The sequence below is a fragment of the Brevibacterium permense genome (assembly GCF_025506275.1).
Taxonomy (GTDB): Bacteria; Actinomycetota; Actinomycetes; order Actinomycetales; family Brevibacteriaceae; genus Brevibacterium; species Brevibacterium permense_A.
This window is the reverse complement of record NZ_QYCP01000071.1, coordinates 1-47,974: the sequence shown is the minus strand read 5'-3', so window position 1 is coordinate 47,974 and position 47,974 is coordinate 1. Positions and strand designations below refer to the sequence as shown.

General features: G+C 63.2%; 37 protein-coding genes and 1 other annotated feature. Of the genes, 22 read left to right on the top strand and 15 right to left on the bottom strand.

The genetic code is table 11. From position 1 onward, the window contains the following. Nucleotides 1–78 precede the first annotated feature (78 nt). Nucleotides 79–207: a sequence feature (AL1L pseudoknot), on the bottom strand. Between the two features lie 128 nt (nucleotides 208–335). Further along, nucleotides 336–485: a hypothetical protein gene (locus D3I60_RS03205; RefSeq protein ID WP_262774706.1), complete on the bottom strand. Its 150-nt coding sequence runs from the start codon at nucleotides 483–485 to the stop codon at nucleotides 336–338. Between the two features lie 751 nt (nucleotides 486–1,236). Here D3I60_RS03205 and D3I60_RS03200 point away from each other — a divergent pair. Next, on the top strand, nucleotides 1,237–2,439 hold the full coding sequence (locus tag D3I60_RS03200; RefSeq protein WP_262774705.1) for an IS110 family transposase: 1,203 nt from the start codon (nucleotides 1,237–1,239) through the stop codon (nucleotides 2,437–2,439). Nucleotides 2,440–2,819: 380 nt separating this feature from the next. Here the strand turns inward: D3I60_RS03200 and D3I60_RS03195 are convergent, their stop codons facing one another. Further along, on the bottom strand, nucleotides 2,820–4,223 hold the full coding sequence (locus tag D3I60_RS03195; RefSeq protein ID WP_262774704.1) for an alpha,alpha-trehalose-phosphate synthase (UDP-forming): 1,404 nt from the start codon (nucleotides 4,221–4,223) through the stop codon (nucleotides 2,820–2,822). Nucleotides 4,224–4,415: 192 nt separating this feature from the next. On the opposite strand from D3I60_RS03195, the gene D3I60_RS03190 reads away from it, so the two are divergent. The 5 genes from D3I60_RS03190 (at nucleotide 4,416) to D3I60_RS03170 (ending at nucleotide 8,872) form a co-directional block, all read left to right on the top strand. Continuing rightward, nucleotides 4,416–4,688, top strand: coding sequence for a GlsB/YeaQ/YmgE family stress response membrane protein (locus D3I60_RS03190; protein ID WP_262774703.1), 273 nt, complete (start codon nucleotides 4,416–4,418; stop codon nucleotides 4,686–4,688). Nucleotides 4,689–4,860: 172 nt separating this feature from the next. Beyond that, nucleotides 4,861–5,526, top strand: coding sequence for a TetR/AcrR family transcriptional regulator (locus D3I60_RS03185; RefSeq protein ID WP_262774702.1), 666 nt, complete (start codon nucleotides 4,861–4,863; stop codon nucleotides 5,524–5,526). A 144-nt stretch (nucleotides 5,527–5,670) separates the two neighbouring features. Continuing rightward, the gene (locus tag D3I60_RS03180) at nucleotides 5,671–6,702 is read left to right on the top strand and encodes an acyl-CoA dehydrogenase family protein (RefSeq protein WP_262774701.1); all 1,032 of its coding nucleotides are present in this window, start codon (nucleotides 5,671–5,673) and stop codon (nucleotides 6,700–6,702) included. Continuing rightward, a complete protein-coding gene (locus tag D3I60_RS03175; protein ID WP_262774700.1) occupies nucleotides 6,699–8,075 on the top strand; it encodes a bifunctional PIG-L family deacetylase/class I SAM-dependent methyltransferase in 1,377 nt (458 codons plus the stop codon). Before D3I60_RS03180 ends, D3I60_RS03175 begins: the two co-directional genes overlap by 4 nt. After that, complete coding sequence (locus tag D3I60_RS03170) at nucleotides 8,072–8,872, top strand: glycosyltransferase (protein ID WP_262774699.1); 801 nt, start codon at nucleotides 8,072–8,074, stop codon at nucleotides 8,870–8,872. Before D3I60_RS03175 ends, D3I60_RS03170 begins: the two co-directional genes overlap by 4 nt. Nucleotides 8,873–10,537: 1,665 nt before the next feature. On the opposite strand, the gene D3I60_RS03165 is transcribed toward D3I60_RS03170, so the two are convergent. Continuing rightward, the gene (locus D3I60_RS03165; RefSeq protein ID WP_262774698.1) at nucleotides 10,538–13,558 is read right to left on the bottom strand and encodes a UPF0182 family membrane protein; all 3,021 of its coding nucleotides are present in this window, start codon (nucleotides 13,556–13,558) and stop codon (nucleotides 10,538–10,540) included. Next, nucleotides 13,558–14,697 carry a YlbL family protein gene (locus D3I60_RS03160; RefSeq protein WP_262774697.1) on the bottom strand — a complete coding sequence of 380 codons (1,140 nt, stop codon included), beginning with the start codon at nucleotides 14,695–14,697 and terminating at the stop codon, nucleotides 13,558–13,560. The genes D3I60_RS03165 and D3I60_RS03160 overlap by 1 nt, the downstream gene beginning before the upstream one ends. Nucleotides 14,698–14,868: 171 nt before the next feature. Here D3I60_RS03160 and D3I60_RS03155 point away from each other — a divergent pair, with 171 nt between their 5' ends. Next, nucleotides 14,869–16,305, top strand: a complete 1,437-nt coding sequence (locus tag D3I60_RS03155; RefSeq protein WP_262774696.1) for a zinc-dependent metalloprotease — start codon at nucleotides 14,869–14,871, stop codon at nucleotides 16,303–16,305. Then, nucleotides 16,306–16,860: an NUDIX hydrolase gene (locus D3I60_RS03150; RefSeq protein ID WP_262774695.1), complete on the top strand. Its 555-nt coding sequence runs from the start codon at nucleotides 16,306–16,308 to the stop codon at nucleotides 16,858–16,860. On the opposite strand, the gene D3I60_RS03145 is transcribed toward D3I60_RS03150, so the two are convergent. Next, entirely contained in the window at nucleotides 16,844–17,395 is a 552-nt protein-coding gene (locus D3I60_RS03145; RefSeq protein WP_262774694.1) for a M48 metallopeptidase family protein, read from the bottom strand. The genes D3I60_RS03150 and D3I60_RS03145 overlap by 17 nt on opposite strands. 570 nt (nucleotides 17,396–17,965) lie before the next feature. Between D3I60_RS03145 and D3I60_RS03140 the strand changes: the two genes are divergently transcribed. Then, nucleotides 17,966–18,868, top strand: coding sequence for a hypothetical protein (locus D3I60_RS03140; protein WP_262774693.1), 903 nt, complete (start codon nucleotides 17,966–17,968; stop codon nucleotides 18,866–18,868). Here the strand turns inward: D3I60_RS03140 and D3I60_RS03135 are convergent. Together D3I60_RS03135 and nudC are read right to left on the bottom strand one after the other, a co-directional pair. Then, nucleotides 18,845–20,884, bottom strand: a complete 2,040-nt coding sequence (locus D3I60_RS03135) for an ATP-dependent DNA helicase UvrD2 (protein WP_262774692.1) — start codon at nucleotides 20,882–20,884, stop codon at nucleotides 18,845–18,847. The two genes, D3I60_RS03140 and D3I60_RS03135, sit on opposite strands and share 24 nt — an antisense overlap. Continuing rightward, the gene (nudC, locus tag D3I60_RS03130; RefSeq protein WP_262774691.1) at nucleotides 20,881–21,858 is read right to left on the bottom strand and encodes an NAD(+) diphosphatase; all 978 of its coding nucleotides are present in this window, start codon (nucleotides 21,856–21,858) and stop codon (nucleotides 20,881–20,883) included. The genes D3I60_RS03135 and nudC overlap by 4 nt, the downstream gene beginning before the upstream one ends. 137 nt (nucleotides 21,859–21,995) lie before the next feature. Here nudC and D3I60_RS03125 point away from each other — a divergent pair, with 137 nt between their 5' ends. After that, nucleotides 21,996–23,222, top strand: a complete 1,227-nt coding sequence (locus tag D3I60_RS03125) for an aminoglycoside phosphotransferase (protein ID WP_262774690.1) — start codon at nucleotides 21,996–21,998, stop codon at nucleotides 23,220–23,222. A 2-nt stretch (nucleotides 23,223–23,224) separates the two neighbouring features. On the opposite strand, the gene D3I60_RS03120 is transcribed toward D3I60_RS03125, so the two are convergent. Both D3I60_RS03120 and D3I60_RS03115 read right to left on the bottom strand, forming a co-directional pair. Further along, nucleotides 23,225–26,404, bottom strand: a complete 3,180-nt coding sequence (locus tag D3I60_RS03120; RefSeq protein ID WP_262774689.1) for an ATP-dependent helicase — start codon at nucleotides 26,402–26,404, stop codon at nucleotides 23,225–23,227. Next, nucleotides 26,404–29,724, bottom strand: coding sequence for a PD-(D/E)XK nuclease family protein (locus D3I60_RS03115; RefSeq protein ID WP_262774688.1), 3,321 nt, complete (start codon nucleotides 29,722–29,724; stop codon nucleotides 26,404–26,406). Before D3I60_RS03115 ends, D3I60_RS03120 begins: the two co-directional genes overlap by 1 nt. A gap of 115 nt (nucleotides 29,725–29,839) precedes the next feature. Here D3I60_RS03115 and D3I60_RS03110 point away from each other — a divergent pair, with 115 nt between their 5' ends. Continuing rightward, a complete protein-coding gene (locus tag D3I60_RS03110) occupies nucleotides 29,840–30,433 on the top strand; it encodes a TetR/AcrR family transcriptional regulator (RefSeq protein WP_253903686.1) in 594 nt (197 codons plus the stop codon). A 120-nt stretch (nucleotides 30,434–30,553) separates the two neighbouring features. Further along, entirely contained in the window at nucleotides 30,554–30,775 is a 222-nt protein-coding gene (locus D3I60_RS03105; protein WP_173153838.1) for a DUF3107 domain-containing protein, read from the top strand. Between the two features lie 157 nt (nucleotides 30,776–30,932). On the opposite strand, the gene D3I60_RS03100 is transcribed toward D3I60_RS03105, so the two are convergent. Next, entirely contained in the window at nucleotides 30,933–31,565 is a 633-nt protein-coding gene (locus D3I60_RS03100; protein WP_039210607.1) for a ferritin-like fold-containing protein, read from the bottom strand. 60 nt (nucleotides 31,566–31,625) lie between these two features. Between D3I60_RS03100 and D3I60_RS03095 the strand changes: the two genes are divergently transcribed. Beyond that, the gene (locus D3I60_RS03095) at nucleotides 31,626–33,158 is read left to right on the top strand and encodes a DEAD/DEAH box helicase (RefSeq protein ID WP_262774687.1); all 1,533 of its coding nucleotides are present in this window, start codon (nucleotides 31,626–31,628) and stop codon (nucleotides 33,156–33,158) included. Nucleotides 33,159–33,326: 168 nt separating this feature from the next. Next, nucleotides 33,327–34,472: an acyltransferase gene (locus D3I60_RS03090; RefSeq protein WP_262774686.1), complete on the top strand. Its 1,146-nt coding sequence runs from the start codon at nucleotides 33,327–33,329 to the stop codon at nucleotides 34,470–34,472. A 42-nt stretch (nucleotides 34,473–34,514) separates the two neighbouring features. Here the strand turns inward: D3I60_RS03090 and D3I60_RS03085 are convergent, their stop codons facing one another. Further along, a complete protein-coding gene (locus D3I60_RS03085) occupies nucleotides 34,515–35,372 on the bottom strand; it encodes a PHP domain-containing protein (protein WP_262774685.1) in 858 nt (285 codons plus the stop codon). A 78-nt stretch (nucleotides 35,373–35,450) separates the two neighbouring features. On the opposite strand from D3I60_RS03085, the gene D3I60_RS03080 reads away from it, so the two are divergent. Continuing rightward, nucleotides 35,451–36,977, top strand: coding sequence for an aminopeptidase P family protein (locus D3I60_RS03080; RefSeq protein ID WP_262774684.1), 1,527 nt, complete (start codon nucleotides 35,451–35,453; stop codon nucleotides 36,975–36,977). After that, nucleotides 36,977–38,068, top strand: coding sequence for a P1 family peptidase (locus tag D3I60_RS03075; RefSeq protein ID WP_262774683.1), 1,092 nt, complete (start codon nucleotides 36,977–36,979; stop codon nucleotides 38,066–38,068). Before D3I60_RS03080 ends, D3I60_RS03075 begins: the two co-directional genes overlap by 1 nt. Nucleotides 38,069–38,178: 110 nt before the next feature. On the opposite strand, the gene D3I60_RS03070 is transcribed toward D3I60_RS03075, so the two are convergent. After that, nucleotides 38,179–40,104 (bottom strand): calcineurin-like phosphoesterase family protein, encoded by a 1,926-nt coding sequence (locus D3I60_RS03070; protein ID WP_262774682.1) that lies wholly within the window; start codon nucleotides 40,102–40,104, stop codon nucleotides 38,179–38,181. A gap of 216 nt (nucleotides 40,105–40,320) precedes the next feature. Between D3I60_RS03070 and D3I60_RS03065 the strand changes: the two genes are divergently transcribed. From D3I60_RS03065 to D3I60_RS03050, 4 genes are all read left to right on the top strand, one after another. Then, nucleotides 40,321–41,595 carry a magnesium transporter MgtE N-terminal domain-containing protein gene (locus D3I60_RS03065; RefSeq protein ID WP_262774681.1) on the top strand — a complete coding sequence of 425 codons (1,275 nt, stop codon included), beginning with the start codon at nucleotides 40,321–40,323 and terminating at the stop codon, nucleotides 41,593–41,595. Nucleotides 41,596–41,597: 2 nt separating this feature from the next. Continuing rightward, nucleotides 41,598–42,146 carry a DUF1003 domain-containing protein gene (locus D3I60_RS03060; RefSeq protein ID WP_262774680.1) on the top strand — a complete coding sequence of 183 codons (549 nt, stop codon included), beginning with the start codon at nucleotides 41,598–41,600 and terminating at the stop codon, nucleotides 42,144–42,146. A 69-nt stretch (nucleotides 42,147–42,215) separates the two neighbouring features. Further along, nucleotides 42,216–43,337 (top strand): Mrp/NBP35 family ATP-binding protein, encoded by a 1,122-nt coding sequence (locus D3I60_RS03055; protein WP_262774679.1) that lies wholly within the window; start codon nucleotides 42,216–42,218, stop codon nucleotides 43,335–43,337. Between the two features lie 4 nt (nucleotides 43,338–43,341). After that, a complete protein-coding gene (locus tag D3I60_RS03050; protein WP_262774678.1) occupies nucleotides 43,342–44,763 on the top strand; it encodes a polysaccharide deacetylase family protein in 1,422 nt (473 codons plus the stop codon). Between the two features lie 85 nt (nucleotides 44,764–44,848). Here the strand turns inward: D3I60_RS03050 and D3I60_RS03045 are convergent, their stop codons facing one another. After that, the gene (locus D3I60_RS03045; RefSeq protein WP_262774677.1) at nucleotides 44,849–45,304 is read right to left on the bottom strand and encodes a twin-arginine translocase TatA/TatE family subunit; all 456 of its coding nucleotides are present in this window, start codon (nucleotides 45,302–45,304) and stop codon (nucleotides 44,849–44,851) included. 79 nt (nucleotides 45,305–45,383) lie between these two features. On the opposite strand from D3I60_RS03045, the gene D3I60_RS03040 reads away from it, so the two are divergent. Next, a complete protein-coding gene (locus tag D3I60_RS03040; RefSeq protein WP_139907659.1) occupies nucleotides 45,384–45,716 on the top strand; it encodes an MGMT family protein in 333 nt (110 codons plus the stop codon). A gap of 36 nt (nucleotides 45,717–45,752) precedes the next feature. After that, nucleotides 45,753–46,388 (top strand): O-methyltransferase, encoded by a 636-nt coding sequence (locus tag D3I60_RS03035; protein ID WP_173153808.1) that lies wholly within the window; start codon nucleotides 45,753–45,755, stop codon nucleotides 46,386–46,388. Nucleotides 46,389–46,467: 79 nt separating this feature from the next. Here D3I60_RS03035 and D3I60_RS03030 read toward each other — a convergent pair whose 3' ends face one another. Together D3I60_RS03030 and D3I60_RS03025 are read right to left on the bottom strand one after the other, a co-directional pair. After that, nucleotides 46,468–46,638, bottom strand: a complete 171-nt coding sequence (locus D3I60_RS03030; protein ID WP_064485784.1) for a DUF3117 domain-containing protein — start codon at nucleotides 46,636–46,638, stop codon at nucleotides 46,468–46,470. Between the two features lie 117 nt (nucleotides 46,639–46,755). Further along, nucleotides 46,756–47,974, bottom strand: a 1,219-nt coding sequence (locus D3I60_RS03025) for a hypothetical protein (protein WP_262774676.1), incomplete at its 5' end; no start/stop codon positions are given.

Here is a 47,974-nt window from a genome sequence, read left to right as displayed (position 1 = left end):
GCTGATCTCTTCCTTCAACACCTCGTCACGCTTGTCACGGGCCGAGGCTGGGCGATGTTTGCGCGCATAGTAAGTACTCGGAGCGATCTTCACGCCGGCAGCACGCAGCGTGGCACAGATCGGCTCGACTCCGAGTTCGTCCTTGTGCTCGTCGATGTACGAGCAGATCACTTCGAGGGGCGGTCGAGCTCCGCCGCGAAGAAAGCCGAGGCTGACTTCAGGATTTGGTTGGCTCGGCGCAGTTCCCGATTCTCCTTCTCAAGGTCCTTGATTCGCTGAGCATCAGCGGTGGTGGTGCCGGGACGGTCCCCGGCATCGACCTGGTCCTGATTGACTCACGACCGCAGTGTTTCTGGGTTCACGCCGAGCTGGTCACCGACTCGGCGGAAGATGCCGCGGCGGGCACCAGGGTCGGCTTCGAGAGCGTCGAGGACCATGCGGACTGCTCTCTCGCGTAGCTCGAGGGGGTATTTAGGTTGGGGCATGACAGGGAAGTCCTTTCCGTGGCTTCACTGTCTCCATTATTCCCGGGGCGAATCAGACAGCACAAAGTCCCACGAGGCGAATTCCTGTTTGGGTGAGGACGAGACGCGAACCTGTATGGTCGCCGCAAGCCCATCCGGGTGCGTGAAGTGTGGAGTAGTGGTAACAGCGGAGGGTGACGCGAAACAACCAGGCGTTGAATCTGGAGCGCAACCGGGCATCGGCGATCATTGACGGTGATAAGCTAGCGAAGAAGGCCAGGCCGGTGGAGGTCACCGTAGAGGAGGATGCCTTCGCCGATGGGGCCCTTGAAGAGGCGATGAAGCTGCCAGGGTTCAGGTACCACGTGACGAACATTCCCGACGGGTCCGCTACCATGCCGTTGAGGTGGTTGTCAACTATTGCAAACTGCGGCATGTCGAGCCGCCATTGGGGATGACGGCGACAGGCATGCAAACCCGACCTGCCCCGTTACCTTTTAAGTAGCCCCACAATCCGTCAGGATAGAAAGGGGTCGCTGGCCCGAGGACCCCGGCATGATTGATGCCCCCAGTCACCATGATCCCGGGGGGTGTAGTCACCGGGGTTCGAAGGCACCAGGGAAATCGCTGAAAGGGGCCAGAACCACTGGCAGAACCCATGCCTTGAGCCCGACCGTAACGTGAATGCCGAACCCAGGAGCCACCACTGCAGCACCGGCCAGCAAAACCACAACCAAACATTCGGTCACATGAGTCGAAGAAGATGAGTGACATGATCACCAACCACGCTGACATCGACGTATTCATCGGCATCGATGTCGGCAAACACAACCACCACGCCGTCGCACTCGACCGCGACGGCAAACAGGTACTGTCAAAAGCCCTGCCGCAGAACGAAACGAAACTCCGAGCTTTGCTTGGCCGGTTACGCAAGCACGGAACTCTGCTGGTGGTCGTCGACCAGCCCGCTACTATCGGCGCCTTGCCGGTCGCGATCGCCCACGCCGAGTCCATTACGGTCGCCTATCTGCCCGGGTTGGCGATGCGCCGCATCGCCGACCTGCACCCAGGTGAGGCGAAAACGGATGCACGCGATGCCGCGATCATCGCTGAAGCAGCCAGGACCATGCCACACACTTTGCGGGGTATTCGGGTGGCGGATGAGAACGTCGCGGAGTTGTCGATGCTGTGCGGCTACGACGATGACCTCGCGAAACAGGCAACGGCCACATCGAACCGGATCCGCGGACTGCTCACCCAGATCCACCCCGGGGTGGAGACCGTGATCGGTCCGCACTTGGATCATCCGGCCATGTTGGCTCTGTTGGCGAAGTACCCGACACCGAAAGCACTCAAGCATGCCGGCAAACACCGGCTCGAAACCCTGTTACGCAAGCAGGCACCTAGGGCGTGGAAGAGATGGGCGACCGCGATCTTCACCGCGTTGGACGAACAGACTGTGGTGGTGTCGGGCACCGACGCCGCCGGGCTCGTCTTACCCCAGTTGGCGACGTCGCTGGCGCAGACACGGCAGTCACGGGATGAAGTGCTGGTGCGCATCGAGGAACTGGTTCAGGCGCATCCGCTTTTCGGACTCCTGACGTCGATGCCGGCAGTCGGCGTCAGGACCACCGCGAGGATACTGACCGAGGTCGTGGGTAAAGACTTCGAATCAGCCGGACACCTCGCATCGTATGCCGGACTGGCACCGGTGACGTGGCGGTCAGGAACGTCGATCCGCGGCGATCACTCGTCCCGTCGGGGCAACAAGATCCTCAAACGAGCCTTGTTCCTGTCGGCGTTCGCGGCGTTGAAAGACCCGTTGTCGAGGACGTATTACGACAAGAAACGTGCCGAGCATAAGAAGCACAACCAGGCGCTGATCGCGCTTGCGAGAAGACGTTGCAACGTGCTGTATGCGATGCTTCGCGACGGTGCTTACTTCCATGCACCCGAGACGGTGGCCGCGGCCTGAACCGTTCCACAGAGAAGTGCCTGATCAGTCCGGGGAAGAGTCCCGGACCGATCATTCCTGCCTTTCGACCATCGCTAGACAAGCTTGAAGAATCTTGTCGATGCCCCTTGACTTAAAACATAGGGGCACCCCCCCCCCCCCGCGAACAAACGGGGCACAAACAACGGTCGAGGTCACCGGGAGAGGCGTGTCGAGGTTCATGCAGGACTATATCGGGGGGTTATTGATGAGGATCGGGACTGCAAATGAGCTCAGCTTTCGCCGTGGATTGTCAGTTCGGTCAGAAAGTCAGAGTGCCTTCGTCATTTCGTTTCCAGCGCTGGCTTCCATCCCTCTTCGGGGTCGCGCAATCCATAGTTGCCACCGGACCAGTCCGCGGCTCAGGAGACGACCGACCTCGCGACCTGTGGCACCGTGGGGAAAGATTCCAAGACGTTGAGGAACCTACGTGTCCAGAAGCGGGAGTCATAGGTGCGGACGGTTTCGGCCATGGTGTCCATTCTGGTGCTCGCCTCCTCCTCATCGATGGTTGCAGCCGCAGTGATCGCCTGAGCGAGGTCATCCAGATTGTGCGGATTGACGATGAACGCATCGACGAGCTCGTCCGCGGCGCCGGAGAATTCAGAGAGCACAAGAGCTCCACCATGTCGCCGGCGTGCGCAAACATATTCTTTGGCGACGAGGTTCATCCCGTCTTTGAGTGAAGTTGCGAGCAGCACATCAGCCGCGAGATAGAGCGCTACGGTTTCGGCAGCAGAATAGTCAAGGTGTTGGTAGCGCACGACGGCGTCGGAGAGACCGCTGAACTTGCCATTGATGCGTCCGACAAGCCGTTCGACCTGTTCCCGCAGATCCCGATACGAAGGGAGGCCTTTGTTCGACGGGACAGCAACTTGGAGGAGGCACGTACACCGCGGGTCGAGGCGCCCATCGTCGAGTAGCCTTTCATATGCGAGGAGACGCTCCACAATGCCATTTGCGTGATCAAGTTTATCGAACCCAAGAAGGAGAATCGCGGGATTCCCGAGTTCGGCCCGAATCTCCTGCGCAATCTGTTGAGTGCTCGCCGACTCAGCTATCTGTGACACAGTCTTGGCATCAATCGAAACCGGGTAGCAATCGACGATGCAGGGATCGCTCATGCTGCCAGTGGGGCCAAGTTGATCGACTACCTCCGTGAAGTTCTTGACATCGGTTTGTCGTTGGAAACCTATAACGTCTGCGCCGAGTAGCCCATCGAGTAACGCTTCACGCCAGGGCAGCTGCTCGAAGAGCCCAGCGGAAGGGAATGGAATATGGCTGAAGTAGCCGATTGAAATATCCGGCCGTTGTCGTCTCACAAAGCTGGGCACTAGTTGCAAGTGGTAGTCATGTATCCAAACCACTGCCCGTGGAGCGGCCGATTCGATGATGGTCTCGGCGAAACGGGCGTTGACAGCACGATATGAGTCCCACCAGGACTGCCGGAACTGCGGGGCGAAAACCCGGTCATGGTAGAGCGGCCAGATCGTCGCGCTGGAGAAGCCTTCGTAGTATGAGCGGAATTCTGAATCGCTCAGTCCGATTGGCACGAGAGACATCCCAGCGAGCTCGAAGGAATCGAACTCTTCGGGGCATATTCCGGCAGATCCGATCCAGGCTCCGTGGCGTTCTCGGATTAACGGGGACATGGCGGATACGAGTCCACGGGGACCGGGGGCCCAATCATCGTCGCGACGAACGGGAGGTAATCTATCGGCGACAACGAGGAACGGATAAGAGTGCAGGTAAGTCTTGACGGACATCTTCGACCTTCTAGATTCTCTGGCCTACGCGCGAAACGTGCTACCTGAGCCTCGTTGTGGTGCTCGAGACTTGACGTGACATGCGTGATGCGACCAGCCTTGTGCGGGAACTCAATGATGATTACAGTGTAAACTAAGTGTTTGTTGCACTCAGCAACTGTCACTAATCAGCAATAGAAAGAAGGTTCCTCCATGGGCTTTATCGCATACCTCATCCTCGGGCTCATCGCCGGCGCTATCGCCAAGGTCATCTTGCCGGGCAAACAGGGCGGCGGCTGGATCGCCACACTCATCCTCGGTGTCATCGGCGCGCTGCTGGGCGGCTGGCTTGGCGGCATCATCTTCGGTGCGGAGATGAATAAGTTCTTCTCAATCTCCACCTGGCTGTGTGCCATTGGAGGATCGCTCATTGTGCTCGTCGTCTGGGGACTCATCACCGGCCGCACCCGTCGGTCCCGAGCCTGACTGTCGACCAGCCGGTGGCATTGACCGTCGATGCCACCGGCATGCGGTTCTACCAGGCTGTAATACGCAGCCCGGGAGTATTGATTGCACCCGCTGAAACTGCGAGCGCGGACCGATAGGATGAGACCATCCATAATCGAATTCGACTTTCGGGTGAGCAGTAGGAGTGTCTATGGCCCAGCGAAGATTGCGACGTCGCGAAGTCATCGACGCGGCGATCGCTTTCATCAATGAGCACGGAATCCAATCTCTTACTATGCGACGCCTCGGCGCCTCGCTAGGAGTGGAGGCGATGGCGTTGTATCGGCATGTGCCAAGCCGAGATGAGTTGATCGCTGCGGCCGTCGGTGAAGTCGTCGATGGTTTGTTCGACGACGAGCTCATGCAACACGAACCAAAATCGTGGGAAGAGTACCTGCAGTGCGTGGCCCATGCGTTGCGCAATCTGGCGCTGTCCCAACCGAAGATGTTTCCTTTGCTGGTCACTCAGCCACCCGATGCGCCCTGGCTACGTCCCCCATTGCGGAGTATCCGGTGGGTTGAGCATTTTCTCTCCTCCCTCAAGCGCTATGACTTCTCTGACGACCGTGCTGTGGCATGCTATAAGGCATTCACCAGCTTCATCCTCGGTGATCTGCTGTTGCAGGTGTCTGCGCTCGACACCGACGCCACTCCAGCTCCAGAGCGCGTAGATGCAGGCCAAGCAGAGGAAGATCTCGAGGACTTCCCGACAGTGAGTCGGCTGCGTGACAAGCTGGCCGAGAATCATGCTGACCGCGAATTCTCCGATGGCCTCGACGAACTCATTGAGCGTATACGTACGACTTTGGACGGCTGAATATAGGGCGTTGAACTCCACAGCTGGAGTTCCTCACAGTTCCTGGAGCCCATCTCGCCGATGCATTAGGGCCAGTCCAGCCATCTGTCCTGTTCCATCGACGATCAAATTTCCAGTCCCGTCTTACACACAAGGACCTCACCCATGCAAACCGGTGTGCAGAGCATTCTCGCCTCCCCACTCGACGATTGGTACGGCTTGCCAAGCAGCGACCTCGCCGAGACGGTTCGTGGCACAGCCGATCCGCCGACGACGATTCTGCGGCTTCAGTCCTTCTTCGGCCTCAGCGGAACCTCGTCGCAGATCGATCAGTGGGAAGCCCTTGCCACAGTCGCCTCGCTCGACGTGGCAGCCGCGCGCATGCTCGAGCCTCATCTCGACGCTTTAGGAATCCTCGAAGAAGCCGGACACCTGTGCCCAGAGCCTCGATCCACATGGGGTGTCTTCGCCGCCGAGGCCCCGGACTCCGTCGTCACAATCAGCGACGAAGGTGGGCATCCGATGCTCGACGGAAAGAAGGCGTGGTGTTCCCTGGCAGGTGAACTCAGCCACGCCGTCGTCATTGCTCACCGAGGCGAGGCGCGTCAGACCTGTGCCGTCTCCCTCGACCATCCCGGTGTGACTCACGATGGCGATCACTGGCCAAGCGTGGGCCTCAAAGAGATTCCGAGCGGGCCGATCACCTTGAGACGGGTGCCCGCCGAGGAGATCGGGACACCCGGATGGTATCTCGAACGTCCGAGCTTCGCCTGGGGCGGAATCCGAGTGGCCGCCTGCTGGTTCGGCGGAGCCTTGGGGATGGCACGAATCGCTGCCCGCCAACACTTCTCTCGTGGCCGACCGGCACCGATGGGTAACCTCGCTCTCGGCCAACTCGACGCCGAAATATTCGCGTGCCGATCCGCATTCGCTCAGGCTGCTGAGGCAGCCGATGGTGATCTGGGATACTCACGTGCACAGTCGTGGAAACTGGCCCTGCAGGTCCGCAACATCGTATACCGGGCCTGTCAGCGGATCCAGCTTCTCAGCCGTGAGCTCGCGGGGCCGGCTTCTCTCACCGGAGATCACGTCTTCGCCAAGGCCGATGCCGACCTCACTGTCTACCTCAGCCAGCACCACGGCCCCAGGGACGAAGAATCACTCGGGATCGAAATCCTCAAGGCCGGTCGTCAGTGACCGATTTCAGCCACCTCGATGCCACCACGCCTGAAGCGGACTGGATCAACGCCGGTATTCTCACACTTCCGCCCTTGTCCTCCGAACTCTTGAGCACCAGTGGAACCGTCGTGGTGCTGGCCGCACATCCCGACGACGAAGCTCTCGGTGCCTCTGCGCTGCTCTCCTCGGCGGCCGAGGCTGGGTGTGATGTGGCTATACTCCTCTTCACTGCGGGAGAGAATTCGCACCCGCGATCGTCCACGCAGTCCGCCGAGCAGATCGGGACAATTCGGATTGGGGAATTTCATACCGCTCTTAGGAGACTCGGCTCCAGGGCGAGGACACGCGTCCTCGACTTCCCCGACGGCGGGCTGGCGGACCACCGTGACCAGGTCTTCACAAAGATCATGAGCGAGACCGCCCACGTTCGGCGACCGATCACCATCGTCGCTCCGTTCAGTCGAGACGGCCACAGTGATCACGAGAGCCTGGGCGCGGCCGCGCTCGACGTCGGGCGCCGACGCGAAGCCCTAGTTCTCGAGTATCCGATCTGGTATTGGCATTGGGCTGCGCCCGATGATGAGCTGTGGCGATCATGGCGATTCTTGCCGGATCCTGCAGCCCTCGATCGCCGAGCGGTGCTGGACTCCTACCCTTCTCAGACGACTCCGCTGAGTGACCTTATCGGGGACGAAGCGATCCTCTCCCCAGACCAGATCGACCACTACCTGCGTGGCGGAGATACCTTTTCGGTCACCGATTTCAGCGTCGCCGCGCCACCTTTCAACGATGCGAATACAGCCGCGCAGGTATTCGACGAGGTCCACACGGAAAGCAGCGACCCTTGGTCGGTCCGAGACTCGGAATATGAGATCGCAAAGCGCCGCACGCTTCTCGATCATCTGCCGCGCGAGAACTACTCCCACATTCTCGAGATCGGCTGCTCGATCGGAGTCCTCAGCCGCGAACTGGCTTCGCGCAGTCGCCGTGTGACCGCTCTCGATGCCAGTCCACAAGCGCTGCGCATCGCGCGAAAGACCAGCGACGCACCGAATCTGGATTTCGTCGAAGCCACGGTGCCGTTCGACTGGCCCGAGGGAGTCTTCGACTGCGTGGTCCTGTCGGAGACCGGTTTCTATCTGAGCCGGTGCCAACTGAATCAGACTCTCCGCTTGATCGCGGAATCGACGACCCCTCGGTTCGTCTTGGTCCTCTGCCATTGGACAGGTGAGATCCGCGACTGGCCCCTCGACGCCGACATCGTCCACGACAGCATCCTGGAGTTCTTGCCGCATCATCGTCGGCAAGTCCACATCAATGGCGAGTACCGACTCGACATAGTCATCGTTGATGACGACAATTCCGTCAACCCCCTGCAGGAACGCAGTTGATCAGTGATTTGGGGATCATCGTCCCTGCCCATGACGAAGAGGCGGAGATCATCGGCTGCCTGCAATCGATCATCAAAGCGATCAGTCATGCCCGGCGTGGTCTGCACTCCAAGGCTAACGGTTTGCGCGTGACGAGCAGTCATCTAGAGGAGACTTCGTCACGGGAATCAGGAACCGACTACCAGGCTGGAACAACCGAATTCCGAGTCATCGTCGTAGCTGATGCGTGTGCTGACGGCACAGTAAGCTTGGTCGAGAACTTCATCAGTGCTCATCCGGTCGTGGAACTGCTCATCACCGACGTGAACAATGTCGGCAGAGCCCGCAATGCAGGTGTCGAACTCTTCCTGAAAACCTCAGGTGACGCTTCCCAGCTCAGGTCTCCTGCTGCCGAGCAGGCCTGGTTAGCCCTGACGGATGCCGACAGTCACGTGCCGGTTCACTGGGTCTCAGCTCATCTTCAGGCAGCGGAAGACAGCGACTGTCTGGTCGGCACAGTAGCACCGCGAGTCGAGACGGGATCACCAGAACTCATCGGACGCTGGCATGCCGCTCACGAACTGGACGAGCAGCATGCCTACGTCTTCGGGGCCAATCTGGGGATCCGGGCGAGTCTGTTCGACGCGATCGGGGGCATTCCGCCTTTGGCAACTGGCGAGGACGCGGCGGTCGTAGATGCCATTCTTGCGAAGGGCGGAAGGGTCTGGAGATCCGACTCGTGCAGAGTGCTCACCTCGGCGCGACTCGACGGGCGCGCTCCAGGCGGGTTCAGCACCTACCTGCGCGGACTCGTCTGATCAGCGCAGTCAGTCCCTCCCGGTGCTTGTTCTGACCATGTCGCAGGGAGCTGCCCTGAGAATAGCCTGTCCGGGCGCCACGTGCCGGCCTGGCGGGGTTACCGCACGCGCAGTGTTGCGGGTGAGATGACCACCTCGATACTGAGTGTTTCACCGACTTCGTGACCATCGACCTCGACGACGCGCGTTATTCGAGTTCGATCGTCAGCGACGAGACTCGCTGGTCGAAGATGTTCTCTCTTTGCTCTGTGCCGACTCGTCGTGCGACATCCTCAGGCGCAGCCCGCTGTCCCACACCATGTTCTTCATCGTGTCGCCCCAGTCGGAGACTCCTTCGGCATTCAGAACGAGGATATCGAGCTCCCCTCCCCCAACCAGAGAGATCAGCATCGGGCAACAGGGTGATCCCGCCCTGCAGGATCCCGCAGTTGCCAACGATGAGAGTGTACGCCGACTCATGGCTGATCTCCTCGATTCAGCACAGCAGATCTATCTCAATGACGTCGCTGGCCGAGAACGCACGGCCAAAAGACTCGACGTAGGCCAGCCACCCTGTCTCGTCCCTGAGGTCATCGTTCGTTTCGGAGATCATGTGCGCATCGATCCCGAACCCGGCAATGACGACGAAGGCCTCGCGTCTAGCGCCCTGCGCCGGGGCATTTCGGCCCGCCCCAGGTCAATGTAGCGTGCCGTTCCGGCAAGGGCACGATTAATTGCCTCGAAGACGTTGTTGAGCGGGATGTCGAGATTAGCCGGTAACGTGGCCTCGAGGTCTGCCCTCCCGAGCTTGGAGGGTTCCCACTCAAGACTAGTGTGGCTCTTGGCAGAAGAGAGTGTCGGCAGATGATTCCCGGACACGGCAAGCCGTTTCCCGGATAGAAGTCGAGATCTTCCGACGATGGAAGCTTCGGGGAGTCGCCCCGCAAGAAGAAGTCTCGGTCCGATTATGGAGCGCACTGGAGGGCACTGTCGAATAGTGCTGTCCTAGCAGACCCACGTGCAGATTTCGGTCCAGAGACTTCGATGTCTACCTTCACGAGGTACCTACCCTCGTAGATTCCTACGACATGCCGGCCAGATCGGTCATGTCTCGTGAAGGAGAATCCGTCAGTGTCGACACCTGCCCGAGTGAGAATCATTCTGACGCTCGGAATAATGAGATGCTCGGTTAACGGCCGACGCCCCCGTAAGTCGTTTCCGCGGGGCCGAGGCTCGTGACCAGAGTAAGAAGCCGCCCACCGCTGATGTTCAGTTGATCAAGCACGGGTGAATCGCTTAACCCTCAGGTCGGGGTTCAAGTCCCTCCCTCGCCACGATAGCGGAAGAACACTCAGTCAATTCTCTGACTGGGGGTTCTGCTCATTCATCGCTTCCCGCTTTCGCACACGCACACGCGCCCACACGCCCCGTGTCACGCCGTGCCGCGGCCCCTCAGACAGGCCGCGCCTTCATAGAACACTTTTCGTTCCATTCATCAGTCCGCGAACCGACGTGCTGTCCCCCACATGGTCGGACAGGTTCCAAACGTGATGGGGACTGAACCAAATGTAGTACGGAGGTAGTCGAATGCTGCTCCGCCACGCAATTGCAGAGCGCCCTCGGGAATCGTCCCGAGGGCGCTCTCTTCTGGCAAAGTGATCAGCGCGAACGCTGATCAGTGCAATCTCAGTTGCCCGAGTCGCCGGCTCCATCAGTCGGCTCCGAAGCGGGCCCGGAGGATTCCTTGCCCGCCGCGTCCTCTGCCAACGAAGGATCTGCGGCCACGGCATCCTCAAGCGCCTTCTTCAGACGATCCTGGGCCTTTCCGTACTCCGCGAAGTCACCGTCCTTCAGCGCGGCATCGGAGTCCTCCATGGCCTTCTTCGCCTCCTGCAGCGCGTCGTTGAGGGCCTTGTCCGGCGAGCCGGACTTCGAATCTGCGGATTCGCCGCCGGAGGTGGATCCCGATTCGCCATCGCCGCTGTCCTCGGTTCCGGCGTCTCCAGCCGTGGCGCCGGAGTCTCCGCCGAAGACCTGGTCGAGCGCTTCGTCGAGGGTCGGAGCGAATCCGATGTCCTCGCCGAAGGCCACGAGCACGTGCTGCAGCAGCGGATAGGAGGTCTCACCGGCGGATCGGACGTAGACCGGTTGGACGTAGAGCAGACCGCCGCCGATCGGCAGAGTCAGCAGGTTGCCGTTCTCGACTTCGGACTCACCCTGACGCAGCAGGTTCAGACTGCGCTGCACATCGGGTGCGGTGTTGAAGTTGTTCTGAGCCTGACCAGGTCCGGGCACAGTGGTGTTGCGCGGAAGCTGCAACAGGCGCAGCTTGCCGTAGCCCTCGGCCGTCTCGCCCTTCTTGTTGCCGGCATCGGCATCGGCAGAGAGGAACCCGGTGAGGTTGTTTCTCGACTGCCCCTCGGACGATCGAGCCGGGATATACGAGCTCGTCAGCGAGAACGACGGCGACCGCTGGCCCGGCATCTGCAGGGTCATGTAGAACGGCGGCTGCGTCAGTCCGCTGCTCGCCTTCGTCGTCGGATCTGTCGGCAGGGTCCAGAAGTCCTGACCGGAGTAGAACTCACTGGCGGAGGTGACATGGTACTTCGTGAGCAGGTCGCGCTGGACCTTGAACATGTCTTCCGGGTACCGGACGTGGCTCATCAGATCACCGGACATCTCCGACGACGACTTGATGAGTCCGGGGAACACCTTCATCCAGGTCTTCAGGACCGGATCGTCCTTGTCCCACTGGTACATGTCGACGGAACCGTCGTAGGCATCGACGGTGATCTTCACCGAGTTCCTGATGTAGTTGACCTCATCGTCCGGCAGAGTCGCCACCGAATTCGGAGCCGACGCCGTGGTCGAGTCCTCGGTGGCCTGCTGGAGCGGCTGCGGTGTCGAATACGGGTAGTCCTCGGCAGTGGTGTAGCCGTCGAGGATCCACTTGATCTTCCCGTCCACGACGGCCGGGTACGGATCGCCGTCGACCTTGAGGAAGGGCGCGAGCTTCTCCACACGCTCGCGCGGGTGACGATCGTAGAGGATCTGGGACTCGTCGTTCAGCGCGTCCGAGAGAAGGATCTGCTCGTCCTGGAACTTCAGGGCGTAGGCGAGGCGGTTGAACACATTGCCCACCGACGGTCCGCCGTCACCGGAGAAGGTGCTGTTGACCTGGCCGGAGCCGCTCTTCTCATCGGAGGGGTAGTCGAGCTCACGCGGAGTCGCGCCCTTCGGTGCGCCGACGATCGAGTAGTCCGGAGATGACTCTCCGAAGTACACACGCGGCTCGTAGTCGGGGAACTCGCCCTTCGGCGGAATATCCGACTCCATGAACAGCGGCTCGCCGTCCGGGTTGCGCTGGTTGCCGTTGGCTGCGACCACACCGAATCCGTGAGTATAGACGATCGCCCGGTTGAACCAGCTCTGGTTGTTGACCGAACTCGGGGCGAGTTCGCGCACCGAGATGACAGTGTCGCGCATGTCCCCGTCGATGTTGTAGCGATCGACGTCGAGCTTCTGCGGGAACGAGTAGTACGGTCGCACCTGCTGCAGCTGCCGGAAGGTATCCGAAACGAGGTTCGGATCTAGCAGACGGATCGACGCCGCGGTCTCTGCATCTTTGCGCAGGTCGCCTTTCTTGCCAGTGGTGCTCGGCGTATACGGAGTCACCTCGATGTCATCGAAGTCGAATGCATCGCGCGTGGCATCGATGTTGTGCTGGATGTAATCGGATTCCTTGCTCTGCTGCGACGGATTGACCTGGAACTGCTGGAGCAGGGCCGGGTACGCGATGATCGAAACGCCGCCGAGCACGATGAGGGTGAGCGTGGCGATGATCGAGATCCGCCAGTTGCCCTTCCACGCGGTATAGACGAACAGCAGTGCGACCAGGACGGCGGCGATGGCAACGATCGCCATGGCTGGCAGGGCGGCATGATCATCGACGTAGGTGACGCCGGGGACGATCCCGCCGGCAGCGGTCATCCGGTCGTAGCGGGAGAGCCACAGCCGACCGGCCTGAACAATGACGAGAACCGCCACGGTGATGCCCAGCTGCCACTGGGCGGCCTTCGTCAGGATGATACCCTTCTGCTCCCCCGGACGGATTCCGCCGAAGAGGTAATGGGCGACGAGAGCGGCGATGAGCGCCAAGAGCAGCGCCATGCCAAGCTGGTTGCCGATGAGGCGCAGGCCAGGAAGGACGAAGACGAAGAACGACTTGTCGAGACCGAACTGAGGATCCTTCGAGCCGAAGGACGTCGAGTTGATCCATTCGAGGATCGTGTTCCAATGCGCCGAGGCGGTGATGCCGGCGAGGACACCCATGACCGCAGGAATCGCGATCGTCGCGACCCGACGCAGAGGCTCGATGGCCTCACGATAACGGTCGAGGTTCTCCTGTCGCGGGGTCGTCGGCGCGTAGACCGGACGATGGCGGTAGGCCAGATGAAGACTCAGCCAGACCGGAACGGCCATGAGGATGAATCCGCCGAGGAATGTCAGTCCGCGGGTGAGCCACATGGTCCGGAAGACGTTCGCTGCGTCGATCTGGCGGAACCACAGCACCTCGGTGTAGACCTGGGTGAAGGCGATGAAGGCGATCAGCAGGATCGCCACAGACACGAGGGTGAGCAGCAGCGGCGAACGTCTTGGCCGATTCGCCGGCATGCGTGCGGAGGTGGGTGAGGACGAGGTGCTCACTACTGCCCTTTCTCATTGTTGTCGGCACCATCGGCGAAACATTTCGGTAGGTCCGAAGTGTTGCCGGCGGCGTACTGCTCCACGGTGGTCTGCGCGTCATCGAGCGTGTCGATGCGCGCCACCGTGATCTTGGATTGGTCTGCGGCGGCCATGACCTCCGCACAGTTGTCGGCGGGCGACAGGAACAGCGTCGCTCCCTTCTCGGTGGCGGCGGCCACTTTCTGGCGAGCACCGCCGATCGGGCCGACCGTTCCGTCAGGGGTGATCTCTCCCGTGCCCGCCACATGCTTGCCGCCTGTCATCGCACCGGGGGTGAGTTCATCGATGATGGCCAGAGCGAACATCGTCCCGGCTGAGGGACCGCCGACGCCGTCGACGTTGAACTTCACGTCGACGGGGAACTCGAAGTCCTGCTTCATCGTGATGCCGATCGCCTTGCGGTCGTCGACCTTCGCGGGGGTCAGGGAGATCGTCTTCGATTTCCCGTCGCGCTCGATGCCGAGCTCGACGGAGTCCGTCCCCTGCACTGTCCTGCTCATGATCTGCGCGGCCTGGGGATCGGAATCGAGCTTCTTGCCGTTGACCGACATGAGTCGGTCTCCCTTGCGCAGCTTGCCCTGAGCCGGAGCATCGGCGACGACGTCATCGACCGACAGATGCACGGAGTACGACTTGTCCATCTGGCCCATGGCGGCGGCGATGGCGACATCCTGGCTCGAGGACATCTCGACCGCATTCGATTCGGTCACGTCCTCGCGAGTGGTGTCCAGCGGGTAGTACGCCTCCGTGGGGACGACGGTCTGTTCGCCGTTGATGAGCGCGCCGAGTGCCTGAGAGGCAAAGATGTCGCGACCGGGTCCGCCGCTGACGGCGACGGTGAGCATGTCGATGCGGCCTGCAGTCGGATAGGTCTTGGCTCCGGAGACGCTGATCATGGGGTCGCCCTGGTAGTCGCCGAGGGTGTTGAAAACCGGTCCCGGCAGCTGAAGCATGTACGGAACCGGCAGAAGCACGGCCAGCGCGATGAAGACGTAGGTGAGGACGCCCGAGGTCGTGGCCAGACGTGAAGTCCGTCGTCGTCTGGTGCCGCGTGTCGGTGCCGGTGACGCCGGCACGGCCCGAGGGGCATTCTCTGTCATGTAATCCTTTCGCTGGACCGCCCCACCAGTCTAGTTGAAACCTCAGCGTCCGTTTCACAGACTCCTTTCGCCCGGTGCGAACATCCTGCGAAACCTCCAGGAATTGGGAAGCTTCGCACATTCGGAACCGTTAACGTTGATGTCAAACCGATTCTTGGGGGCTGTAGAACAATGACCGATGACAACAACAACGAGCAGAATCCGTTCGAGCAGATCTTCGGAATGCTCTTCGGTGCCAATGGTCCCGGATCCGGTCAGGGAGACGACAAGAACAGTTCGGGCATACCGCAGGGCTTCTCGATCGATCCGGCGATGATGTCCACGATCATGAATCAGATGCAGGGGCTCTTCGGACAGGGTGCCGATTCGCAGGCCCAGGCAGTGTCGATCGCTCAGAAGGCCGTTCCGACTCCCGACCCCTCTGTGTCCGAGGACGCCGAGCGGGCGACGACCGATGCGTTCCGTCTGGCCGAGCTCTGGCTCGCCGAGGCCACCGACTTCTCCGTCGCCAACCGCTCCGCCCGTCCGCTGCGCCGAGCCGACTGGGTCAAGGAGACGATGCCCGGCTGGCAGAAGTTCGTGCTCCCCATCAAGGAGAACATGTCCACGGCCCTGACGGACACGCTCGAGTCCCAGGTCCCGGCCGAGATGAAGGGCATCCTCGCAGGCGCATCGTCGATGTTCGGATCGATGAGCGATTCGATGTTCGCCATGCAGATCGGACAGGCCGTCGGCGCGCTGTCCGAAAGCGTCCTCACCGGCACCGAGGTGGGACTCCCGCTGCTCCCCCACGACACTGCCGTGGTCATCGAGAAGAACGTCGAGACATTCGCTTCCGAAATCGACGTCGACGTCTCCGAGGTCCGCATCTACCTCGCGGCTCAGGAGCTCGCCCACCTGGCTCTGTTCGAGCGCGCCCCGTGGCTGAGCGCCCAGGTCGAGACTGCCCTGACTCGTTATGCGCAGGGACTCAAGGTCGACACCTCGCAGATCGAGGACATGGCGTCGAACATCGATCCGTCGAACATCTCCGACCTCAGCGACAATATCCGCCAGGGACTGTTCAATCCGCCGACGACAGACGATCAGAAGAAGGCGCTGGCGTCATTGGAGAACCTCCTCGCCGTCATCGCCGGGTGGGTCGACGTTGTCGTCTATGAGGCGTGCAAGCATCTGCCAGGTCGCGATCAGATCCGCGAAGCACTGCGCCGTCGGCGGGCAACTGCCGGACCAGCGGAGAAGACTTTCTCAACCCTTGTGGGCCTCGAATTCAACCCCCGTCGCCTCCGCGATGCTGCCGCGCTCTTCGCGTACCTCGAGACGCAGGGCGGCGCCGAAGCCCGCGATCGCGTGTTCTCCCATCCGGATCTGCTGCCGACCACGCAGGATCTGGACGACCCGCTGGGTTATTCCGAGCGACGTCAAGCCGAATGGACCAATGAATCGAGCATCGATGAGGCCCTGTCACGCATCCTCGCCGAGGGCCTCGAGGGCGCCGGAGGCAGCGATGCGAAAACTGAATCCGAGGAAACGGATCGCAACGACACTGCGCCGACCGACGACAGCAGCCCCGACGATGACAGCTCGGACGATCGCGACGATCGCTGAATGATCGATCTCGAAACCGCCCGGCAGGAAGTCGAGCGCGGACCGCGGAACTCATTCTCCGAATCCTTCGCGGAGCTCTTCCACCGGCAGGGCGTCGATTCCCTGCACCGCTCCGGGGGTGAGCACCACCTCACAGCCAGCTGTCTGGTCATCGATCCGGTCACCGAGGCGGTTCTGCTCAACCACCACCGGAAGGCCGGCCTGTGGGGTCAGTTCGGCGGACACCTCGAATCTGCCGACGCTTCGCTCCATGATGCCGCTCGCAGAGAGGCCGAAGAGGAAAGCGGTCTGCGCCCTCTCACGCGAGTAACTGCAGATCCCATCGACTTGCATGTGCATGACCTCTCGGCCGCATTCGGGACCTGCACCCGACACTTCGACGTCGTCTTCGCAGCCCAGGCTTCGACTGACGATTCGCCGAATGTGTCGAACGAGTCCTTCGATGTCGCATGGTTTCCTCTGGACCGATTGCCCGATGACCTCATGCCCGACCTGCCGGACCGGCTGCCGGGCCTCTTCCGCTCTGCAGTGTCAGCGCTCAGCTCCCGCGCCTGAATCGCTCCCCGTCGCTGAATCCTTCGAGGTAGAGTTTTGCGTCGGACTGCCGCGGATGGCGATCGGCCAATGCATGGAATTCCTTCGAGTGCGGACCGATCTGGAGATGGACGAGTTCATGGACGACGACCGTCTCCAGCACCCAGCGCGGCACGGCCTGCAGGCGATGAGAGACGCGGATGTCACCCGTCGACGTCGTGGTTGACGCCCACCTGCTGACATTCTGATTCGTCACCCAGCGGATCGACGTCGGTCGCAGCCTGCTGCCGAAGAAGCGACGGCTCATCTCCTCAGCCAACTCGGCGAGATCGGCATCCGACGAATGATCACGGGCGGAGAGGCGATTGAACAGATCCGTCAGCGAACGGATGTTGCGCTCCACGCTGTAGCGAACGGGAGTGCGCAACACGTAGGTCTCGACCTCCTTCGACACGGCGACGGTCTTCTTCCGCCGCGCCGATCGACGCACTTCTATCTCTCCCCGGGCGATCGCCCGCAGCACCTCTTCTTCACTCCACCGCTGCGCTCTGCTCACCGGTCCATCATAGGAAACCGCACTGACGCGGTGACAGCGTCACTGGAACCGTGGCGGCGTCCCTGAAGCGGTTCTGAAGACGAACAGCCTTCGGAGTTTGTGAGTTTGCTGAGTCTGCTGAAATTTCGGCGGCAGATCCCCCGTCCACAGCCGCCTAGGTGATCGCAGTCCCCGCAGAACGGGAGCTGATCCGACCCGGGAGCGTGTTTATCAACAGCCATACCGTCACTCAAGGCACCTTTCCTCCACAGACTCCACGGCGATTCCCACAGGTTATCCACAGGCTGTTGACGTGTCTGTGCATGACGGTGCATTGACGCGGAGGCTTTTGCGGAATAAGTTCTATGCTTGACCCCGGAAAACCCGAGGATGCGTGCGGAAGGGGAAGCCGCACGAGTCCTCGCGAGCGCCTGGGGCACTATGCGGCTGAGGGCATGCCGGGACGCGCTTCCAGGCCTGTCCTCAGCCGTTTTTCCACAGGGTTATCCACAACTCCTATCCTGCCGTGGCCATTCTGTCTCTCGTTCACTACTGTGGAAGTCTCCACGATGGCGAGGCGAAGGGGCCGAGATGTTCAGAATCTTTCCGAGTGTTCCCATCACATGGCGATCGTCCTCGTGCATCCAGTTCGGCGCCGATGATCCTGTGCTCATCGATGGGCTGCTGTTCGGTGACGCCAGTCTCATCGAAGATCTCCGTCTCGGCATCGGCTCGGCTCAGTTCTATTCACGTGCTCAGGAACTCGGGGTCGACCTCAGCAGGGCGGGCTCTCTCATCACCCTCCTCGGCGAGGCGGGTGTCCTCATTCCGGCCGACGCGGACGGCGGCACCGTGCCGAAGGGGTCCCCGGTTTTCGCCGCGGCGCGCATATTCAATCTGTCGCCGGATCGGGTCTCTCAGGTCCTCGGGTCCCGGCCTGTGCTGGTCACGGGTCCATTGCGCTCCCATGTCGAAGGGCAGCTGGCGGCTCTCGGATTCGCCGTCGCCGCGGCTCGCCGTGTCGAGGAGCTCGATCTCATGGCTTCACCGGTGGTGGTCACGAGTTCTCACCTGGTTCCGGATCTCAATTCCGCCATGTGGCTCAGTGATAGCGAAGTCGACCACTGTCAGGTCGTCCTCGGTGAGCAGTCTGTGGAGATCACGGGACTCATCCGGCCCGGTTCGACACCGTGCTCTGTGTGTTCCTGCCTGCATCGGAAGGACAGCGATGCCGGTTGGCTCGATCAGCATCCGCGTCTGCGTGCCCTGCCGGAGCGTGAGAGCCTGAGCGATCCCGCCGCACGCATCCTCGGTTCGGCTCATGTTATTCAGATGCTTCGTCAGGCGCTGCTGCGCCCCGAAACACCACCGATCCGACGCATGGTCAGCTTGGATGCCGGCGAGGTCACGGATAGCGGAATGACCTTCCACGATCGCTGCCGGTGTCGCACTCCGGTCCCGGAATTCGGGTCAGTCGCCGAGCAGACCCAGTAGGTGAGTTCCGTAGAGTTCGAGCTTCGTCGCACCGATGCCGGGGACCCGCGCAAGTTCGTCGAGGGTGCGGGGACGGACTTCCGCGATGACAGACAGCGAGGTGTCCGTGAGCACGAGGTACGGCGGCAGTCCCTGCTCCATTCCGATGCGCACACGCCAGCGGCGCAGACGATCCAGCAGCTCGAGATCGATGTCGGCAGGACAGTCCGCACATCGTCCGACTGCACGGTCGATGTGCGAGACCAATGCCCTCCCGCACCCGCGGCAGCGGTTGAGTGCCGCAGAGTTCGACGCTGAGCGGCCATCTCCCATCGTCGGTCCGGACTGGCCGAGTTCGGCGAGGAAGCGTGACGACCTTCTCGGTTTCTGTTTGGAGTCGAACCGGGCCAGCGACCAACTCATCCGCAGGTCTGTGCCTGCACGCGTCAGCGCCACGTAGAACAGGCGGCGTTCCTCAGCGATGGCTCGAGGCGTCTGAGCATAGCTGATGGGCAGCAGACCTTCGCTGAGACCCACCAGGTGCACGCTGTCCCATTCCAGGCCTTTCGCTGCGTGGAACGACGCCAGAGTGACGCCTTCGATGTCCGGGGCGAACTGGTGCTCGGCACGATCCGACAGGTCGCTGAGGAAGACCTCCATCGGCACAGGGAGTTCCTGACCGTGCTGATGCTCCTCGGCGAGGTCGACGAGGGCTTTGAGCGATTCCCAACGCTGTCTGCCCGCTCCGGCGGTCGGCGGCTCTCGGGTGAAGCCGAGAGAGCCGAGAACCTCTGTCACGGCTTCGGTCAGACGCTGTCCGCTCGAGGTCGCGCGTGCGGCCTTGAGCATGAGAACGGCCTCCTTGACCTCTTTGCGTGCGAAGAAGCGCTCTCCGCCGCGCAGCACATAGGGAATCCCGGCTGCGGCCAGCGCCTGTTCGTAGGAAGGACTCTGTCCGTTCGTACGGAAGAGAACTGCGATGTTGCGCGGACGACGTCCGGCCTGGATCTCTGCCGAGATGGCCTGGACGACCCCGGTGGCCTCGGCCTCGTCGGTCGGATACTCCACCATGCGCGGCTGGCGGCCCATCGGGTTGTCGGTCCGCAAGGTCAGCGCGGTCCGAGAGGTGTGTCGCAGCAGATTGTTCGCGGTGGACACGATGGCCTGGGACGACCGGTAGTTGCGCACCAGGCGGATCGTTCTGGCCGCGGGCATCGACGTGCTGAGCGAACCGAGCAGGCTCGCATCGGCTCCCGCGAAGGTATAGATGGTCTGAGCGGGATCGCCGACGACGCAGAGATTGTCACGGGGGCCCAGCCACCGGGACAGAACATCGTATTGGAGCGGCGAGACGTCTTGGAACTCGTCGACGACGAAGTGCCTGTACTGTTCGCGGATCTCGGCTGCGATCGCCGGATACTCGGCCAGAACTCCCGAGAGCACGAGGAGCACATCATCGAAATCAAGCAGCCGTCCCCGTGTCTTCGCCTCCCCGTAGGCTTCGAAGATCCGCACCATATCGTCGACGCTCAGCTGACCGGGGAGGTCCCGGGCCGCCGCCTTCGTCGCATAGTCGTCGACGCCGAGCAGGGACGACGCCGCGAACTCGATCTCCGACGCGACGTCTCTGGTCAGTTCCCGACTGGTCTCCAACCCGAGGCTCTGCATGACCGAGCCGATGATGCCCGCCTTGTTCTCGATGATCCGCGGAAAGTCTCCTTCGGCGAACCGGTCCCAGAAGAATCGCAGCTGACGCAGCGCTGCGGAGTGGAACGTGCGGGCTTGGACCGCGGGGACTCCGAGTCCGCGTAGGCGTGAGCGCATCTCCCCCGCCGCCTTGGCGGTGAATGTCAGCGCGAGGACATGGTTGGCAGGGAAAACATCCGACGCAATTCCAAAGGCGATCCGGTGCGTCATGGCGCGGGTCTTACCGGTGCCGGCACCGGCGAGGACGATCACCGGTGAATCGAAATGGGTGGCGACGGCGCGCTGTTCCTCGTCCAAGGCCTCGAGCAGGGCCGTGGCCGAAGCGTTCATGCGTTGTCCAACCAGCTGTACAGGAGCTGACCGGCGATGGAGATCGTCGAGGGAGCGCGCACCTCGCCGTTCGCAATGGCAGCGCGCAGCTCCGTCCGGGTGAACCAGCGCAGCGAGGCGATCTCCGCCTCGTCGGCGGCGAAGTCTCGGCTGGGAGCGACGGCCGAGAAGCCGAGCATGAGCGAACAGGGAAACGGCCACGGCTGAGAGCCCAGATACCGCGGTTCAGTGACTTCGAGATGAGCTTCTTCCCAGATCTCGCGGATCACCGCGTGCTCGAGTGTCTCACCCGGTTCGACGAATCCGGCCAGGAGCGAATACCGGTCGGATTCCCAGGCGGCGTTGTTTCCCAACAGGACACGTTCGACTCCGTCCTCATCGGTGTTGACGATGACGACGATGACTGCCGGATCGGTGCGGGGAAAGTGTTCGCTTCCGGTCTCCGGATCGCGGCGGACCCATCCGCCCATGATCGGAGTGGTCGGGGTGCCGGTACGCGGGGAGAACCGGTGTGCACGATGCCAGTTTCCCAAACCGACGATCTCGCAGGCCAAGGATACCTGCACATCGTCAAGGGCTTCGGCGAGATGACGCAGGGGGAGCCAGACGGGTTCGGAACTGTCGATCCCCTCTCCCGGCGCGGTCAGCAGATCGGTGGCGTCCCGGGCGCGCGAGGCGTCCAATCGGGAATCGACGTGGCTGCGACCGTCGTCGTCCAAGGACACTCCGATATAGCGGGTGCCCTGTGGGTCTTGTCCGAGGTAGACCTCCGTCTGACCCTCCGGCACAGCTTCGCAGTCGGTCAGGAAGAGCCCACCACCGGCGACGAGCAGCGATCCGCGATGTTCGAAGACGGCGCGGGCCCCTGAGGCCCAGATCTCGCTGAGTTCTCCGTCTTGGCCCCGAGTCAGATGGTCCCGATCGATTCCGTGTCGGGCGAGGCTGATCGGCTGCACTGGAGGCAATGGCTTCATGCCCTCCACGATATCTCAGCGTCCTGACACGACGACCGTGACCGTGAATGCCTGACAGGGCCCGAATGTTCCCTCGGCAGACACGCTCGACGGCGAGTCCCGTGTCTCAGCCGAACCCAGACGGTAGATTGGGGAAGGTGGATACCAAGGCGCTCAAGTTGACTGCGATCGCGGCGACGATGCTCGACGGCTTCGTCCCGACGACATGGACACCCCTGCCGCCGCTGGATGCCGGAGTCAGAGTCCTACTCGGCGATGACGATCAGCAGCTCGTCGCAACGGCTCAGACCCAGCTCGATCGGACCGCGGACATCGGCTCAGCAGCCGAGGCGGGACGAATCTACGAGTCCATGTATCCACACGCTGACTTCGTATGGCCGCGTCTGCGGGCCATCACCGAGGTGGACGCCGACTATTTCGACACGTCGTCCCCGACGACTGTGACACTGGCCGATCCGCTGCCGGGTGCGCCTCTGGGAGATGTGCCCATCTCCGACACTGCGCGGGCCAGTTCGCTGGCCCAGGCTCTGGCGACTCTGCATTCGGCTGCGCCCGAGCCCGTCGCCGATGCCGGTTTCCCGGTGGAGGATCCCTCTCGATCACAGTTCCTCATCCTTGAGCGCCTCGATCAGGCGGCGAGCACCGGAAGAGTCCCGTCGTCTCTGCTGCAGCATTGGGAGGAGGAATTCGAGAAGGTGGCGCTCTGGCATTTCCTCGCCACGCCCATCCACGGCTCTCTTGATGAGACGAGCGTCTATACCGATCAGGAGCGAGTGCTCGCACTCGCCGAGATCGGTCGTCTGCGCGTCGCCGATCCGGCCATCGATCTGGCGGCGGCCTCCGCGCTGATCGATCCTGCCGCCCTGCCGACCTTCTACGAGGAGTACCGCAATTCCCGACCCCGCGCCGACGAGCATGTCATTGCCCGCGCCGAGCTGTTGGCCGAATTCGCGGTGCTCGACTGGCTGCTCGAGGCGGTCGACTCCGGGGATGAGACCGCCGTCGAGGATGCCGCCGGGCTCCTCAGCTCGTTCAATGAGGTCCTGTTCGGTTCCTCCGCCGATGCAGCCGCCTCTGCTGAGGAACCGACTTCTGTTTCCGCAACCGAACCTGCAGACGGTGGAGACACTCGCGGAGCGGCCCCGCGTTCCTCTGCCCCGGCAGCGGCTGATGCTCCCGACGTGGAAGCCGCGATCACGGAGACCGCAGCCCCCGATGTGTTCATTCCCGGAGCTCAGCCTCCGTCGGCGCCCTCGGATGACGATTCGGAGTTCGACTTTGAGCCGGGATCGCAGGTGCGGACAGAGCCGACTCGGGACGCCGACGAAACTGATGACGGGGAAGAGACCGGCCGGATCCGCTGATCTCAGCCCATGTCGTTGGCTTCCAGCCATTCGACGACTTCGGCCTCATCAGGCAGGTCGGTGAACTGCACGATGTCGTCACTGCCGACGAAGTAGAACGTCCCCGTCACCTCGGCGATCTCCGGATGCACCCTGAGAATCGCGAACCGGTAGAGCGCCAGCTGCCATTTCATCACTTCGAGCACTGCCGCATCGGGTTTCTTCGAGGTCTTCCAATCCACAACCTCGGCATGGTCCCCGGTGATGAAGACCGCATCGATCTTCCCCGGCACCCGGAATCTGCCGAGGACGAGTTCGAAGGACATCTCCACATGGTCGGCCCGACGCGTAGCGAACTCGGAGGCTGAGAACGTCGCCTGCAGCCGTTCGACCGTCGCGGCGTCGATCGGTCTCACCGATTCGTCTTCGCCGATATCGATGCTCGACTGGCCGAAGTGCTGTTCCACCCAGGAATGAAAGGTCGTTCCGATCTCGGCCGCCCGACTGGGCGGAGCCGGGATCGGACGCAGGGTCTGCGTACGGAAACCCTGCGGGTCCCTCCTCCATGCGACCAGGGCCGTTGCCGACAGACGGTCGGGCATGGCCGCAGCGGACACCGCTTCGGGCCGGTCACCGATGCGCAGTGCCTGAGCGGCGAAGCGCCCGATCGTTCCCGGATTCTCGGCCAAGGTCTCCAAGCTGACGTCCGGGCTCGCTTCGACCCAACTGGCGGCTCGCTGTGCGGCGGCGACCTGCTTCGTGCGCGGCACCGGCCAGGGAGTGGTCTCGATGCGGTCCTCCGCCGTGTCGTCGGCAGGTTCCGGAATCTCCACTTCGAGGCCCAAGGCTTCGATCGCTTCGGTGAGGAAGGGCGAGGGGTGGTCGGGAACCGCGCGCGGACCCATCAGTTCCGCCCCGAGCCACAGATGCCTCTTCGCACGGGTGAACGCCACGTAGGCGAGGCGCCGCTCCTCCCCCTCGTGCGCGTCGGCAATTCGTGGACGGATGAAGTCTCCGATCCACTCATCCAGGGCCTTCTTCGTGTCGAATTCGGCCTCCCGCAGGTCGAAGTTGACGAGGTGTGCGCGGTCACCGCGCAACGGGTACGGGAGAGCCGTGCGATCCATCCACCCTTCCTTGTCCCGCGGCTCGGTGGGAAAGTCCTTGACCACCAGAGAGGGAACGGCGACGGCGTCGAACTCCAGACCCTTCGAGGCATGGACGGTCATGATGTTGATCGCGTCGGCTGCCGTCGTCGGCTCGGCGACGCTCAGCGCATCGTGAGCTTCCATGAGACTGAGCCAGGACAGGAAGCCTGTGATCGAGGGTTTGTCATCGGTGGCCGAGTACTGGCTGGCCGCGGAGAGGAATGCGTCGACGGAGGCTCTGTGCAGATTGCGCAGCGAATCGCTGAGGCCCCAGATATCCGAATCGATTCCGGTCTCGGACATCGCAGTGCGGATGATCGAGGCCACGGTGCCCGTTCCCGACCGGGTGGCCCGCAGCGCGCGAGCCAACCGGACCAGACGATGCAGTGCCTCCGAGCTCAGACCGGACTGCTGATAGTCAGCGATGAGTCCCCTGTCAGCAGCTGTCCGCGCTCCTTGGTCGAGGACGCGCCGCACTTCGATGAGCTCATCGATGCCTTCGACGATCGTCGCCTGGTCGATGGCTTCGGCGATGACCTCCTCGGCGGCCGGTTCGGCTCGCTCGGATGCTCGCCGCTCGGTCTGACGGCGAGTGAAGGCCTGCAGCCCCGCGATGTCGCTTGCGCCGAGGCCGAGCATGCGTCCGCTGACGAGCCTCATGATCTCGTCGCCGGCCATAGGATCGACCGCAGCGGTGAGCACCGCGCGCAGATCTGCGACGAAGGGATCGGTCAGCAGCCCGGAGGAACCGTGCACGTGCACAGCGAATCCGGCGGCTTCCAGCGCCGCCGCGACCGGCGCGAAGTGGGCACGTTTGCGGCACAGCACGGCTTTCGACGACCCTGCGGGGACCGTATGGAACCATTCCGTGAGTGCGCGCAGGCCTGCGGTGAGGAAATCGGGATCGTGAGCACCCGAGCTGATCTCGACGCTGACTTCGCCCTCCCCCGCACCATCGCGAGCCGACAGTGGGGACTCGCTCCTGTCAGCAAGTCCGGCGGCAATGCGGTTGGCCACCTGCAGGATCGAGCGGTCGTTGCGCCAACTTGTGCTCAGTGACAGGGATTCGACGTCGCTGAAGTCCGATGAGAAACGCACCATGTTGTCGGCGCTGGCGCCGCGCCAACCGTAGATTGCCTGTCGGGGATCACCGACTGCGGTCACTGCGGTGGAGTGGAAGAGGTCGCGCAAGAGCTTCAGCTGAGCCACCGAGGTGTCTTGGAACTCGTCGAGGAGGACGATCTTCCACCTGGCTCTCTCGGTCTCGGCTGCGGCGGGCACCTCGTCGAGGATGCGTTGGGCGAAACGCACCTGGTCAGAGAAGTCCATGGCCAGATTGCGCCGTTTCGCGCGCATATAGGCGTCAGCCAGTCGGGCCGTTCGGATCTTCGCTTCGAGTTTCGCCCGTCGTCCATTGGGATCGACGGGCTTGCCCTTGCTGGACATCAGGGCAGCCAGACACTGCTCGAGATAGTCCGTGACGTCGTCGACATCACGGCCGTGATCATTCATCTGCCCCGCCAGGGCGATGACGTCGGCGATCATCGTCTCGCGGGAGAAATCGCCGGGGATCTCGTCGGGTGGTGTCGAATCGATGAGAGTCCCGGCGATGGTGTGTGCTGCGGCGTCATCGAGGAGGACAGTTTCGGGTTCGATGCCGATGCTCACCCCGTGTTCGCTGACGAGGGACGCGGCATACGAGTTGTATGTTGACACGGTCGGATTGTCGAGACCGGGCAGGGAAAGGTCCTGACCCCGGCCGAGGTTGTGCCGCAGACGCGACAGAAGCACTCGGATGCGTCCGCTGAGTTCTCCGACGGCTTTGCGGGTGAAGGTCAGGCCGAGGATCTCTTCGGGAGAGACGAACTCGTTGGCGACCAGCCACACCACTCGCTGAGAGATGACTGTGGTCTTTCCTGATCCGGCCCCGGCGGTGACTTTCATCGACTGTGCCGGGTCGGCCTCGATGATCACCTTCTGCTCTGGGCTCGGAGGGAAGGCCTGGGCGGGGTCGGCAGCCGTGAGCTCGGCAAGCTGCTCGGCGGTGAAGCGCATCAGTTCTCCTCCAACATCTTCGGGCCGATCGCCGGGCACGATGATCGGACGGGGCACGACTTGCACTTCTGCGGGTCGACCCGTGCAGGGAAGCTCGCGGCACGCATCCTGCCGGACACGTCGTCGATGAGTTCACGCGCCCAGTCGGGGTTCTCATCGATGTCGAGCGCCGACTGCTCCCGAACGGTGCGAGCCGACTTGCGCAGGAAAACGAGTTCAGCGCCGAAAGCGTGTGCATCGAGCTCCTGGTCCTCACCGATCCTGATGGTCCCGGAATTGATGGCTTCCTGATACACACCAAGCTGCGCATGCCGGTCCATCTCCTTGCCGGCGACGACGTTCCTGCCGGTCTTGAAGTCGACGATGCGCAGTCCGCCCTCAACCTCCTCGACTCGGTCGAGGCGTCCGGTGACCTTCCACTCACGTCCGTTCGAGTCGACACCGACCGCATAGACCTGTGCTTCGACTCCGACGAGGCGGCCCGGAGTCTTCTTGATGTAGTCGCCGAGACGGTCGGCCATGTTCATCGCCACGTCGAATTCCCGTTCGCGTTCCCATGCTGCGTCGAATTCCAAGGACGCGAACTCAGTTTCCACGAAGCTGCGGATCGCGGAGGTGGGGCCCTCCGGATAGTTCTCGGCGGCGGCGTGGATGATGGTTCCGAGACTTTGGGCTGTCGACATCGGGCGGTCACCACCGTTGCGGGTGAGGAACCACCGCAGAGAGCAGTCGGTGAATGCTTCGACCTGTGAGGGTGAGACGCGAACCGTATCGGAGTCGGTGAAGAGCGGCTCATTCGTGGTGATGTCCTCAGCCTCGCGCCACTGGGTCGGTGACCCCACCGCCCCGCCGCCAGCTGAGAGCGCCCGCATCAGCGCCGCCCATGACTGCGTATCCGCGTCCGGAATCGCAGAGCTTTCGGAGCTTTCGGTCGCGGTGGCGTCCACAAGCGCCGACGATGACCCCGTAGCTTCGACATCGGCCGCGGCAGCCGTTTGCAGCAGATGAGCGCGGGCATGTGCTGCCATCTCCGGCACCGTCAGCGGAGGCAGCTCATCCTCGTGGGTGATCGCATAGCCGTCGGCCGCCTCGGTGCCCTTGGCGGAGCCTGCGGTGAGCACATCGAAGAACGGGGACGGTTCTGTCTCCGCATCGGAGACGGCGGTGACGATCACGTGCTCCTGGGCTCGGCTGAGCGCGGTGAAGAACAGCTCGCCCTCTTCGCGCAGATTCGTCCGTTTCGCATGCGCGTGGTAGCCGGGGTCACCCGTGACCGTCTCACCCGTGGCGAGCACCGCCGTGAGATCGGTGAGGCCGAGGATTCCGCCGCGCAGCTTCGGGTTCGGCCAGACGCCTTCGTTGACTTCGGCGATGATCACCAGAGGCACACGGACATGGGCCAGTGAGGACGGGGTGCCCACCAGCACGTGGTCGGCGAATCCTGCGGTATCGGCCAGGGAGTCCTGTGCGATGTCCTGTTCGGCGACGATGCCGGCGAACGAGCGAGCGGTGAAACCGCCGCGGTCGGCGATCTTCTCGGCCAGCGCGAACAGCCGCAGCACCGAATCGAGATAGCCGTTGGTCACCGATTCCGGGTCGCGCAGGGCTTCGGTCTGCCATTTCTCAGCGACTCCGGCCGCGTCCCAGATGCTCCAGAGCGCTTGGTGGGGGTCGGTGGTGCCGACCTCAGCAGCGGCGTGGAGCATCCGTGAGATCGTGGCCAGTCCCTGTGGGGACGAATCGTCGATCGGGCTGCGCAGTGCCTGAGCCAGCGACGCCGTGCTGTTGGATGCCGGGAACTGTTGGCGCACTGCTCGTCGGAAACGGCGGATCTGCACGGGGTCGAGGCGGACGTAGATGCTGCCGGCCAGGGACAGAGCGAGGTCGGCGATCGACTCGTCGTCGTCGAAATCAGGGGCGACCGAAAGCAGGTCCAACAGCGGTGCGGTCGCGGGGTCGACATTGAGTGGCTGCATGAGAGTGGCGATCGAGACACCTGAGGCTCTCAGCTCATTGGCGATCGCGCGAGCACTCGACGAATTGCGGCAGATGAGTGCGACATCGGACCAGCTGTGCCCCTGTTCGACGAAGTTCGTGATCCGACGGGCCAGATATCGGTGTCCGGAAGCACTGCCCTCGAATACGTGCGTCTCCACGGCAGGCTCGGATGACACGGGAGACAGCCCTTCTACCGGTGCCGCTGTCGGAGCTGATTGCGCCACGGTCGCCGACGCCTCAGCGGAAGCCTCAGAATCAACAGCATCCTCGTGGGGACGTGGGCGCGGCATATGACCGGTCGACCAGCGCGTGGTGATCCTGGCTCCGAAGCCGTCGATGGTCTTCGCCAATGCAGGTTCGACATCCCACTGGCGATCGAGCACGACCGTTTCGAAGCCGGCCTCGGCTGTCGCCCGATCGATGATCGACGCGTCGGCTCCGTGGAAACGTCCGGTCACCGTCTCGGGCGAGCCGAACAGAGCGATCGCACTTCCCCTGGAGCGCAGCTGTTCGAGGATTCCCCAACTGGCGGCAGGGAAGTCCTGGACCCCGTCGGCCAGAACCACTGTGGGCAATCGGTCGGGGGCGAACGTCCACGATCGCCCGGCCGTCACCTCGGCGGGTTCGCGGAGGATCTCGAACGCGGCAAGAGCGAGAACGGTCGCGGAGTCGACGCCCCCGTAGCCGGGCATGGACATGATGCCCAGATATTCGTCGAGGATCTCAGCCACGGCCTGCCACCGAGGGTCGGGGTTGTCGGCAAGGGCACGATCCAGGGCGCTGCGACCGAAGTCGAACACGTGCTCCGCGATCTCCGGCGACGTGTCGGGCGTGCGCATTCCGAAGTCGAACTCCATCACTCGGTTGAGCGCGTCGCGGACCTCGGTTCGAAAGGCCGAGGTCGAGCGCACCTCGGCGGTGATCTCCGACGGCCACGCCGGGCCGCGGGAACGACCGAGTTCGTGACCGGCGAGGAGATCGGCGAGGAACACATCCTGATCAGCACCGGAGATGAATTCGAGGTCTTCGCCGGTCCGCGTCGTATGTGCGGCACGAGCGATCCCGTAAGCGAACGACGCCAGACTGCGGGCCGGGGCGGAGGAGAGAACCGCGTCGGCGGGCAGCTCGAGACGATTGCGCAGCACATCGGCGTGATCGCGGTCGGGTGTGAGAACGAGGACCGAGGCGGGGTCGATCGTCGACACCAGCTGTGCGTAGAGCGACTCGAGCAGAGTCGTCTTCCCGGTTCCCGGCCGCCCGATGATATTCAGGCAGCCGCCGGAGAGCAGGGTGCTGCCCATCCGCTGCGTCATCTCATCCATACTCGTATTCCATCACGGCCCGCTGACATGAGACTTCCGAGCCCCTGACCGGCGCGTCGTCAAAGTGACAGCGCGGATGCCCGGTGCACAGCCTGTCTTCGCGTAGCATTGAAGAATGTCGAGTCCACAACAGAGATTGCCCCGTGACCAGCGCCGCGACCAATTAGTGGGAGTCGCACGCTCCGTTTTCGCCACCCGTGGATATCGGACGACCTCGATGGACATGATCGCCGAGGCAGCCGGTGTGTCCAAGCCCGTGCTCTATCAGCACTTCGACTCGAAGCAGGACCTCTACCTGGCACTCATAGATTCCTCGGCGGCGCTACTCGACTCTCGGCTCGCCGAAGCTCTGGGATCGACGACCGATCCGCATGAGCAGGTGCACGCGACCTATCGCGCGTATTTCGACTTCGTGGTCTCACACCGCGAAGAGTTCGTCATCATCTTCAATTCGGACGTCTACGAGCCGAAAGCCGAACAGAAGCTGCGCGCACTGCGGGAGAGTTCGGCGACACGGGTCGTGTCGGCGCTGAAGAACTTCGCCCGCCTCAGCGACGATGAGGCACAGCTGCTGTGCCGGGCTCTCATCGGCACCGCCGAGGTCGTCGTCAAGCAGATCGACTCTCAGCGCGGTGTCGACGTCGACACGGCTGTCGAACTGCTCACCCAGATGAGCTGGGGCGGACTGCGGTCGTTCGCGGATCGCTGACGTTCCACCGGCCGCTCAGCCTTCAGCGGAATCCATGGGGAAGAAACCCGAGCCTGCGGACGTTAAGCTGAACACAGTCCAATCCGTCATCGATCACCGAGCATCGGCACAAGGAGCACCATGGAAATCAAGATCGGCGTCAAGCAGACTCAGCGCGAGATCACCCTCGAAACGGACGAGGATGCGAAGGCTCTCGCCGCCCGCATCGAAGAGAAGATCCAGTCCGATGGGCTGCTGACCTTCACCGATACGAAAGGCCGTCAGGTCTACGTTCCCTCCGCTTCGCTCGGCTACCTCGAAATCGGTGCCGAGACTTCACGCCGCGTGGGCTTCAGCGCCTGAGCTGCGCCTGCGCGGAAGGGCCCCGGTCACAACGACCGGGGCCCTTCCGCGTTCGCGGCGGAACCGTGCGTCTCTCATGGGATCGCGAGTCCGTCGCAGGATCGTCCTGCAGACGCGGAATCGTGGTCCGCGGCCGGTGCAGGTGTCCCTCGCGGGATCAGGCGACGAGACCGAGCGCCGACATCCGCTTCGAGTGATTCGACGTCACCGCAGGGATCAGTTCGACGACGAGATCTTCGTCGAGGCCGAGGAAGGGATCGGTGAGCAGACTGCGTGCCCGTCCCAGGGTCTCGGCGACGAGCTTGCGGCCCCACAGTGCCAGCCGCGAGGCCAGCTGTGTGTCGACGGCCACTTCGGATGTCAGACGATTGCGCGCATATTCGCTGGCACGTGTATCATCAAGAATTGCAATAGCCAGGCTGTATCCGGGCTCCGCGAGTTCGTCCACCGCCGTGCGGTAGAAATCATTCATGATTCCGTCGAAGACGAAACCCTTCATGAGGCTTTCGTACCAGTCGCGAGGACGAGTCCTTTCAGCCAGAGTGCTGAAGGTCGGTTCGAAATGCTGACAGAGCTCGATCACATCCTGGCCCATCTGATCGATGTGCTGTGAGAGCTGTTCGAAGTTCGCGAATGACTGAGAGGCCAGCCGCGCCAGGATGACCTTGTCATCCAGATCCGCTGCGGTCGTCGCGTTTGTGGCCATACGTTCGAAACCGGTCAGCTCGCCGAACGCCAGAAGTGCGAGCGTTGCAGCATCATTACCGGCCAATGGGACAGAATCGGGCATAGTTCAAGACTACCGGTTCGCACCATGACAAGCGCGTACGCGCTAAAAGGAGTTTGGAATATGGCGGAGACAGAAGCGGATTTCGCGGAGCTGGGAGTCGCCGGACCGATCGTGGCCTCACTGGCCTCGGCAGGAATCACCCACCCCTTCCCCATTCAGGCGCTGACACTGCCCGTGGCACTGTCGGGAGCCGACATCATCGGGCAGGCGAAGACGGGTACCGGAAAGACCCTGGGATTCGGAATCCCCCTGCTCCAGCGTGTCGTCGGCAAAACCGAGGACTCGTCGGTCACCTCCGACGCCGATTCGACTCCCGACAGCATGGGCGATGCCAAGGAGCCGCGGCTGCCGCAGGCCCTCGTGGTCGTTCCCACCCGTGAGCTGGCCAAGCAGGTCGCGGCCGACCTCGTCACCGCCTCGGTGCAGCGTGACATCGACATCATGACCATCTACGGCGGCATGGACTTCGATCCGCAGATCAACCAGCTCAAATCCGGCGTCGACGTCGTCGTCGGCACCCCCGGCCGCCTCCTCGATCTCTACGGTCGCAAGATCCTCAAGCTCCACCGCGTCCGCACCGTCGTCCTCGACGAAGCCGATGAGATGCTCGACCTGGGCTTCCTGCCCGACGTCGAGAAGATCATCAACGCGGTGCCCGCCCACCGGCAGACGATGCTGTTCTCCGCGACGATGCCGGGGGCGGTCATCACCCTCGCCCGCCGCTACATGAACCAGCCCACCCACATCCGCGCCCAGGACCATGAGGACCTGTCGCTGACGGGTAAGAACACGACGCAGTTCGTCTACCGCGCCCATTCGATGGACAAATCCGAGCTCGTCGCCCGCATGCTCCAGGCCGAGGGCCGTGGCCGCACGATCATCTTCACCCGCACCAAGCGCACCGCCGACAAGCTCGCCGCCGAACTCGAGGATCGCGGTTTCGCGGTCAAGGCTCTCCACGGCGATCTCGGTCAGTCACAACGCGAGAAAGCTCTGAAGTCCTTCCGCGACGGAAAGGTCGACGTGCTCGTGGCCACGGATGTCGCGGCCCGCGGAATCGACATCGACGATGTCACCCATGTCGTGAACTACCAGTGCCCTGAGGACGAGAAGACCTACGTCCATCGCATCGGACGTACCGGTCGAGCCGGCAACTCCGGTGTTGCCATGACCCTGGTCGACTGGGATGACATGCCCCGCTGGCGTCTCATCAACAAGGCCCTCGGGCTCGATTTCGATGAACCGGTCGAAACTTATTCGACGTCCCCGCACTTCTTCGCCGACCTGGGCATCCCGAAGGGCACCAAGGGCCGGCTACCGCGCCAGCGCCCCGAAGGCGAGGACGAGAATTCCACCGGTGAGCGCAAGGGCCGCGGATCCGATCGTCGCGGTTCCGGCCGTGGCAGTTCGGATTCTCGCCGAGGCGGCTCATCCGACCGTCGTGATTCCTCCTCCGACTCCGGTAGCGACGACCGCAAACCGCGCCGCCAGCGCAGCCGTCGCCGCACTCGCGGCGGCAAGCCGGTCAACCGCGCGCAGGGCGGCCAGGCGAGTCAGGGCGGCCACTCGGCCACCGACTCCAGCGAGGACTGATCCATCCGCAGGCGAGACCGATTCGCCTCACTGCCTGCACGAAGGGCCCCGACCACCCGGTCGGGGCCCTTCGTTCATCCTGTGTTCAATTCGACCCCCGACCCCGTTCAATTCTGTGACCGATGATGTTCGGACGCCATGTCATCGAGTACGAACGAGAGTGAGTCATTGTTCGGTTCACGCCGGTTGGACGACGAGTCCCCCGCAGCTCCCACCCGGGTCGGCCTCTCCCCCGCCGAGCCGACGGCCGGACCAGCCCCAGCTGAGAAGCCGACAGTGGCACCTGCCCCGACTGCGAAGCCGAAGGCCTCGAAAGCGCACCGCCACGACGTCGACGTCATGCGAGTGCTCGCCGGGCTCACCGTCATGATCGGCCACTCGGGTGGCGTCCTCATCGGCCGATCCGACGAGGGCAGCGACGCATGGTGGCTCGGCCATCTCGCCGAGGCGGTCAATCCCTGGGCCGTGCCGATGTTCTTCATGATCGCCGGTTGGGCAGTGCTCGCCGGTGCACCTCCGCGCACCGAAGCGAAGATGTGGGACCGCATCGTCCGGCATGTCGTTCCGCTGGCCGCCTGGTCGGTCATCTTCGTGCTCGGCTTCAACCTCTTCGACACCGATGAGGTCGACGTCCGACACGACCTCGTGCGCAGCTTCCTCGAAGCCGGTCGCCCGGCTTTCCACCTCTGGTATCTCTACGCGTACATTCCGCTCATCCTGGTCTTCGGCGCACTCGTCCTGTTCTGGAAGGGGCAGCGACCGTGGAAGCTCGCGGCGCTGGCTCTCGTCCTCGCAGGATCGACCGTGTGGGCACCGTTCGTCCTCGAGATCATCGGCTCCGACCAGGATGCGTGGAAGTGGGGCTTCGCGACATATCAGGTCGTCTACTTCGTCATCGGGGCCTTCATCATCCATCACGCGCATGAGCTGCGACCGCCGATCTGGACGCTGTGTCTGCTCTTCGCAGTCTCTGCGCTCGGCGTGCTGTGGTGGGAGTCGCGACGGTCCTATCCGATCGAGAATGCGAACCCGCTCATCGTCGGACTCGCTGTCAGCGTCATCCTCCTCGTCTCCCGCATCCGCCTCAGCGGGCGGGCCAAGAAGGTCTTCACGACGATGGCGACGGCATCATTCGGTGCATTCCTCGTCCACGTGTTCTTCCTCGAACTGTTCTTCGAACGCCTCTTCGACGTCGATGCTGCACCGATCCTGCTCGTCATCCAGTATGTGGGCCTGCTCGCGCTCATGGCGGCTCTGTCGTACGCGCTGAGCTTCGCCTGGGGAAAGCTCCATCTGCGCCGAATCCTCGGCTGATCTCAGCCCCCAGTTGAAGGCTGGCACAGCTCGGAGTCGGACTCACCCCTGGATGTAGTCGACTCCACCCGGCCGTGAAGCTGCACGTTCGAGCAGCTTCGCGAGCATATGGTCGGAAGTGACGTGCTCGCCGAGGCGGTTGGGCTTGCCCGTGCCGTGGTAGTCGCTGGAGCCGGTGACGATGAGATCGTGCTCATGGGCCAGACGTCGCATCGCCTCTCGCTCCTGCGGAGGGTTGTCCCTATGGTCGACCTCGAGTCCGTCGAGACCGGCGGCGATGAATTCGGTCATCGCCCAATCAGGCACGACCCGACCGCGCATGGCCGCGCGCGGATGGGCGAAGACCGAGACTCCCCCGGCCTCCCGAATCAGCCCGATCGCGGTGATCGGATCGATCGTCGGCAGGGACACATGATATTTTCCCTGGCTGGAAAGAATCGACGAGAACGCTTCGGTGCGGGACTCGACGACGCCCGCTGCGACCAGCGCATCGGCGATATGCGGACGTCCGATCGTGGCGTCCTCTCCCGAGACGGAGAGCACCGCATCCATGTCGATCGGATAGTCTTCGGCCAATCGTTCGATGATGAGGTGGGTGCGATCGAGTCTCGCCCGCCTTGTCTCCTGCACGACCTCGGCCAGCCCTGTATCGTACGGGTCGTGGAGGTAGGAGAGCAGGTGCACGCTGATCCCCTCGTAACGGCAGGAGATCTCCATTCCCCTCACCAGACCGAGCCCGTAGACGCGGGCGGCATCCTCGGCAAGGGTCCAACCTGCAGTGGTGTCGTGGTCGGTGAGTCCGACGACGTCGATGCCCTCCATCGAGGCTTCTGAGATGAGTTCGGACGGGGTCTGGGTCCCGTCCGAAAATGCGGTGTGCACGTGGAGATCGATGACCATGGTCACAGTCTATCTGCATCTGTCGTTCCGACTTCCACGTGTACACACCATGTCACTCCGCCCGTCTAGACTGGCGGCATGACAGAGCAGAACTCAGATACCCCAGACTCGACTCAGGACCTCGCAGACCGCGTCAACAACCGCTCGCATCGCCCGAATTCCGCCGCCTTCCGCGACTTCGTCGCCTCTGGTTGGGATCGCACTCCCCTCAACGCCGAGGCTCTCGCCGCCGCCGGTTTCACCCCAGCCCGTCGGGACGCGGTCTCGGCGGCATTCCCCGGCGAACGGCTCGTCGTTCCCGCCGGCGGACTCAAGGTCCGCTCGAACGACACCGATTATCGCTTCCGTGCTCATTCCGCGTTCATCCACCTCACGGGTCTGGAAGCCGATTCCGAACCCGACGCCGTGCTCGTCTTCGAACCCGAGGACGACGGCCACGATGTGACGCTGTACTTCCGTCCCCGCGCCGGTGCCGATACGGAGGAGTTCTTCTCCGATTCCCGATACGGAGAGTACTGGGTCGGACCGCGTGCCGATCTCGAAGCGATGTCCACCATGACCGGCATCGCAACGGAGAGCTCCGCCACTGTCGATGACGCCATTACGAAGGATCTCGGGGCCATCTCCGTGCGCCTCGTCCGACAGGCCGACGCCCGCATCGACGGAGTCATCGACCTGGCTCGCACCCAGGTCCAGGCCGATCTCGAGACATCCGAGGCAGGAGACGCCGAACTGGCCCAGCTGCTCTCCGAGCTGCGCCTGATCAAGGACGACCACGAGATCGCGCAGCTGCGCGAAGCCGTCGCCATCACCCGCGCCGGTTTCGACAACGTGGTGGCAGCGCTGCCGAAGGCACTAGGACACCGTCGTGGTGAGCGAGTCGTCGAGACCGCGTTCGAGACCGCCGCTCGCTCCGACGGCAACGGGGTCGGCTACGACACGATCGCCGCCTCGGGCAACAATGCCTGCACCCTGCACTGGATCCGCAATGACGGTCAGGTCCGGGACGGTGACCTCATCCTCGTCGATGCCGGAGCCGAAGCCGATTCGCTCTACACTGCGGACATCACCCGCACCCTACCTGTTTCGGGCGCCTTCACTCCGGTGCAGGCGAAGATCTACGATGCCGTGCTCGATGCCGCCGATGCCGCGTTCGCTGTGGCCGCAGATCACCCCAACCGTCCTGTGAAGTTCCGTGAGGTCCACGAGGCGGCAATGGAGGTCATCGCGAAGCGTCTCGAAGAGTTCGGTGTGCTGCCGGTCTCCGCCGCCGTTTCGCTGTCACCGGAAGGACAGCAGCACCGTCGGTGGATGGTCCACGGCACCAGTCATCACCTCGGCCTCGACGTCCATGATTGTGCGCAGGCGAGAGCGGAGATGTACTTGGACGCGACCATCGAACCTGGAATGGTCTTCACCATCGAACCCGGACTGTACTTCAAATCAGACGACCTGCTCCTGCCCGAGGAGTTCCGCGGCAACGGTGTCCGCATCGAGGACGACGTCCTCGTCACCGCCGACGGAGTGGAGAATCTCTCGGCCGAATTCCCCCGCACCCGCGCCGAGATCGAGGCCTGGGTGCAGGGCCGGCCCCAGGACCGCTGATGACCTCGGATACCGCGCGCGGTTCGGGCCCCGAGGCACGACCCGGCCCGTTCCGCGGGCGCGGAGTCCTCGAGATCCCCGGTATCCGCCTCGGCCATGCGGGTGAGTTCACCGACAGCCGGCTGACGGGGATCACCACCGTGCTGCCCCCGATTGGTTCGACCATCGGCGTCGATGTCCGCGGGGGCGGTCCCGCCACACGTGAGACCGATGTCATCGCGCCGGGAACACATTCCTATGGGGCCGATGCCATCGTCCTCTCCGGTGGATCCGCATTCGGGCTGGGTGCCGTCTCCGGAGTCGTCGACACCCTCGCCGAGGCGAGGCTCGGATTCCCTGCTCCCGGACTTGCCGATGCGGTCATTCCGCTCGTTCCCGCCGCCGCGATCTTCGACCTCGGCCGCGGAAACGGTTCCGTGGCACCGCCGAGACCGGACGAAGGCGCCGAGGCGACACGAGCGGCGCTGTCCGGACGGACGGACGACGTCCGAGGCAGCATCGGGGCAGGCATCGGAGCCCGGTCCGGATTCCAGAGTGTGCGCGGAGGGCTCGGATCCTATGCCGTCCGGCTGCCCAGCGGAACCACAGTCGCGGCGCTCGTCGTGGCGAATTCGCTGGGAACGATCGGCACGCCGTCGGGCGGTCTGTGGTTGGACCCGCTGCTGCGCTCGATCGGCCTCGATCTGCCGAAGGTGCTGGGTCTCCCCGCCTCGGCACCGCCAGACCCGGGGACTGCTGCGAAGAACACGACGATTGCGATCGTCGCAACCGATGCACGCCTCGACTCGGCGCAGACCACGCGGATGGCATCGGGGGCGCACGCGGGCATCTCCCGAGCTGTGCTGCCCTCGCACACCCTCTTCGACGGCGACACGGTCTTCGGCATCGCCACCGGAGCGCAGGATCTGCCCTCCGATCGTGACGCCGCCACCCGAGAGCTCGTGATGATCTCCGCGGCGGCGGCCGATGCGCTGAGCTTGGCGATCCTCGACGCCCATGCTTCGGCGACACCTGTCGACAGCTCGTGGGGGCAGCCGCCGACGCTGAGCGAGATCGCACCGGATTTCACCTCGGAGTTCAACGCTCTCTGATCACGGAGACGGGGCCCGCCGTTCGGCGGGCCCCGCTCCTCCCAGTTCTCCGCAGCTTCCAAGCGCCATCATCCGACAGCTACGCGGAGGTGCAGCTCCTTCTTCAGCTGTCAGTCGTTGCGAGCCGACTGAGCCTCTTCGGAGTCGAGACCCTTCGGATCCCGGACTTCCTTCTTCTGCTGAGCATCGAAGCCATCCTGACGCAGCAGCTTCTGCGATTCGGTCTTCGCGGCGGCCTCATCCTCGACCACGGTGAACCGGACCGACTCGGTGAAGTCACGACCGTAGCGGTCGGTTCCGGTCACCTCGGCGGTGTGGGTGCCCAGGTCGAGGTTCTTGGGGATCTCGGTCCGCCACAGGTGCGAGCTCGACTGGCCCACATTGCCGGAGGTGCGAAGGTTCTGAGATGCCGTGTACGGATCGGTGTACTCCCAGCCCTTGGCCAGAGCTTCGCCCTTGCCCGGCTGAGTGTGCTCGGACTGCTTCGGTGCTTTGCCGTCGAAGCTGACTTCGACTCGTGCGTCCGAGGTGCCGGCGAGGAAGCTCGAGGTCAGCCAGGTCTCGCCCTGCTTGAGGTCCTCGCGGGTGACGACGCGTTCGGAGACCTCCTTCGGAGCAGTGCCATCCTTGTCCGCGTCCTGCCAGTCCTGGGCCTTCTGCGCCCAGTCACGCCACTCGGGCGAGTTCACGCCGAGCAGCAGCTGATGGTCGTCGGATTCGTTGCGCACGGTGTAGCGTTCGCTGCGCGAAGCACCGTCGTATTCGAGGGTGAGCACGCCCGGTTCCGAAGCGTCCTGAGTGAACGAGTACGGCAACCCGTCGGCGTTGAGGCCGCCGGAGTACCAGTCGCCGGAGACGGCACCGGCGACGATCTGCGTATTCGGCAGCTTCTCGATCCCGGCTGCAGCCCATTCCTTCCTCGTCTCGCCAGCGACGAGGTTCTCCTGAGTGTGCGTGTGTCCGCCGACGGTCACGGCGTTCGGGTAGTCGGAGATGACGTCGTAGAAGTCCTTCGCATTGTCGACGACGACCTCTTTGTGCGTGAGGATCGGCGCGTGGGTGGCGACGATGACCTGCGCGTTCTTCGGCACGTTCTTCAGATCGTTCTCCAGCCAGGTCAGCTGATCCTGACTGATCTTCTCCTTGTACTTCTTCTTGTTCGCCTTGCCCTCGTATTCGATGCTGTCGAGGACGACGAAGTGGGTTTTGCCGACATCGTAGGAGAAGTACGAGGGACCGAACTGGTCGCGGAACGTGTCGAGGGCGTGAGCGTCGTCGACCGCGTCGTAGTCCTGGTCATGGTTGCCCGGGGCCACGCGCACGGGTCCGTTCATCTGGGAGTAGATATCGCGCAGTTCATCGTTGAGGCTGAGGTCGTCACCGACATTGTCCCCGAGCAGCAGCACTCCGCAGGCCCCGTAGTCACTGCGATCGGCAAGGTCTCCGACGGCTCCGTCGCGAGCATAGCCCATCTCTGTCTTGTCATAGGCCTGGGTGTCGGAGGCGATCGGGCAGTTCTGCTCGCCCTTCGCCGAGGCCTGCGATTCGATCATCGGGAAGTTGACGGCTTTCGGCGTATCACCGGTCGGTTCGATTCCTCCGAATTCGAGGTCGCCGGAGCCTTCGGGCAGGTGATTGTAGCTGAACTGTGCGACCTTGTCCTCGTCGACGGGTACCTGCCAGCCGGAGGGCTGAGTGATCGAGACGGTCATATTGTCTCGCACGGGCAGCTCGTAGCGTCCGTCTCCGTCCGTCTGGACGACGTCGACTCCGTTGCTCACCGCAACACCGGAGATGCCCTTCTCATCCCCATCGAGCTTCGAGTTCTCGTTGACGTCGTCGAAGACCTGACCGGTGAACTTCTTCGAATCGTCGGCCTTGCCGCGGTCGACCTGGACGTGGCCCTCGTACAGTTCAGCCGGTGCGTCCGCGGCCATCGCCGAGGTCGGCGAGAGAAGCGGGGCGAAGAGCGAGAGCGCAGCACAGGCTCCCAGTCCTACGGCAGCGGTGCGCGGGCGGATTCGTCGTGTCTGCATGGATTTCTCCTGTATTCGACTATGGCGGGTTCTGCCGAGAAATGACCCTAGGGAGACGGGGCGACAACCAGATGAAGCAGCCAGGACGGCTTGATGAATAGGAAAAGAGGCCGAGTGGAACCCAGCGCCCTCTGCGTTCACCGCCCGCGAATGTGATCTCGATTCGATTCACGGAGGTGAGCACTGAAAACTCCATGCACCACGTAGTCTGAGAACATGAGTGGTCCACCGAAAAGAGTCTTCGTCGCCCGACTCGTCACCGCCCCCGTGTTCGACCCTCTCGGCGATCAGGTGGGCCGTGTCCGTGACGCCGTCATCGTCTATCGTGCGACGATGCGGCAGTTCCCCCGAGTCATCGGTCTCGTCGTCGAAGTGCCGGGCCGTCGCCGCGTATTCGTACCGATGGGCCGGGTCACCGCGATCGACTCCGGCCAGGTCATCACGACCGGCCTGGTGAATATGCGCCGCTTCGAACAGCGTGAATCCGAGACCCTGGTGATGAATGACCTGCTCGACCGACGGCTGCGTCTGCGCGAGGACAACTCACCGGTGCTCGTCGAGGACGTCGGCATCGAACAGCAGGTGAACAAGGACTGGGAGGTCACCAGACTCTTCGTGCGTCGAGTGCCCGAACGCAGCGCCTTCGCCGCGTTCCGCCGCCGCGGCGAGACCAAGCAGATCGACTGGACGGATGCCGACCATCCGGTGGATTCCGAGGTCGATCAGGAAGCCACCCAGCTCATCGCCGCCTATCAGGACACGAAGCCTGCCGACCTCGCCGATGTGCTCTTCGAGATGAACGCCGCTCGCCGCCTCCAGGTGGCCCGAGCCCTCGATGACGAACGCCTTGCCGATGTCGTCGAGGAGCTGCCGGCCGAGACCCAGATCGAGATCCTCACTGGACTCGAAACCGAACGAGCCGTGACCGTGCTCGAAGAGATGGCTCCAGACGATGCGGCCGACCTCCTCGGCGAGCTCAGTGATGAACAGGCCGAACGATTCCTGACTCTGATGGAACCGGATGAGGCCGAAGATGTGCGTACGCTTCTGGCGTACGACGATGACACAGCCGGCGGTCTGATGACGACCGAACCGGTCATCCTCACCCCGGAAGCCACTGTCGCCGAGGCGCTGGCCCATGTCCGACGGGAAGACCTGCCTGCGGCGCTGGCTGCCGCGGTCTTCGTCTGCAGGCAGCCGGTGGAGACCCCGACTGGCAAGTATCTGGGTCTCGTCCATATCCAGGAGATGCTGCGCCATCCGCCGCACGAGGCTGTGGGCATCATGCTCGACACCGAGGTCGAACCGCTGTCGCCGGAGACTCCGCTCGGCGAGGTGGCGAAGCTGCTGGCCGCGTACAATCTGGTGTCGGTGCCGATCACCGACGACAACGATCGCCTCGTCGGTGTGGTCACCGTCGATGACGTCCTCGACGAGCTGTTGCCCGAGGACTGGCGAACCACCGGTCGAGACGATCGCAGCAGGGGGTAGATATGGCCGTCGATGATTTCGAGATCCCGCGATCGAGCAAGCGCCGACTGCCGAGCTTCACCGTCTCCCCCGAGACCTTCGGACGCGGAGCCGAGGCCTTCGCCCGGTTCATGGGCACTCCCGCGTTCCTCGTCGGGATGACGGTGTTCTGTGCGGTGTGGCTGCTGTGGAACACCCTGCTGCCGGAATCGTGGCAGTTCGACCCGCGGTCGCTCAACTTCACCCTGTTGACCCTCATCCTGTCCCTTCAGGCCTCCTATGCCGCGCCGCTGATCCTGCTCGCGGAGAACCGCAGCACAGACCGGGACCGCGTCGAGTTCGAACACGATCGGCAGCGCGCCGAACGCAACCTGGCCGACACCGAGTACCTCGCACGAGAGGTAGCGGCGCTGCGCATCGCCATGCGTGAGGTCGCCACTCGTGACTTCATCCGCTCCGAGCTCAAGGATCTGCTCAAGGAGCTCGAAGAGGAGAGACAGGACGAAAACGGGACCGACAAGGCCGATCCCCGGGCTTCCGAACAGCGCCGAGGCGGCCCCCGAGGCGGATGACGAGACGACCGCCGAAGCGGTAGTGTTGAGGGCCCGGGAGCACTGTTCCGGGAAGGAAAGGACGTGGGCATGACTGGTCCCTCTGAGGACGCCGTGAGAGAGGCGCTGACCGGGGTCATCGACCCTGAGATCCGCCGCAACATCGTCGAACTCGATATGGTCGAATCGATCGTGATCGAAGGCGGCAAGGTCACCGTCACAGTGCTCCTTACGATCGCCGGGTGCCCGCTGAAGGACACGATCACCAAAGACACCAAGGCTGCGGTGGCCGGTGTCGACGGGGTCGCCGAGGTGGCTGTCGTTCTGGGCACGATGACCCCCGAACAGCGCACGGAGATGAAGGAGAAGCTGCAGGGCTCCGGCACCCGCGATATCCCCTTCAATCGCCCGGAATCGCTGACGAAGGTCTATGCCGTCGCATCCGGAAAAGGCGGCGTCGGAAAGTCGTCGGTGACCGCGAACCTTGCCGTGTCCCTGGCGGACAAGGGCCTGCGTGTCGGCATCGTCGATGCCGATATCTACGGCTTCTCCATCCCCGGTATGCTCGGTCTCTCCGGCAAGCCGACCCGAGTCGACGAGATGATCCTGCCCCAGGTCGCCCACGACGTGAAGGTGATGAGCATCGGCATGTTCGTCCCGCCGAGCCAGGCCGTCGTCTGGCGCGGTCCCATGCTCCATCGCGCTCTGCAGCAGTTTCTCACCGATGTGTTCTGGGGCGACCTCGACGTGCTGCTGCTCGATCTGCCTCCCGGCACGGGTGATATTGCGATCTCCGTGGCTCAGCTGCTGCCCGGATCCGAGCTCCTCGTCGTCACCACACCGCAGTCGGCGGCCGCCCAAGTCGCCGAACGTGCGGGATCCATCGCCACACAGACGAAGCAGACGTTGGCGGGAGTCATCGAGAACATGTCATGGATGGAGATGCCTGACGGCACTCGGATGGAGGTGTTCGGCTCCGGCGGAGGTGCCAGCGTGGCCGAGAACCTCGCCACCACCCTCGATCAGGAGGTTCCGCTGCTCGCTCAGATCCCCTTGGACACTCGTCTGCGGGAAGGTTCGGACTCGGGTACCCCGGTCGTCCTCGGCGGTCCGGAATCGCCTGCGGCGAGGGCTTTCGACACCCTTGCGGAGTCGCTGCGGCGACGCAGTCGCGGCCTGTCCGGCAGGTCTTTGGGACTGAGCCCGGTCTGAGTCGGTGTCTCCTCTCTCCCCTCGCGATACCCTCGTCTACTCTGTCTTCGCCGGCATCAGCGCTCTGACCGCTCTCGTCCTCTTGGCCGGAGCTGTCGTCACTGCTCTTCGAGATGACCCCACCCCCGGACGGTCGGTGGGACCCGCGCAGCGAACGATCGCCGCCGAGAACCGGGACGTTCTCTCCGCAGCGCTGCGCAGCTACGCGCTCGTCTCAGACGATCGCACGCCTCGACTGGACGTCCACACCTTCGGTCTGCCGACGGCCGCCTCGTTGAATGCGGCGATCGAAGAACATGTGCTGTCCCTGATCGACGATTCTGGAGGCTTCGCCGATCGCGCTGCCTTCGACCCCATTCAGACAGCACCTGTCCACAGGTGGCCCGCGACGGCTTTCACACCAGCGCAGACCAGCATCGATGACGCTCCTGCGTCTCGAATCGACCCGCGTGCTGTGGACATCAGCACTCGGGTGTTGGCAAGCGGCGGGAAATTCGTCGTGACCGCAATCGATGTTCAGTCGCCGAATCCGCAGACAAGGCTGCTGCTGACCGATCTCGCCCTCGACAGCACAGTCGATGCCCGCCGGCTCTTCGCCGCTCCAGTCGACCCGGCAGCCGTCGGAGCCGATGACACCAGCACGCTGACGATCAATGACGATGCGGTCTCCGACACCGATCTGTCCTCCATCGGCGTCCGTGTCCAGAAGGCGCTGCACAGCAGTCTCGAACTGCCTCCGCCGATCGATCTGCGCTCCCCCGACTTCTCCTGCGCGCTGCTGCCCTGTGTGGCGCTGACCTATGACGACGGTCCCGGAGAGGCGAAGACCGAACAGACGATCCTCGACGCAGCCGATGAGGCGAACATCCGTCTGACATACTTCTTCCTCGGGAAGAACACAGACGCCTTCCCCGAAGTGGCCGAGCGCATCGTCTCCGCCGGCCATGAAGTCGACGATCACACGTTTTCGCATGTGCAGATGGACAAGACCTCCTCGGCGACGATCCGCAGAGAGCTCGACCGGACGGACCGATCACTGCGATCGGTCGGGGTGAAGGACGAGCCTCTCGTCCGTCCGCCGTACGGTGCCCTCGACAAACGCGCAGCACATGCTCTGGGCAGTCCTGCGATCATCTGGGACGTCGATACCGGAGATTGGCAGCACAGAGATGCGAAGAAGACGGTCCGACGGGTGCAGTCTCTGACCAGGCCCGGATCAATCGTGCTCATGCATTCCATTCATCCGTCGACCGCGACGGCGGCTCGGGAGGTGTTCTCGGCCGTGGCGGACAAGGGCCTCTACACAGTGACCGTGCGCGAGCTCTTCTCCGGGATCGAGTGGAAGAGGGGCGGGTCGTACTTCTGCCGCGGCTACGGCGATGATCTGTGCTCGAATCCCGAACATCCCGCGGTGATGAAGAACTGAGCCACTGACGCTTGCACGGAGGCGGGAATGCAACATTCCCAACAGACGCCGTCGGCCTCAACCCCAGGTGGCTTCCGGGGGTGGCTCAGGTGGCTTCGGGGTCGAACGGTGCAGCAGCGGAACGGTCGCGCTGGTCGATCTGAGCTTGGAATCGTTCGATGGGTGACTTCTCCCGGGTGGGGGCCGCCTCGGTGTCGGTCTCAATCGACAGGGCAGCACCGGAGGACTCAGGGGATGACGATTCCTGAGAGGCCCGTTCCTGACGTTTGGACTCGCGGATGGCCGCATCCTCTTCGACGAGTGCCTCACGTACGATGCGGCGGGGATCGTACTGGCGCGGATCGAGCTTCTGCCAGTCCACGTCCTTGAAGTCATCGCCGAAATCGCGTCGGACGCTGTCTTTCGCGCCTTCGGCCATGCGACGCATCTGCCGCACGAAGTCTCGCAGCTTCTGAGCGTATTCGGGCAGGCGTTTGGGTCCGATGACGACCAACGCCACAACGACCAGAATCACCATTTCGGTGCCGTTGATACCGAACATGGTCTCAAGTCTACCGTGGACGGCGGTAGCATCGACTCATGGTCAGCTCAGGTTCGACATCCCGCTGCCGGGAGGTGCCGTGGACGAGATAGCCGTCGAACGGGTGCTGCGCATCATCGAACTCGTACCCGCCGCACGCGTCGTCGCCTACGGGACAGTCGGCGCCGTTGCCGACTGCTCACCTCGCTATGTCGGACGGGTGATGAGGGAATTCGGATCGAACGTCACTTGGTGGCGAGTCGTCAACGCGGCCGGGATCCTGCCGCCCGAGATCTTCGCCCGCGCCCGCATCCACTGGGAAGAGGAGGGCACACCGCATTCTCATGAGCGGGTCGAACGCGCGGCATTCCTCGAAGTCGATGAACTCGATCGACTGTGGCGCAGCCAAGGAATCGACCCCGATTGCGGTTAGACTTGGGAGAACTCAGCACCAGAAGGGAGGGGCCGGTTGGCACGCGAAAATGCAGGTGATCTCACCTTCTCGGAACAGTACAACGGTCCCGATCCGCTGCTCGACGCAGCTCGCACCCACTCTCATGAGTTCGGGATCGCACCGGTGTCCCAAACCACGGCGAGGACGCTGACGCTGCTGGCCCGACTGCTCACCCCGGTTGCGGCCGTCGAGGTCGGCACCGGTGTGGGAACGTCGACGCTGTCACTTCTGCGCGGGATGCCGACCGCCGGGATACTGACGTCGATCGACACGAATTCGACGACCCAGAGCGCAGCTCGTGACCTCGTCGACATGGCCGGAATCCGGCCAGGGCGATTGCGGCTGATGAGCGGTCGAGCCGAAGAGGTGCTCAAACGTCTCGCGCCTTCGGCCTATGACATGGTCTTCATCGACGTGGAGCCGGGCAGCCTGGAGAGGATGATCCAACCCTCTCTCCGACTGCTCGATGCCCAGGGCCTGCTGGTCATCCACAAGACTCTGCTCAAGGGCGCCGTCGCCGATCCCGTCGATCGCAGTCCCCGGACCCAGGCGGCACGGAGCATGCTCAACCGCATCGCCGAACAGGAGCACCTCGAGCGGGTGCTGCTGCCCATCGGAGAAGGGCTGCTGCTACTGCAGAAGACCCGGTGAATGCGACAACAGCAGAGACTTACAGGTAAGTCTCTGCTGTTCGTGCGTCTCCGTCCGGCCGTGTTCTGCGGCCGTCGGCTCAGAGCCCCAGCGTCTGGGCGAGAGTGTCGTGGAGTCCGGTGGCTTCATCTCTGCTGAGTTCGATCACCAGACGGCCTCCGCCTTCGACTGGAAGCCGCATCACCATGCTTCGGCCTTCTTCGGTCACTTCCAGAGGTCCGTCGCCGGTGCGGGGTTTCTGGGCTGCCATATGGGCTCTTCCTTCCGTTGTCATTCAAAGACGGTTCACACCAGGTGGACCGAATGATGTACCTACGATTATTCCATGATCCGCGCGTTCCGGGTAACTCTCCCGCCCAACGGACGGTCACGGCGGCAGATCAGCAGGCGGAGTGAAGTGCCACAGGTAGGCGACCCACACGATCTGAAGCAGGATATAGGCCACCAGCATCGCGGCCCGATAGCCTCGTGATCGCACCAGCGACAACGTCAGGGCCAGCGGAAACAACGGCAGCAGCAGACGCAGGGTGGAGGTCTGCGGATTGAAGAAGATGAGCAGGTACAGGCCGTAGCCGAGGCAGAACAGTTGCAGCGTCCGTCCCATATGCGCTCCCGCCGGAGAGAAGATCAACGCGAGCATTCCGGCGACGACGATGACGAGCAGCACCGGACCGAGCGGACCGATGAGGCTGATCGACCGAGCCACCCACTGGACGACGAACGTGGTCTCGCCGGTGTGCCAGGCCGCCTCGGTGTCGGTATAGGCCGTTATCGATCCGGTTGCCCACCAGGCATGGATCGGATGGATGAGGGCCGCTGCGCAGGAGAGCACCCCCAGGGTCCAGGACCGGATCACCTCGCCGGTCGGATACGGATCGCTGCGGCGGTGGAGGAAGCGGTCGATGAGGTGGAAGAGCATGAAGAACGAGAACGCCACGCCGATCGGCCGCGACAGATCCATGAAGACGACGACCGGGATCGCGGTGAGATAGCGGCGTTCGACGACGAGGAACAGCGCCGATGCCTGCAGCAGGAGGGTCAGTGATTCGGCATAGCCGGTGGAGAAGATCGCGGCCGGCGGGAAAAACATCACAAGCGCCAGGCCCATCAGCGCCTGACCGGAATCGACGTACTTCCGGAAGAGGTGGAGGATGACGATCGAGGCCAGACCGGCCGCGATCGTCGACACGATCGGCGAGATGACCTCGTAGCTCATCCCCGTGAGGTCGGCCAGAGTGGACACGATCGAGGGGTGCAGCGGATAGAACGCCCACTGGTTCTCCGCGACCGCTCCGGATTCGTCGACGGGCAGGATGCGGGGATAGCCCTCATCGGCGACGCGCCCGTACCAACCGCCGTCCCAGAAGTTGAGGAAGTCATTGAGCGTCGTCGTCACAGGTGACGACGACCAGTTCGCCGGGTCCTGCCGTTTGAGGACTGCGGCGAAGATCGACATGCTCACGACTCGGGAGGCGAAGTACACTGCCACGGCCTGCAGCCACACGGGCAGAGCCATGAACAGTGTGCCGAGGCGGCTGAAACGGGAGGAGTCGAAGACTTCGGGGGCGAGGGTGATTCCGGGGAGG

Excerpts from the sequence above, each read along its gene's own strand:
- D3I60_RS03205 (WP_262774706.1), bottom strand. The coding sequence starts at position 485 with ATGCCCCAACCTAAATACCCCCTCGAGCTACGCGAGAGAGCAGTCCGC.
- D3I60_RS03200 (WP_262774705.1), top strand. The coding sequence starts at position 1,237 with ATGATCACCAACCACGCTGACATCGACGTATTCATCGGCATCGATGTC.
- D3I60_RS03195 (WP_262774704.1), bottom strand. The coding sequence starts at position 4,223 with ATGTCCGTCAAGACTTACCTGCACTCTTATCCGTTCCTCGTTGTCGCC.
- D3I60_RS03190 (WP_262774703.1), top strand. The coding sequence starts at position 4,416 with ATGGGCTTTATCGCATACCTCATCCTCGGGCTCATCGCCGGCGCTATC.
- D3I60_RS03185 (WP_262774702.1), top strand. The coding sequence starts at position 4,861 with ATGGCCCAGCGAAGATTGCGACGTCGCGAAGTCATCGACGCGGCGATC.
- D3I60_RS03180 (WP_262774701.1), top strand. The coding sequence starts at position 5,671 with ATGCAAACCGGTGTGCAGAGCATTCTCGCCTCCCCACTCGACGATTGG.
- D3I60_RS03160 (WP_262774697.1), bottom strand. The coding sequence starts at position 14,697 with ATGACAGAGAATGCCCCTCGGGCCGTGCCGGCGTCACCGGCACCGACA.
- D3I60_RS03155 (WP_262774696.1), top strand. The coding sequence starts at position 14,869 with ATGACCGATGACAACAACAACGAGCAGAATCCGTTCGAGCAGATCTTC.
- D3I60_RS03150 (WP_262774695.1), top strand. The coding sequence starts at position 16,306 with ATGATCGATCTCGAAACCGCCCGGCAGGAAGTCGAGCGCGGACCGCGG.
- D3I60_RS03140 (WP_262774693.1), top strand. The coding sequence starts at position 17,966 with ATGTTCAGAATCTTTCCGAGTGTTCCCATCACATGGCGATCGTCCTCG.
- D3I60_RS03135 (WP_262774692.1), bottom strand. The coding sequence starts at position 20,884 with ATGAACGCTTCGGCCACGGCCCTGCTCGAGGCCTTGGACGAGGAACAG.
- nudC (WP_262774691.1), bottom strand. The coding sequence starts at position 21,858 with ATGAAGCCATTGCCTCCAGTGCAGCCGATCAGCCTCGCCCGACACGGA.
- D3I60_RS03120 (WP_262774689.1), bottom strand. The coding sequence starts at position 26,404 with ATGCGCTTCACCGCCGAGCAGCTTGCCGAGCTCACGGCTGCCGACCCC.
- D3I60_RS03115 (WP_262774688.1), bottom strand. The coding sequence starts at position 29,724 with ATGGATGAGATGACGCAGCGGATGGGCAGCACCCTGCTCTCCGGCGGC.
- D3I60_RS03110 (WP_253903686.1), top strand. The coding sequence starts at position 29,840 with ATGTCGAGTCCACAACAGAGATTGCCCCGTGACCAGCGCCGCGACCAA.
- D3I60_RS03105 (WP_173153838.1), top strand. The coding sequence starts at position 30,554 with ATGGAAATCAAGATCGGCGTCAAGCAGACTCAGCGCGAGATCACCCTC.
- D3I60_RS03100 (WP_039210607.1), bottom strand. The coding sequence starts at position 31,565 with ATGCCCGATTCTGTCCCATTGGCCGGTAATGATGCTGCAACGCTCGCA.
- D3I60_RS03095 (WP_262774687.1), top strand. The coding sequence starts at position 31,626 with ATGGCGGAGACAGAAGCGGATTTCGCGGAGCTGGGAGTCGCCGGACCG.
- D3I60_RS03085 (WP_262774685.1), bottom strand. The coding sequence starts at position 35,372 with ATGGTCATCGATCTCCACGTGCACACCGCATTTTCGGACGGGACCCAG.
- D3I60_RS03080 (WP_262774684.1), top strand. The coding sequence starts at position 35,451 with ATGACAGAGCAGAACTCAGATACCCCAGACTCGACTCAGGACCTCGCA.
- D3I60_RS03075 (WP_262774683.1), top strand. The coding sequence starts at position 36,977 with ATGACCTCGGATACCGCGCGCGGTTCGGGCCCCGAGGCACGACCCGGC.
- D3I60_RS03070 (WP_262774682.1), bottom strand. The coding sequence starts at position 40,104 with ATGCAGACACGACGAATCCGCCCGCGCACCGCTGCCGTAGGACTGGGA.
- D3I60_RS03065 (WP_262774681.1), top strand. The coding sequence starts at position 40,321 with ATGAGTGGTCCACCGAAAAGAGTCTTCGTCGCCCGACTCGTCACCGCC.
- D3I60_RS03060 (WP_262774680.1), top strand. The coding sequence starts at position 41,598 with ATGGCCGTCGATGATTTCGAGATCCCGCGATCGAGCAAGCGCCGACTG.
- D3I60_RS03055 (WP_262774679.1), top strand. The coding sequence starts at position 42,216 with ATGACTGGTCCCTCTGAGGACGCCGTGAGAGAGGCGCTGACCGGGGTC.
- D3I60_RS03045 (WP_262774677.1), bottom strand. The coding sequence starts at position 45,304 with ATGTTCGGTATCAACGGCACCGAAATGGTGATTCTGGTCGTTGTGGCG.
- D3I60_RS03030 (WP_064485784.1), bottom strand. The coding sequence starts at position 46,638 with ATGGCAGCCCAGAAACCCCGCACCGGCGACGGACCTCTGGAAGTGACC.